Genomic DNA, 57,085 nt, shown 5'->3' on the forward strand with positions numbered 1-57,085 from the left:
AGTCCCGTCCGTTCCGCCACTACTCTATTCCGGGATGTATTTGTCGCGTCTCTGGATGAAAAAAACCGTATGCCTTAAAGCATACGGTTTTTTTTCGTCTCTACAATAGCGCTCGCTTTTAGCTTTTATCACCGCTGGTTAAAGTCGCGGCAGCGAGATGATAAAACGTGTTGAAACGCTATCCGACTCGACACGAATTTTACCCTGATGCGCAGTCATAATGGATTTCACAATGGCAAGCCCGATGCCGCTTCCTTCTCCCCTTCTTTGCCTGGAAGGATCGATACGATAGAACCGATCAAATAGCCGCGATAAGTGTTCTTTGAGAATAGGATGGCCGGGATTCTCGACGGTGAGTTCAACCCACTCCTGCCGTTCGCCGATATGAACGGTGACCGATTGCCCTTGGGGCGTATAGCGAATCGCGTTGGACAATAAGTTATTGATGACGCGTCGCATCATCAAGGGATCGCCTTCGATAAGCGATGCGCCGCCGGTTAATCGCAGTCCGACCTTACGCTCTTCCGCCCAGGCCTCGAAAAAATCGAATACCTTCATTGCTTCAGCGTTCAGATCCAGAGGCAAACGTTCAGGAATCAGTTGGTTGCTGTCAGCCTGCGCCAGAAAAAGCATGTCGCTGACCATCTTTGCCATCCGGTTATATTCTTCCAGATTTGAATAAAGCACCTCTTCGAGCTCTTTCTCTGTTCGGCGTTGGGTTAACAGTATTTCCGTCTGCGTCACCAGATTGGTGATCGGCGTTCTAATTTCATGCGCTATGTCGGCAGAAAAATTAGCCTGACGGGTAAACACATCTTCAATACGCTCAATCATGTGGTTAAAAGACATAACCAACTGCTCGAGTTCAATGGGAACACGCCCGGGCTCGAGCCTGACGTCCAGGTTTTCTGACGTAATATTTTTTATTTTCATACTGACGATTCTTAAAGGCTGATGGCCTTTATGAACGGCGAACAGAACAAGCAGGATAATCATGATGCTGATAAACGAAGCGATCGTGATAAGGTTATTTCTCAGTTCATCAATATAATGAAGATGAAAATCAATCGATAAAGCGATTAATAATGTATATCTGACGGCAGAACTATTTTCTGAGGCGTTAACGGACGTGGCTATCACACGGTAAGTGGCGTGTTCCATCCCTTTATCCGCACCTATTCCATCATGGCTTATCTCTCTGGACCAGAGGAAAATATCGTCGGAATTAATATGCTGTGAAAAAGTATTCGTCGTTAATACGGCAGTGAGGTCTGGTCCATCCGGTGAACGGTACAGTGCCTTTCCGTCTGCATCGAGAAGCAGCACGGATATATTATGGTAGCTATCGACAACGCTGGTTAGCCTTTCTACTTTTCGTTGTGCCGTCGCCTGAGGGGTTTTAAGTATCTTGGTCAGCGCCGTGTTGACCTGTTTGATGTCTCTGACATCCTGCTCCGCAAAATGTTTTTCCACCGAGTGAAGCGTAATCCAGGCGATTGCCACGAATGCGATAATGGTTGAGAGGCTGATAAAAAAGGTTAGCCGGGTCGCCAGAGAAAAAGGCCGGCGCCCGCAATTAATTCTCATCAGGCACCTCAAGGACATAGCCCACTCCGCGTACGGTCTGAATCAGCTTAGATGCAAAATCATTGTCAATTTTAGCCCGTAGCCGTTTGACCGCGACGTCAATAACATTGGTGTCGCTGTCAAAATTCATATCCCAAACCTGTGAGGCGATAAGAGAACGGGGCAGGACTTCGCCCTGATGGCGGATAAAAAATTCGAGAAGCGTAAATTCCTTGCCGGTCAGGGTGATGCGAACGCCGCCTCGGCTCACTTTTCTGGAGACCAGGTCGAGGGTTAAATCGGCCACCTGAAACTGGCTTTCGGATATGACGGCGCTGCCGCGGCGCAACAGGGTTTTGACGCGCGCTAAAAGTTCAGCGAAGGCGAAGGGCTTCACCAGATAATCATCCGCGCCGAGCTCAAGGCCCTTAACACGGTGTTCGATAGTACCGAGCGCGGTTAATAACAGAATAGGGAACCCTTTATTGGCCGCGCGCAGCATACGGACGATATCCCAGCCGTTGACGTCGGGCAACATGATATCGAGCACGATAAGATCGTACTCTCCGGTCATGGCAAGATGATATCCGGTCATACCGTTATTAGCGAGATCGACCACAAAACCCGCTTCGGTCAGTCCCTTGCCGAGGTATTCGCCCGTTTTCACCTCATCTTCGACAATCAGTAGTTTCATGTTCCCTCCGGCAGATCGATCTGATGATGTCATTCTAGTGGTTAAAAGGGCGATATCAACGACTTAAGCCGAAAATGACAGGTTTGTCATTGTCCTGTCACTCACCAAACAGAGTCGCTCCGCTAAGGTAATCGCAATAATCGCCGGCAATGAGTGGCGCCACTTTATTAGGCGCGCCTGAACGGGAAGCGACATGTTCGAATTAAAACGACTGACTATCGGCATCATGGTCCTGGTGACAGGGTGTACCTCTCTGGCGCCGGAATACCGGCAGCCGATCGCCCCGGTACCGGAGCAATTCTCTCTATCCCGCAATGGCCTGGTGTCGGCGGCCGCGGGCTATCAGGATACGGGATGGCGGACGTTTTTTGCCGATCCTCAGGCAAAGCGCCTGATTGATGAGGCTCTGCGTAATAACCGCGATCTGAGAATGGCCGCACTTAAGGTTCAGGAGGCGCGCGCTCAGTTTAACGTGACGGAGGCGGACAGATATCCCCAACTGAACGCGTCATCGGAAATCACCTATAGCGGCGGACTCAAAAGCGAAAGTTCAACCAGCCGGGAATATGAAGCCGGGCTGGATCTGAGTTTTGAGCTGGATTTCTTCGGCAAGCTGCAAAATATGAGCGAAGCGGAGCGACAGAATTTCTTCGCCAGCCGGGAAGCCCGGCGCGCGGTGCATATTTTGCTGGTTTCCAATGTCGCGCAGAGTTACTTCAGTCAGCGCCTGGCTTATGAGCAATTGAAAATCGCCAGAGAAACGCTGAAAAATTATCAGCAGTCCTACGCTTTCGTCGAGCAACAGCTGATGACCGGCAGCGCTAACGTGCTTGCGCTTGAGCAGGCGCGGGGCGCGATCGACAGTACGCAGGCGCAAATCGCCAAGCGGGAAGGGGAGTTGGCGCAGGCGAACAGCGCTCTCCAACTTGTGCTGGGAACCTACCAAGCCCTTCCCGATGACGGCCTGAGCAGCGGAAAGGAGATCAATCCGGTAGCGCTGCCGGCGAATCTGTCGTCTGAAATATTGCTGCAACGCCCGGATATTATGGAGGCGGAGTACCTGTTGAGAGCGGCCAATGCCAATATCGGCGCGGCGCGCGCCGTTTTTTTCCCCTCCATTTCCCTGACTGGCGGAGTTTCGGGCAGCAGTAATCAGCTGTCGAATCTGTTCAACGCTGCGAGCGGGATGTGGAATTTTATTCCCAAAATAGATATTCCCATTTTTAATGCGGGCCGTAATCAAGCCAACCTCGCGCTGGCAGAGGTTCGTCAGCGGCAGGCCGTCGTCAATTATGAGCAAAAAATTCAAGCGGCGTTTAAAGAGGTCGCCGATGCTATTGCGCTCAGGGAAAGTATTAACGGCCAGATTGCGGCGCAGCAGCGTTATTTGCAATCCCTGCAAATAACCTTACAGCGGGCGCGAGGACTCTATTCCAGCGGCGCCGTCAGTTATATCGAGGTGCTGGACGCTGAACGTTCATTATTTTCCACCCGTCAGGAGATACTTGATTTGCTATATGCACAACAGGTCAATGAGATAAATCTCTTCACCGCCCTTGGCGGCGGTTGGACGGAATAAAGATCTTCATCTTAATAAATCAGGAGTAAAAATATGCGTCAGTTAATGAAAGCGGTTTTATTTGGGGCGCTCTCGGTGGCGATGCTCTCCGGCACACGGGCGAACGAACACCATCACGGCGCGGCAACGTCTAGCGCCGAATCTCTATCCGAGCAGCCGACGATTGGCGCCTCCGGTGTGGTTAAAGAGATTGATCTTAAGAATAAAAAAATCACTATCGCCCATGAAGCCATCCCTTCCGTCAATTGGCCGGCGATGACCATGCGCTTTACCCTTACCACTCCGGATAGCGGCGTTGCTCATTTGAACGTGGGCGATCGGGTTAATTTCACCTTTGTTCAACAAGGCAATATTTCACTGCTTCATGAAATAAGAAAAAGTCAGCCGTAATTTATTTTCCGGCGAGTCCTTATTCGGCCCGTTATTGTCATCGTGATGATGACGGGCGCGTTGATTTACGCCATAAGGCTCTTTTTGTAAATAAGCCAGGGTTATATTAATTTAGCGAGAACGATGATGGCTTCTTTAAAACTGAAATATACCGCCGCGATGGTCAGCGGTCTTATAGTGGGGGGGCTTATCTCTGTTGGCGCTTACCATTATTTCCATCTTGCGGATAAAACCGAAATCCGGCCATCGCAGCGAAAAGTCCTGTTCTGGTATGATCCTATGCAGCCCAATACCAAGTTTGATAAACCGGGCAAGTCGCCGTTTATGGATATGGATCTGGTGCCCAAATATGCCGACGAGGGGGAAACGGAAAACAGCGGCGCTGTCCGCATCGATCCGACCCAGGTGCAGAATTTGGGGCTGAAGACGGAAACCGTCCGTAAAGGGCGTTTGACATACTCCCAGACCATTCCCGCCAACGTCAGTTTTAATGAATATCAGTTCGTTATCGTTCAGGCCCGCTCCGCCGGTTTTATCGAAAAAGTGTACCCGTTAACGGTCGGGGATAAGGTTAAAAAAGGCGCGCCGCTGATTGATATCACTATTCCTGAATGGGTTGAGGCCCAGAGCGAGTACCTCTTGCTGCTAGAAACGGGAGGATCCGCGACGCAGCTAAGGGGCGCGCTTGAGCGCCTCCGGCTTGCCGGCATGCCCGAAGAGGATATCCAGCGCCTGCGCAGCGCCCGCGGCATTCAGACGCGCTTTACCATCAAAGCGCCGATCGACGGCGTGATCACGGCGTTTGATCTGAGAACCGGGATGAATATTTCCAAGGACAACGTCGTTGCCCAGATTCAGGGGATGGATCCGGTCTGGATCGGCGCGGCCGTTCCCGAGTCAATCGCCTACCTGTTGAAGGACTCATCCCAGTTTGAAATATCGATTCCCGCCTACCCGGAAAGCGCTTTCACTATTGAGAAATGGAATATCCTGCCCAGTGTCGATCGGGCGACGCGGACACTGCAGGTACGTCTCCAGGTGGATAACAAGGACGAGCGGCTAAAACCGGGAATGAATGCCTACCTGAAACTCAATACACAGAGTCAGGAAATGTTGATTATCCCCTCCCAGGCCGTCATCGATACCGGTAATGAGCAACGCGTTATTACGGTGGATAACGATGGCCGCTTCGTTCCTAAAGCGATCGACGTGCTGTACGAATCGCAGCGCCAGACCGGCATCGGCGCCGGGCTGAGCGAGGGGGAATCGGTCGTTGTCAGCGGCCTCTTCCTGATTGACTCCGAGGCGAACATCTCCGGCGCGCTGGAGCGTATGCGGCACCGTTCGGAAAAAACCGCCGCTATGACGCCGGCGCAGCCGGGCGACGCGCATTCAGCCCACTGAGGAGAGGACGATGATTGAATGGATTATCCGGCGTTCGGTCGCCAATCGGTTTCTGGTGATGATGGGCGTGCTGTTCCTGAGCGTCTGGGGAACCTGGACCATGATGAATACGCCGGTCGATGCGTTGCCCGATCTCTCCGATGTGCAGGTGATTATCAAAACCAGCTATCCGGGGCAGGCGCCGCAAATTGTCGAGAATCAGGTGACTTACCCCCTGACAACCACCATGCTCTCGGTGCCCGGCGCTAAAACGGTGCGCGGTTTTTCCCAGTTCGGGGATTCCTACGTGTATGTGATTTTTGCCGACGGCACCGATCTCTACTGGGCAAGGTCGCGCGTATTGGAGTATCTCAACCAGGTTCAGGGACGGTTGCCAACCGGCGTGAGCTCAGAGATCGGCCCCGATGCGACCGGCGTCGGCTGGATCTTCGAGTATGCCCTGGTCGACCGCAACGGCAGGCACGATCTGTCTGAGCTGCGTTCCTTTCAGGATTGGTTTCTGAAGTTCGAGCTGAAAACGATTCCGGATGTGGCGGAGGTCGCCTCCGTGGGGGGCGTGGTGAAACAGTATCAGATTCAGGTTAACCCGATGAAACTGTCTCTGTACGACGTCACCCTTTCCGATGTCAAGCAGGCTCTCGATGCTTCAAACCAGGAGGCGGGGGGCTCCTCGGTGGAAATCGCGGAAGCGGAATATATGGTCCGCGCCAGCGGATATCTGAAAACCATTGACGATTTTAATCATATCGTACTTAAAACCGGCGAAAATGGCGTTCCTGTCTATTTGAGAGATGTCGCCCGCGTTCAGATCGGGCCGGAAATGCGCCGCGGCATCGCCGAGTTGAACGGCGAGGGGGAGGTCGCCGGCGGCGTGGTGATCCTGCGATCGGGCAAAAATGCGCGCGAAGTGATTTCTGCCGTGAAGGATAAGCTCGCAACGCTGAAAAACAGTCTGCCTGAGGGCGTGGAGGTGGTGACCACTTACGATCGCAGCCAGTTGATCGATCGCGCGATTGATAATCTCAGTCATAAATTGCTGGAAGAATTTATTGTGGTCGCCATCGTCTGCGCGCTGTTTCTCTGGCATGTGCGCTCAGCCCTGGTCGCCATTATTTCTCTGCCGCTGGGGCTGTGTATCGCTTTTATCGTGATGCGTTTCCAGGGGCTGAATGCCAATATCATGTCGCTGGGAGGGATCGCCATCGCCGTGGGGGCCATGGTGGATGCGGCCATTGTGATGATCGAGAATGCGCATAAACGTCTGGAGGAGTGGGATCACAACCATCCCGGCGAGCGGATTGACAATGAAACCCGTTGGAAGGTGATCACCGACGCCGCGGTTGAAGTGGGGCCGGCGCTGTTTATTAGCCTACTGATCATTACGCTGTCGTTTATCCCTATTTTTACTCTCGAAGGGCAGGAAGGGCGCTTGTTTGGTCCGCTCGCCTTTACCAAAACCTATGCCATGGCAGGCGCCGCGGCGCTGGCGATTATCGTTATCCCGATCCTGATGGGATTCTGGATCAGAGGGAAAATCCCGGCCGAAACCCGTAATCCGTTGAACCGTTTGCTCATCAGTATTTATCACCCGCTGCTGCTCTGCGTGCTTCGGCGGCCGAAACTGACGCTGCTGGCCGCGGCCTTGTCGATTTTTACGGTGATATGGCCATTGAGCAAGGTCGGGGGGGAATTCCTGCCCAAAATGAACGAGGGGGATCTGCTCTATATGCCGTCGACGCTGCCGGGCGTTTCTCCGGGGCAGGCCGCGGCGCTTTTGCAGACGACGGATAAACTGATTAAAACCGTTCCTGAAGTGGCGTCGGTGTTCGGCAAAACGGGGAAAGCGGAAACCGCCACCGACGCCGCGCCGCTGGAGATGGTGGAAACCACCATTCAGCTCAAGCCGGAAGCGCAGTGGCGCGCGGGCATGACCCTCGACAAGATCATTGACGAGCTGGACACGACGGTGCGTTTACCGGGGCTGGCGAATCTCTGGGTTCCGCCCATCCGTAACCGTATCGATATGTTGTCCACCGGCATCAAGAGCCCGATAGGCATCAAGGTATCCGGCACGGTGCTTGCCGATATCGACGATACCGCACGGCGCATCGAGGAAGCGGCAAAAGGCGTGCCCGGCGTGGTTTCCGCGCTGGCGGAGCGTTTGGAAGGGGGGCGCTATATCGATGTGGGTATCAACCGGGAGAAGGCGTCGCGATACGGCATGACGGTTGGCGACGTACAGCTGTTTGTTTCATCGGCGATTGGGGGCGAGAAGGTCGGCGAAACGGTAGAAGGGGTGGCCCGCTATCCGATCAATATCCGTTACCCTCAGGCGTTTCGCGATAGCCCGGCGGCGCTGAAAACGTTGCCGATACTCACGCCGATGAAGCAGCAAATTACGCTGGGCGACGTGGCTGACGTGAAGGTGACTTCAGGTCCGACGATGCTGAAAACCGAAAACGCCCGTCCCGCCAGTTGGATCTATATTGATGCCCGCGGCCGCGATATGGTGTCGGTTGTCGACGATCTGAAAACGGCCGTCAGCCGGCAGGTTAAACTGAAACCCGGCACCAGCGTCGCTTTCTCCGGACAGTTTGAGTTGCTGGAACACGCCAACAAGAAGCTGAAGTTAATGGTTCCCATGACGGTGATGATTATTTTCATTCTGCTGTATCTGGCGTTTCGCCGCCTTGACGAGGCGCTGCTGATACTGATGAGCCTGCCGTTTGCGTTGATTGGCGGAATATGGTTTCTGTACTGGCAGGGATTCCATATGTCGGTGGCCACCGGCACCGGCTTTATCGCCCTGGCCGGGGTCGCGGCGGAATTCGGCGTCGTGATGCTGATGTATCTGCGCCACGCCATCGAGGCTGAACCGACGCTCTCAAAGCCGGAAACGTTCACCCCTGACGGACTTGATGAGGCGCTCTACCATGGCGCCGTACTTCGCGTTCGCCCGAAGGCGATGACCGTTGCGGTTATCATCGCCGGTCTGTTGCCCATACTGTGGGGAACCGGGGCCGGGTCTGAAGTGATGAGCCGTATCGCCGCCCCCATGATCGGCGGGATGATAACGGCGCCTCTGCTGTCGCTGTTTATTATTCCTGCCGCTTACAAACTTATCTGGCTGCGCAGACACAGCGTCAAAGTCGGTTAAGCAGAGCGGATCCCGCTACCTGCGTCTTGCCTATCTCGCCGGCCTTAACCGGTCGGCGTTTATATTTTTCCTAACCGCTGCCATGCATTGAAAGTCTGCTATACAATCCCTATAACATAAATGTACCTTTGCGTTATGAAGGTGAATTTACGTACTGAAAGGTATAGCAAGGCGAGGCGTGCGAAAAAAAACATATGCGATGAGGTACGTTGCGGGACAACCTGCTGAACGTATCTTTCCCCCCGGAACAATGCATTATCCGGAGCAGGTGCCGGCGTCAGGGCCGCTGCTGCTGAAGGAAGATATTTTACGCATTATGGTGTGGAATATCTTTAAACAGCAAAGAATGAACTGGCTTTCCGTGTTACAGAATTTCGGTAAAAACACGCAGCTGGTTTTACTTCAGGAAGCGCAAAGTTCACCGGAGCTGATTAACTTTGCCACCTCTAACTATCTTTCCGCCGACCAGGTGCCCGCCATCGTGCTGCCGCAGCACCCTTCCGGCGTGATGACCTTGTCCGCAGCCCAGCCGATGTACTGCTGCCCTTTACGAGAAAAAGAGCCTTTACTGCGATTATCCAAATCGGCGCTGGTAACGGTGTATTCGCTGCCCGATGGCCGACAGCTGATGGTGGTGAATGTTCATGCGGTTAATTTCAGCTTTGGGGTGGATGTTTACAGCAAACAGCTTGAATCCATCGGCGAGCAGCTATTTTATCATCGTGGACCGGTGATTATGGCCGGGGATTTCAACGCCTGGAGCCAGCCTCGTATTAACGCGCTCTATCGCTTCGCGTTGCGGATGGATTTGCAGGAGGTCTGCTTCACTAATGATTTCCGCCGTAGGGTGTTCGGTCGTCCGTTGGATTTTGTGTTTTACCGTCAGTTAGCGGTCGGCCAATCTTCCATACTGGAAACTCAGGCGTCGGATCATAATCCGTTGCTGGTAGAGTTTTTGCTCGACGGGAATAAAAAAACTGCCGTATAGGCAGTTTTTTTATATAACGCGGTTACGAATCTGGCCGGGCGTTTCTACTGACGTAGAGAGTCAGTCGATCGCCGGGCTGGATGCTGGCGTTTTTAATCACCGAATTCCAACGCATCACGTCGGCGATGTTTACGCCATGACGTTTGGCGATGCTGGAAAGAGAATCACCTTTACGAACCTGATAGGTGATAGACCCTTCTTTATCGCCGTCGTCAGATGCTTGAGCGACTTGCAAGGTTTGGCCCACTTTCAGCGCATGCGCGCTGCGCAGGTTATTCCAGTTTTGCAAATCTTTCGTGCTGACATTCAGCCGCGCGGCGATCGTAGACAAGGTATCGCCAGGGCGAACCTTATACTGCGACTCCCGCGTTGATGATTGCGCCAGGCGCGTCGTCGGCTGAATGGCTTCGATATCGCCATCCGCCAGCGAGTCTTTCAACCGATCAACGTGAGCCTTCGGCACCATAATGTAATGCGGACCGTTTGGCGCGGTCACATTACGCTTATAGCCCGGGTTGTAGCTCTTCAGCTTATTCAGCGGCAGACCAGCCATCTCTGCTGCTTGCGTCAACTGCATCTGTTGTCCAAGGTCGACTCTGGCCAATGCTCGGCTTTCGTTCGGCTTGGGCAGGTTAAAGCCGTATTTTTTGCTATTCTTAAGAATATCGCTCAGGGCCAGCATTTTGGGAACATAGATTGACGTTTCGCGCGGCAACGCCAGCGCCCAAAAATCTGTTGATAGTCCTTTCGCTTTATTCGCTTTCATGGCTTTCATGACGCGGCCTTCACCGCTGTTATAAGCGGCGATGGTCAATAGCCAGTCGCCGTCAAACATGCTGTTAAGACGTTGCATCATATCCAGGGCTACGGTTGTCGACGCAACAACGTCGCGACGTCCGTCATACCACTGGTTTTGTTTCAAACCATAATTACGCCCCGTGCCAGGGATTATCTGCCATAGCCCTGCGGCATTGGCGGATGATGTGGCGTGTGGGTCAAAAGCGCTCTCCACTATGGGTAGCAGTACCAGTTCCATCGGCATTTTACGCTGCTTAATCTGCTCGACAATCCAGTACATGTACGGCTCTGCCCGTAATGTTACATCGTGGAGATAGCTCTTATTTTTTAAATAACGCATTTTTTGTTCGCGGATCCGGGCGTTATCCGGAACCTCCATCTTCAGCTCGTCGCCAATGAAGTTCCACAGATCTTGCTGCGCGATGCTGTCATCATCCAGCCATCGCGCCGAGGTCTCTCGACCCTCTGCGTACTTTACTGCTTCACTTTGACTTGCCGAAGACAGACTCTGTGCATGCTGCTTCGGTTGGGAGGTATCGTAAGGCGGTACCTGGCAACCGGCCAGCAAGACTGAGGCGAGTATCATCGCTCTAGCCTTCATATGTAGGTCAATAGTTGCTTAAAAGACGAGCAATGATACTTTGATTAGAGGATTAGCACAACATAAACCTTCAGAAGCAGTCTTTCTTGCTGCGTAGCTGGGCAAAAACTTGCCAATTCTCTATGCTTTGCGGTTCTTTTGATAGTTTCCTTTTTAAATCAATATCATGACATCTAAGAAAAAGGTTGATTTTTCGCTCCAGGCCCAGCATGGTGGGGAGAGTAGACTGTGATTTTTCGCGTATCTGACTGATCTTATGGAGATAAGCCTTAATAGTAGGCTCTTCCGGCCATATTGCATTAGAAAATTTTAAGTTTGAAAGGGTGTACTCATGCGCGCAGCAGATCAGGGTATCGTCGGGTAATTTTGATATTTTTTCTATTGAATCATACATTTGCTTGGGTGTTCCTTCAAAAATACGGCCGCACCCAGCGGAAAACAGCGTGTCTCCGCAAAAGAGAAAAGGATAAGAATAATAAGCGATATGCCCTGCCGTGTGTCCTGGAACGGCGAGTACAGAAAAGTCCGAATTTAGCAACGACAGCGTGTTTCCCTCGTCGATCACGTTTGTGGCGCCGCACTGCCGGGTTTCCCGTGGGCCAAAGACCGGCAGATTTTTATAGCGCGCGACGAGTTCCGCAACGCCGCCGACATGGTCGTGGTGATGATGCGTCAGCAAAATTGCTTCAGGCGTAAGCCGACGCTGAGCAAGCGCGTCCAATACCGGCCGGGCCTCTCCGGGATCGACGATAACACAGCGGTTTTCTTTATTGCTCAGTAGCCAAATGTAGTTGTCCTGAAGCGCTGCAATACTGATAAGATTCATGGATTACCTCGTTTTGCTATCAGCCCGGGGAAGATAATAGAACATGAAGCCAGCACAAACACCCCAAACTGTCTTGAGCCCCGGTTCGTGGGACGATATTTCCTGGGGGAAATATTACCGCGAATCCCTTGAGCAGGCATTGTCGCCCTGGTGGCCGAAGCTATTCGGCTTTCATTTGCTGAAAATCGGGGCGTTGAGCGCGGCGATCGACACGCGGGAGTGTGCTATAGCGCATCAGGTCAATGTGGCGCCGGACGGCGATAACGTGCAGGTGATTGCCGATCTGCACCATTTGCCCTTTTCCGAGAAGTCGGTGGACGCCTGTTTGCTGGCGCATACCCTGTCTTATGCCGCCGATCCGCATCGTATTCTGCGCGAAGTGGATCGCGTGCTGATTGATGATGGTTGGTTGATATTAAGCAGCTTCAATCCGGTAAGTTTATTGGGGATCGCAAAGCTCATTCCCGGCTTAAATAAACGACAGCCCTATTGCAGCCGGATGTTCACCCAAATGCGCATCATCGACTGGCTCAGCCTGCTGAATTATGAGGTGGTGCATCTTGCCAGTCTTCAGGTCACGCCATGGCGTGAAAATAGGGGAAAATTGAACAAACATTTTCCCCTATTCGGGTGCCTGTCGCTGATTGTCGCGCGTAAGCGCACCATTCCTCTGAGCCTCACGCCGCTGCGCGCCCGGCGCTGTAAAGTTCCTTTGCGCCGTACGGTCGGCGTCACCAAGCTTTTCCGTAATCGGTAGCCTGACTATTTCTCGGGATGATAACCGACGTCATCAAGGGTCGGCGCGCCGGCGGCGGCGCGGGCGAGTTCGTCGCAACGCTCATTCTCAGGGTGGCCCGCATGGCCTTTTACCCACTCCCAACGCAGGGTATGGGGTTGCATCGCCTGGTCTAAACGCTGCCAGAGATCGATATTTTTTACCGGCTTCTTGTCCGCGGTTTTCCAGCCGCGTTTTTTCCAGTTGTGGATCCAACTGGTGATCCCCTGACGGACATATTGACTGTCGGTGCTTAGCACCACTTCACAAGGCGAGGTTAAGCTTTCAAGCGCGGCGATAGCCGCCATCAGTTCCATGCGATTATTGGTGGTCAGCCGATAACCCGCGCTCAGGGGTTTTTCATGCTGTTTGTAGCGTAGCAGCGCGCCGTAACCGCCGGGGCCCGGATTGCCAAGACAAGATCCGTCGGTGAAAATTTCTACCTGTTTAAGCATCTCTGGTAGACTCTTCCTTAATGGTGAAAACGGCAAGTCTGACATAAACGAAAACGATGAGCACTGAAATTACGCGACAAATCGTCCTGGATACGGAAACCACCGGTATGAACAAGCTGGGGGTGCACTACGAAGGGCACAAAATTATTGAAATTGGCGCTGTTGAGGTGATTAACCGTCGTCTTACCGGGCGACACTACCATGTGTATATCAAACCCGATCGTTTGGTCGATCCGGAAGCCTATCATGTACACGGCATCAGCGATGAGTTTCTGGCGGATAAGCCGACCTATGCGGATATTGCCGACGATTTTCTGGATTTTATCCGCGGCGCTGAATTGGTTATTCATAACGCGATGTTTGATATCGGCTTTATGGATTACGAATTCCGTATGTTGCAGCGGGATATTCCCAAAACGGAAACCTTCTGCAAGATAACCGATAGTCTGTTGATGGCGCGTAAAATTTTCCCCGGCAAGCGGAATAATTTGGATGCGCTGTGCGATCGCTATCAGATAGACAATAGCAAACGAACGCTGCACGGCGCTTTGCTCGATGCCGAGATTCTGGCGGAAGTCTATCTGGCGATGACGGGCGGCCAGACATCGCTGGCGTTCTCGATGGAAGGTGAGGCGCGGCGGCAGGAAAACGCGAGCGAAAGCATACAGCGCATTACGCGCCCGGCTTCGGCGTTAAAGGTGCTATACGCGAACGACGAAGAGTTGCGGATGCATGAAAAGCGTCTGGATTTGATTACGAAAAAAAGCGGCGGTTGCCTGTGGCGTAATGAATAGTGCGGCGGCGGCGATAGAATAGACGCTCAGATGAAATTATGAACAAACAGAGTCGCTTAGTTATAAAAATCATTGACGTAATAGTACCATCATCTTAGTATTCAACCCGCTCGATGAGCGCAGAGTGGAGCGGTAGTTCAGTTGGTTAGAATACCTGCCTGTCACGCAGGGGGTCGCGGGTTCGAGTCCCGTCCGTTCCGCCACTTATCTATTCCGGGATGTTCCTATACATCTCTGGATGAATGAAAACCGTATCGCTGTCAAAGGCATACGGTTTTTTTTCGTCTCTATGATACCCTCTGCATATCGGGGTATCCGGCGCGAAATGGTCTACGCGCCGAAAAGAGAAATTTCGTAGGTCATTCTTATGGCGCGCTATCCCTGCGTGCGACGCACCGTCACCTTGCCGCCGTCGCGGCACAAAACGCAAGACTCGCCGCGCGCGACCTGCACCTTGCGCCCAAGACGCTCAGCAAGCAGATCGCCCGCCTGGAACGGGCGCTGGGCGTCACGCTGTTCGAGCGCAACACTCGCAACCTGCGTATCACCGGCGAAGGCCGCGCCATCGCCGAGCGGGCGCGGGTCGCCCTGGCGGTGCTGGAAGAAGTGCAGGAACTGGCTGGCGACCGGCGGTAGCCGGGAACTGAGCGGCACCGTTCGCCTAACGGCGCCGACTCGCTTTGGCCGTAAGTTCGTGGCCCCGGCGATCCACGATTTCTGCCGCCTGCATCCCCGAGTCTGCTTCGACCTGCGCCTGTCCGATCGGGGCAGGATCTCTATAGCGGCGACCTGGACTTGGCCATTGGCATGGGATAACTGGCCGACTCGCGGCTGGTGCGCGTGCTGCCGGAATGGCAAGCCGCGCCCTCGAAGGTCAGCATCGTGCGGGCGCGGCGCGAACCCGTACCGCGCCGAGGGCGGTAAAGGGGCAAGCTGTTGCCCCGTACCTTCCCCTCATGCCGCGTTGGAAGCTTTGGGGAAAAATTCAAGCAAAAGGTCGAGCAATCGCCGGGGTTGTTCTTCGGGTATCCAATGGCCGCAACGCTCAATGGCCGCGGTTTGCACATTGTCGGCGAGCGGTTGCATGAGTCGGCCGACATTCTCTCCCATGCTGGAATTGCCGCCGATGGCCAGTACGGGCATGCGTAATTTCCGACGCGCGTTTTCCTGGTTGTTGACGGCGTCGATGGCGAAGGCGCGATAATGCTCGAAGCCGGCCCGCAGCGCGCCCGGCGCGCTTATACGATCCGCATATTCATCGAGCTCCTCGTCGGTGACGGCATAGGTGTCGTAAGCTTGCTGCCTGATGAAGTGAGCGAGAAACTTCTTCTCGCGCCCGGCGATGAGCGCTTCCGCGACCCCCGGCGCGCGGAAAAAGCCGAAGTGCCAAAGATGAGGAAATTGCGCCGTGTCGTGCAGTTTCTCCAGGCCGAGGCCGGGCAGTCCCGCTTCGAGGACGGCAAGTCGCCTAACTTCGGCGGGGTAGGATGCGGCGTATTCGTAGGCGACCATCATGCCGATGTCGTGGCCGACGAGATTGATGACGCTGAAGCCGAGCTGATGCGCCAGCGCGCGAATATCCCCGGCTACGGTGCGTTTGTCATAGCCACTGCTCGGCTTGTCGGAATCGCCGAAGCCCCGCATATCGGGGGCGATCACAGTATAGTGTTGCGCCAGTTCAGGAAGCAGATGGCGCCATTCGCGCCAGCTCTGCGGCCAGCCATGGAGTAGGACGAGCGGTTCGCCTTCGCCTGCCGCGACATAATGCAGGCGAAGGCCGTTCACGACGGCGATGTGATGCGTGAGGTCGGTCTGTTTCAACATGGAATATGCACTCCTGTATTTTATCGGGCGAACGCGTTGGCGCTGAACATGTCGTCCCCGAATAGGGGACTTTCATGGATGCGCCTTCGCGCGGGTACTGACGGGGAGGGCCGTTTTCCCTAAAGCGTCGGATAGTCGGTATAGCCCTTGGCTCCGCCGCCGAAAAATGTTTCGCGATCGGCCTCGTTGAGCGGGGCGTTAGCCTTGAGCCGAGCGATGACGTCGGGGTTCGCAAGCACCATCTGACCGTAGGCTTCCATGTCGGCGAGACCCGATGCGACATCGCTGCCGATCTGGTCGCGCGGGCGGCCAGGACGGTTGACGATCAGCGTACCGGCGTACAGTCGGCGAATGTTCTCCAGCAACGCTTCATTGCCCTGGTGCATGATATGGAGATAGGCGAGGTTCAGTTTGTCGAGTTCGCCGACCAGATAATGATAGAGATCGGGACCTTCCGGACCTTCGTCGATTCCCCACATCGTCGTGCCGGGCGATAAACGAATGGCTGTCTTGTCGGCGCCGATCTTGTCGCAAATGGCCGTCGCCACCTCAATGGCGAAGCGGGCGCGGTTCTCGATCGCGCCGCCATATTCGTCCGTACGGATATTGGCGCTTGGGGCGAAAAACTGCTGGATAAGATAGGCGTTTGCGCCGTGGATCTCGACGCCGTCTGCGCCGGCTTCGATCGCCCGCTGTGCCGCATAGGCGAAATCACTGACCGTCTGGCGCACTTCCTCAGCGGTCAGCGCGCGCGGCGTCGGGATATCCTGCATGCCCGTGGCCGTAAACATGCCGGTACCCGGCGCGATGGCGGACGGCGCGACGCCCTGACGATGATTCGGCTTGTTGTCGGGATGCGACATGCGCCCCGCGTGCATGAGCTGGATATAAATATGGCCGCCTTTGGCGTGCACGGCTTTCGTGACTTTGCTCCAACCTGCAACGTGGGCGTCGGCGTAGATGCCCGGCGTGGTGAGGTAGCCCTGCCCGTCGTCGGAAGGCTGGGCGCCTTCGCTGACGATCAGGCCGACGCCGGCGCGCTGCGAATAATACTCGGCGGCGAGCGCGCCCGGCGTGCCGTCATCCTGGGCGCGTGAGCGGGTCATCGGCGCCATGACAAAACGGCTGGAAAGCGCGATGCCGCCGAGGGTAATGGTTTCGAACAGTTGGTACATGATGGGCTCCCTAGAAGTGAGAGGGTGGGGAATATACTGCGTATTCCTCTGGCCAGCATCGTTACGCCAGCCAAGCTGCGGTTGAGAACAGAGTATTGCTTTTATTTTTATTGGAATAAACAGTGCGTTATGGATATCATTGTTCCATTTTTGGAGCGGTTGAACCTGTGCCTGGGCGCCATGAAACGGCCTTAGCCGCGTTACGGGAACGGAACCGGCAGAGAACATCGGTATGAATGATTACCTTAAGGATATGGCGCTATTTGTGGAGGTCGTGAAGGCCAGAGGATTCAGGGGCGCCGCCGCCGCGATCGGCATTCCAAACTCCACGCTGTCCCGACGCATCAGCATGCTCGAAAAGAGCATCGGTCTGCGGTTGTTGCACCGCACGACGCGGAAAATTGAGCTGACCGAGGCGGGGCAAATTTATTTTGAGCGATGCAAGCGTATCGTCGATGAGGCCCGTTTGGCGCACGAACAGCTTGGCGAGCTGCTCGCGCAGCCTGATGGTCTTTTGCGTGTCTCGTTGCCGGTGGATTTTGCCCTTACCTACCTGGCTCCTCTGCTCGTTGAGTTCGCGGAGTTGTATCCCGGGATCAGTTTCGATTTCGATCTGACGCCGCGTCGGGTTGATTTGGTCAGCGAACCTTTTGATGTGGCGATCCGTATGGGCGAGTCAGAGAATTCGCAGCTGATTGCACGTCCTCTGGCATCGTTAACGCCCTATCTTTATGCCTCGGCCGGCTATCTGGCGCGCGCGGGTGAACCAGTGGAACCTGCGGATCTGGAACGGCATGAGTGCATAAGTATTACAAAAGGGAAGGGGTGGACGCTGCACCGCGGCGGGCAAACGATCGCGGTGCCGGTGAGTAGCCGCTTCGCACTCAATAATGTCGGTATGATCCGATGCCTGGCAACGCGGGATCTTGGCGTTATTCTGATGCCGGAAGAGATCGTCGCGGATGATGTGGCCAGCGGAAAGCTGCGGCGCCTGATGCCTGCGTGGCAAGGTACCCCGGTGTCCGTTTACGCGATAACGGAGACCCGCCTGTTGCCGGCAAAAACGCAGCGCTTTATTGAATTCCTGCGTGACCGTCTGGGGGGGCGCCTGAGGTAGGCGCGACGCCGCGCCATGATTAACTCGGGAAATACGCCGCCAGGCGAACGGGCGCCGGCGGCGGAAGGGCGCGTCAATAGCGCGGACGGACGTTTCAGTTCCCGGCCCCCGCCTGGGGGGCGGCGTTAGCGGGAGCCGTCACAGCGATCGTCGGGCGCGCCGACATGCCCACGCGGAGTCGCCGGGCGTCTTTCTGGCCCGGCGCCAAAGCGATGCGTACCGGCAGACGTTGTACGATTTTGGTGAAGTTGCCGGTGGCGTTATGGGGCGGCACCGTCGAAAAACTTATGCCGCTGGCCGGGCCGAGGCTTTCGACCCGGCCTCTCAACCGGATGTCTGGCAACGCATCGACCGTGATTTCCACCGGCTGGCCGACCCGTACATGCGCAATCTGGGTCTCGCGAAAATGGGCTTCCACGTAGACTGCGTCCAGCGGCACCAGCGTCAGCAGCGGCTCGCCGATATGAACGTAGCCGCCCACCCGGGCGGCCCGTTGAGCGACCACGCCGCCGACCGGCGCGGCGATATGGGCGTAAGACAGTTTCAGTTCGGCATCGGCGAGCGCGGCGCGGGTTCTCTCCAGTTCAGCCTGCAGGATGGCGACCTGCTGTTCGGCGGCGCGCAGTCCCGCCTGGTCGCGCTCAAGCGCCGCATGCTGAATGCCCCATTGCGCTTCGGCCTGTTGTTTGGCCTGAAGCGTGCCGGAGCCGTCGCGCGCAAGGTTGGTGAAACGGCTCCGATTGGCGTCGGCCAGCTTCAGATTGGCCACTGATGCGTTCACCGCAGCGCGCGCCTGGGCGATGGCGCTTTGCTGCCGATCCCGTTGGGCCTGCAGGCTTGCGACCGTGGCGCGAGCGGCGTCGACGGCGATACGCAGATCGCGATCGTCGAGGTTTACCAGCGGATCCCCTGCGCGCACGGGCTGGTTCTCCTCAACGGCCAGCTGACTGATAACCCCCGCCACCTGCGGCGCCACCACGGTGAAATCGGCCTGAACATAGGCGTCGTCGGTACTCTGTCGCGAGGCGCCGGCTTCCGGGCGATTAAGGATGAAGAACGCCCCGGCGAGCGCGGCGAGAACAATGACGCCTGCAGAAATACGAAAAGTCAGATTCTTTGCCATGAATACCCGTCTCAGTAATAAAAAAATCAGATTGCGTTACGATCCGCCGCCGGCGTGGCCGGCGGGCCAGTGACGACCGGAGCCGGAACATAATTCAACTTCAGCACCACGGGGATGAGCAGCAGCGCCAGCGCCCCGAACACGCGGTAGACATCTGCGGTTGCGAGCACGCCCGCCTGGCGGGAGACGTCTCCGGCCAGCGATGCCCAGCCCGGGTTGTCAGGCGGCAACCGGGCCGTCAGATGACCGGCCTGATCGAGCAGCATATCGCTGTGGAACCGGCTGCGCACCGCCGTGATCTGGCCGATAATGGCCCCGCCGCATACCGCGCTGACGGCCCGGAAAATATTGACAATGCCGGACACGTAAGGACCTTCCGTCGGCTGAACCACGCTGGTGGCCAGAAACAGCAGAGGAATAATCGTCATCGGCAGGCCGAAGATGTAGAGGATTTCAGCCCCGGTAAACTCAGACGCCATCCATTCGCCGGTAATGCCGCTGCCCAGCCAGCAGGCTGACGCCAGCAGGGCGAGACCCAGTGCGAAGATATGGCGGGCATCGACCCGGCGCTGGTAAAGCAGCAGCGAGACGCAGGAGCCGAGGGCCAGTTGAGGCACGCCCACGAACAGGCCGATGGCCGCGCTCTGTTCCAGACGAAAGCCCTGCAACTGCGCCAGGATGTTGGTCGGCAGGGTGACGGCGGTGGCGGAGATGACCAGCAAAAACGTAAAGATCGTGAAGCCGAGTCCCAGGTTGCGCCGCCCCAGAATCTGCAGCTTAACGAACGGCGCCGGGTGCAGCCATTCGCTCGCCAGGAACAGGAGTGTCAGCACCACCCCGACCAGCAGCTCGGCTACGATCGTCGGGGAGTTGAACCAGTCGAGGCGCACGCCCTGGTCCACGCCTACGACCAGCAGCGCCAGACCGGGGATCCCCAACGCCATGCCAAACCAGTCGGCCTCCTTCAGGCGCGGCAACGCCGCGGGCATCTTCGGCACTCCCCAGGCGACCAGTGCGCCTGCCAGCAGTCCGATGGGGATCGCATGCCAGTAAACCCATCGCCAGTCGGCCAGCGTGTCCATACAGAATGTTGCCAGCCAGAGGGCTACGTTGGGGGAGAAGGTGGACGTCAGCGCATACAGCGCCAGCCCGTGCAGCCGAATCGACAAGGGCAGAAAACGGAGCGCGGCCATCATCAGGCATGGGATTAAGGCTCCGGAAAACATCCCCTGTAAGGCGCGCAGCGCCAGCAGCAGATCGAGATTACGCGCGAACGGCATGATGAGCGACATCAACAGCGCCGCCGCCAGCATCGACAGGTGAAAGCGGCGCAGCGAAAAGGTGATGGCGAACCAGGTGGCGAAGGGCATCGCCGCCAGTTCGCCCGCCGCGTAGGCGGTGCTGAGCCAGGAGGCGTCGTCGTGGGAGAAGCCCAGCGCGCCCTGGATATCGGCGAGCGCCAGTCCGGGCACGCGGTTGTTAAGACCGGAAACCATCGCCGCCAGCATAATGCCAAGCAACCCCATGGCCAGCCGGAAGCCGAATACCGGGGCGGCCGACGCCGCGCGTTCCGCGCTCATGATGCCGTCCCCGCCGTGGCGGCGGCGCGTAGCGCGGGCGACCAGCCGCCGCCCAGGGCGCGGTAGAGTGAGACCACCGAGAGTGCGGCGGCGGTGATGCAGTCGGTCAGCTCGGACTGGCTGGCGAGCAGCGTACGCCGCGCCACCAGAACCGAGGTGAAATCGGCCGTGCCCTGCTGGTAGCCGCGATTCGCCACCTCCAGCGCGGTCCTGTTCTGGTCTACGGCCAACTGCAATTGCTGGCGCCGTTTAAGCTCGGCGGCGTAGGCGTTCAGGGCATCATCCACTTCATGCCAGGCACGCAGCACGGTCTGCTGGTAGGCGATCCCGGCCAGGCGGTGCCGGGCTTCGCTCAGTTCAAGATTGCTCCTGAGGCGGCCGCCCTGAAAGATGGGGAGATACAGCGTCGGGCCGACGGAAAAGTCGCGGGATCTCCAACTCCCCAGATCGGAAAACTCGAACGCCTGAACGCCGATATTCCCGGTCAGGCTGATGCGCGGGTAGAAATCGGCCTCGGCGGCGCCGATGTCGGCGACGGCGGCGCGCAGGCGCGCATCCGCCTGCAGAATATCCGGACGGTGGCGCGCCAGTTCTGAAGGAACGCCCACGGGCAACCGGGCGGGCATGGGGGGCATCGCAGCGTTGCCCAGCGTGGTATTGAGTTCACGCGGCGGTTTGCCCAACAACAGCGCCAGGGCGTTCATCAGGGCGTCGCGCTGCTGGCCAAGCTGAGCCAGCCGCGCCTCAATACCCGCTACGTCGGCACGGGCGGCCGCGGCATCATAACGGGTCGCTACCCCGTTGCGCCGACGGCTCTCGGTGAGGCGCGCCAGATTCAGGGCGATCTGACGGTTATCGTCGACGATCCGGATTTGCGCCTGCGTTCCCCGTAGTAACAGATAGGTACGGGCGACATCACCTGCGACGGAAACCCTCACTCCCTCCATACCATAAGCGGTAGCCCATAGTCGCGCGCTGGCCGCTTCGCTTTGGTGGCGCAGGTGACCCCAGAGATCCAGCTCCCATCCGGCCTGAAGTCCCAGCGTCCAGGTGCTGGAAGGCTCTGTCGGGGCGCCGAGCAGCGCGTTGGGCGAGTGTTCGCTGATGGCTGAACGCGCGTATCCGATGTCGGCAGAGAGTCGCGGCCGACGCGCGGCGTCGGCCAGCCCTAATTGAGCGCGGCTTTCATCAATGCGCGCCACGGCCGCCAGCAGATCCAAGTTGGCCGAGGAAGCCGCCCTTTCCAGTTCAGTCAGTGTGCTATCGCCGAACAGCGTCCACCATTCTGACGGAAACGCGCGGTCTGTTAGACCCGGCTGGGTTTTGACCGCATAGGCCCGCGCCCGGGTTGCTGCTTCAAGGGAGGGCAGCCGCGGATTTTTCCGGTCAGGGGATGTGACGCATCCACCGATCGACAACGCCAGCAACGTAACCGCGGCTGGCAGAGTCAAAGAACGAATAACTCGATTCATAGACTTCCTTTGGCAGGAGGTATCAGGTGTATATCTACCTGGATTTACATTTTTAGTACCGATCGGTACTTTATGGGTGTCAGGCCGGAATTGTCAAATTTAATCGTATTTTTCGGCACTTTTTGGAAAGTGTGATGCGATGAATTGTCGCAAAAAGAACTGTCTGGTACAGTCGGGGGAAATTTCTATACCGAGAGTTTTTTATGCCTGATATCAGTTCAGTCGATAACAAAAAGGCGCTTCAGGTACTGGATGCCGCCACTTCCGTCTTTCTCACCCACGGTTTCAGCGCGGCCACAACCGATATGATCCAGCGTAAGGCGCGCGTATCGAAATCAACGATGTATGCCTGTTTTTCTAACAAAGAAGCCATGTTCGCCGCCGTTGTTGAAAGGGAATGCTCGGCAATGGCCTCAACAATCAAAGCTATCGATACCGCTCCCGGAAATATTGCCGGGATGCTGACTGAAATAGGGATGTCCTATCTTAATATCGTATTATCTCCCTCCGGTCTGGCGTTGTATCGAGTCGCAGTTGCGGAGGCTCCGCGCTTTGCCGAGTTGGGACGCCTGTTTTATCAGGCGGGTCCCAAGATCGTCACCGGACTGGTCATTGATCGGCTGAATGAAGCGTTAAAGTCCGGCGAAATTGATGTGCAGAGTACCGGCGTTGAAGGCGCGGCGGCCTTATTTATTAGTATGGTGAGGGGGGAAGGGCAATTGGAGGCGTTAACCCACCCTGAATCACGGCCTTCGGTCGCGCAGTTGGAACAGTGGGTTGACCGCGCTGTGAAGGTCTTTCTTGCGGCATTTGCCCCGGGAAAAAATCAATGACGCCGCGGCAATATTAGACGCCGCTATTTTACCCGCCATACTTCAAGTCGCATGTGCGTCGGTTTTATTACTCGCCCCGTTGGGCACAGCGCAAGCGCTGCGCCATAACGCGTCGGCGTTTCTGTCCTGAAACTCTAGGGTATGAGAATGCTACGCAACTTTTGCTGGTTATGTTATGAGACGTTTGTGCGCACCCAGCCATTGATAAATTTATCAACCATTGCCGAGACCCATATTTTACGTTGCTTAGGTGAAAAAATGGCATCAGGGTGAGTCAGGGAATAAAGCTGAGGCTCGCTTCTAACCAGATGCATGAATAGATTCGCGGCGGCATCTGGAGTCACGCCAATCAATTCTATATCTCCTGAAGCGATCGTATCTTGCAGCTTCTCCGATACGATTTGATCAACCGTCGCCGGGCCTGCCTGATAAAAGCGGGATGCCAACTCGGGAAATCGAGGCGCTTCTGCGATAACAACCCTAAATAGCGATAACCCTGATTCTGCCAGAATAATATCAAGATAGGCGTTGGCAATGGCCATCAATCCTTCCCGTAATCCGAGTCGTTGGAATTGAATACTGCGAATCCGCCGGGCAAAGAGCGCACACTCCGTTTCAACGACTGCGATGAACAGCGATTCTTTATTTTTGTAATATGTGTATACCGTTGATTTTGATACATTGGCTTCAGACTGAATCATATCAGTAGTCGCTGCGCTGAAGCCGTGGGTTAGGAATATCTTGCTGGCTGCTTTAAGAACGGTCAGCGCCTTGGGGCTCAGTGGACGGGTATTGTTTAACGAATCCGTTGCGCCATAAGTATGCAAATTTTGCATAGTAGAAGATCTCATTTCAATCCTTATCCAGTTGACAAGGTTATATTCCGATCATAATGAACCGTTCGGTTTGATTCAAGCGACATTAGACCATGTTGATATGGTAAACATAAATATGAGCTTACAGAAAAAATCCGGTAAGCGGCGATAATGAATGTCTCTTAGAGACGCTGCACGTACATATATGGACGCCCCTATAAATCGCAATGTTTGGCGCGGACGCTTTACTCTTCTATTCCATTATCGCCATTCGATAAGGGGCGATAAGTCGGTCAACGGTCTGATAAATACCCGCGGGAGGATTATTATAAAATAACAGATAATGGATAATCGTCAGTAAGTGATTTTATTTTTATAACGATGGCTACCGTGATTGTGGCGGTTTTTTTATTTTTCGACGCCAGTTAGCGGCGTCGCGTCTATATTTTAGCACGAATTGATATAAAAGCTCGAAAGGTTAAAATAACACATTTCGACAAAGATACCTTTGCCATAAATAATTAATGTGATTTTTACGATATAAATGCGTCCTTCATCAACTTTTTTATCTTTATAGGATTGACAAGGCTATTCCTTGGATCGTACTGTACCGTTTAGTTCGATTTTTCGCGTTAAGTCAAACATGAGGAGGTGTTGTATGCGGTTAATAAAGATCTGTGCGGCCATTGTAATGTTACTTTCCAGTAATGTTTATGCTAAGTCGGTATCGGCTACGGGGGCGACGCTTGATGAAGCTGAATCAGAAATTGCTCTCTTGGCAGAAAAGGAGGGGGCGAATTCATATAAAATCATTCATGTGAGGGGTGATGACTATATTTATATAGTCGCCAGGCTAAATAAATAACAATGGGTGTTGGTGAATGATGGGACTGGGTTTTCCCAATCCCATTAATAAATTAAATTAACCGCGATCAAATTATTACATCTGTATCAGATTTTTGATTTTAATATTCGGGTTAACATCGGCTTCATAATCCACATTATCCAGCCCGAATCCAAACAGCTGCATAAATTCGCTTTTGTATCCCGCGAAATCGGTAATTTGATTAAGATTTTCGTTTGTCACCGTCGGCCACAATCTGACAACCGCATCCTGCGTTTTCGCATCTAACTCTTTGTAATCCGCGCGCAAGCGTCCTTCACCGTCAAGAATAGGATGCGTTCCATACAGGCTATCTTTGAAGAGGCCGTAAACCTGCTCGATGCAACCTTCGTGTGTTCCCTTTTCTTTCATCACCTTAAATAGCAGCGAAAGATATAATGGCATCATCGGAATAGCGGAGCTAGCCTGGGTAACCACCGCTTTCAGTACGGAAACCCGGGCGTCGCCGCCGTTTGCAGACAGCTGGTCGCGCAGAGTCAGAACGCGTTTATCCAGATCTTTTTTCGCCTCGCCGATGGAGCCGTTCCAATATATATCATGGGTGATCTTCTCGCCCAGGTAGGTAAAGGCCGTTGTTTTGGCGCCGTTTGCCAGTACGCCGGCCTTGCTTAGGGCATCAATCCACATCTGCCAGTCTTCGCCCCCCATTACCGCCACAGTGCCGTCGATCTCTTCTTGCGACGCCGGTTCCAGGGTGTATTCATTAATAGTCTCTTTATCCGTGTTTAATCCGCGAATGTTTATCGGCTTGCCCACGGGTTTCAGGGTTGAACTGAATACTTCGCCTGTTTGGGGATGCGTTCGGCGCGGAGCCGCCAGGCTATAAACGACAAGGTCAATCTGACCAAAATCCTGTTTTATTATCTCAATGGTCTTTTGTTTTACTTCGTTGGAATAAGCGTCTCCGTTAATGCTTTTTGCATATAAACCTTTCGCTTCGGCAAACTCTTCAAAAGCGGCCGTGTTGTACCAACCTGCCGTTGCCGGTTTAGCCTCATCGCCTTCACGCTCATAAAATACGCCTAAGGTGGCGGCATCGCAGCCGAAAGCCGCGGAAATACGCGCGGCGAGGCCATAACCGGTGGATGCGCCAATCACCAGCACTTTTTTCGGGCCATTGGGAATTTTTCCGTGATGAGTGACGTAATTAATTTGTTTTTCGACATTCGCCTTGCAACCTGCCGGGTGGGAAGTAACACAGATAAAGCCACGGATGCGTGGTTTGATAATCATGCCAACCTCAATAAAAATGTTTGGGTAAATTTGTAGAATACCTGTTTGTCACAGTTCAGGCAAAAACTGTTTATTATCTGGTATGGCGAAAAGGCGAGGCTCTGTGGTTCAGTACCGCATTGATTTGGCGCTAAGGCGATAGGGGCGGATAACACAAACCAAACCCGCGAGTAGGAATGATAATTATCAGCACTGATAATTGATCCCTGGGCCACGCTATCGTCATTTTCGATACCCAGACGATTATATCGTCAAACCGGTTGATGATATAATCGACAAAATAGATATATTGCGGGGGAATTATACTGTGTTGCCTACAGAACGCCCTGGGTTTTATTGGCAAAACCATCCGCGCCAACGGAGCGGGATTATGTATTGCTAGTCAGTAGCATGGCGAGTGTCGGCATAATTGGCCGCCGGATAGACGTTGTTAGGTTCGTATTTTAGAGACTCCGCCCCTTGCCATCGTATTAATTTTTTATTAAATTGAGTCTAGCGGTTCTAAACCCGAATTTTTTAAGTATCTAATTTTATTGGTTGTTAGTCGGTTTTTGATTTTTCTGAACTCTGTCGGCGAACACTTGAATTTATTTTTAAAGGCTCTTGAAAAAGAGTGCTGAGAGCTGAATCCGTATAGTGAGGATATATCGGAAATTTTTTGATTATTTCCGGCTAACTCTATGGCCGCCATCTCAAGCCTTTTGTTACGAATATAGATCCCTATCTTTTCCCCCGTAACCGTATGGAAGATCCGTTGTAAATGCCACTTGGAATATCCAGACTTTTCCGCGACGGCGTCTAATGTTAATGACTGATATAGGTTATCTTCGATCCAAACGATTAATTCCTGAACGAAACTACAATAATCCATAATTTCATCCTTCTTATGTCGGGTTAACGTATAAATCGAACTAAACGGTACGGTACGATCAAGAAGAAATTTTGTCAACCACATAACGATAGAAATGAAAACCTTCGCTATGTGAAATCTGTCCCGTTCCTATACGGGATGTTAAGAGTCTATCCCATAGGACTATTTTACTTGCCATTTTGCCCTTTGCCCCAGGGCTGCCCATAGGGCGCTCCGCGCGTTGAGCGCCGCGTGGCGGGAAAAGTTCTTCCCTATTACCTCTCAATGCAGATGAAACCGTGCCATGTCACGCAGAAGGGAGAACTCTCTTCGATCATGGCGGTATCCGGATTTACGCATGGCGAGCAATGGATTATGGTCTACAGACAAGTCTTTTTATAATAACTCGCCTGACGTTGCCCATCGGGGGAGGATTATTGTTGGATACCGGAGAGGACGTTTTGATATTAAACGGGCTATCTTGCGGTGTATGACCGTCTTCGTTTTTACGCTATTAGCCGGATGCCATATTCGCCTGGCCGAGTACATATCGCAATTTTCTCAGGAAGAGGATTCGCTTATCTCCCATGATTGAGCGCGGTCGATAACTGATGCGTCGCCGCCGTTTTCGGCAACGGAGCAGGGGGATGCATACTCCGGCGGGATACTACGCGGCGGAGCTGCGGTGGTTTTATCATTGCGGCAAGGCCTGCTATGGCGCCGGGCGGCGATTCACCCAGGCGGCGTGCGTTGCGCGCCGCATAAATTTTATTTATGGTCTTCGTTAAAAATGGGATCAACATATTAGGTACGGCAATTTTATGGCGAAAGGTGATGTTCAAAAAGCGTTGGTGGCGCGTGTTCAGGCCGTGGCGGACAGCCTTACCGCCACGGAACAGCGTTTGATCGCCGAACTGCTGAAAGCGCCGCGCGAAGTGGCTATCGGCACCTCCGGCGAGTTCGCCGCGCGCCTCGGCGTTCACGAAGCAACCACGTCGCGTCTTGCCCGCAAGCTAGGCTTCTCCTCTTATATGGCGTTTCGCGACGCATTGCGGCGCGAGTTCCTGTGCACGGCGGACCCCGCGGAACGTATTTCCGCAACGTTGAACGACGCCCGCACCCAGGGGTTTCTTCCGCTTTTGGTGGCGAATGAAATCGCCGCGCTGACGGCGATGGCCGATCACGTCGGCGACAGCGGCATTGTCGATGCCGCTGAAAAGCTCGATCGCCAGCGGGTGTTCATCTACGGACATGGCAATGCCGAAGCGCTGGCGGTGCTGATGGAGCGCCGTCTGCGTCGCATCGGCGTGGGTACGCAGCGGCTGGCGGGGAGCCGTCGCGACCTTGCCGAACAGCTGCTGACGCTTTCATCCGGCGACGCCATGCTGCTTTTCGCCTTTCGGCGGCAGCCGCCGGATTATGCCCGTTTAATGGAGGTCGCCGCGACCGCGGGGGCGGCGACCGTGGTGATTTCCGGCACCGTCGGCCCATCGCTGACGCCGAGCCCGGATGTGCTCCTGTCGGCGCCGCGCGCCGGAATGGAGAACAGTTTCCAAACGCTGACCGTGCCGATGGCGATCTGCAATGCAACTATTCTTGCGCTGTCCGCCAGGCGGGGCGATAAAGCGCTTGACCAGCTCGATCGTCTGGGCGCGTTGATTGCGGCGTTTGAGTAATATTCTGCAAGATAAATTGCATGTAATAAATATGTAGCAAGTTGGCTCTACAATTGGCGCAAAACCACCAGAGGAGCCACCTATGCGCCGCATTCTTATTACCGCCGCCGCGTTGTTGATGACCGCCGGCGTATTCGCCCGGGATCTTGATACGCAGACCGCCGCCGAACTGCTTCCGCAGGCGAAACAGGAGGGCAAGGTGACGGTCTATGCCTTCACCAGCCGGATCGGGCGTGTCGAAAAAGCCTTCGAAGCCGCATATCCCGGCATCGACATGATCGCCTTCGATATGTCCTCGACGGAGCAGATCGCCCGCATCAAGAGCGAATCGCTCGCCGGTCTGCCCGGTGCCGATGTTATCTACGTTTCCGATGCGCCGGTCGTGCTGACCGAACTCGCCAGCCGGAGCCTGGTCGCGCCTTATATCCCGCCGCGTATTGCCGGCGTGGTGCCCGAGCGGTTCAAAACGCCATTGCTCGCTCAGCGTCTGTCCACGAAAGTTTTGATGTACAACGAAGAGTCTTACCCGAACGGCTCGCCGGTGAAAAACCTCTGGGAGCTCACCAGACCGGAGTGGAAGGGGCGCGTCATTATGGTCGATCCGCTGCAGCGCGGCGACTATCTCGACCTGATGACCGAGATCGTTTTGAGATCCGATGAAATGGCCGTGGCTTATGAAGCGGCTTTCGGCGAGTCGATCGAGCTCGACGAGAAGGTGGAAAACGCCGGTCAGCAGTTTATTGCCGATCTGTTCGCCAACGATCCCGTGCTGGTCAGTTCCACCGATGACGTCAACAAGGCGATCGGCGCCAAGGGCCAACGGCGGCCGCCGATCGGTTTCACCAGCTATTCCGACCGCCGCGATAATCAAGATGAGGGATGGGCGCTACAGGTCGCCAACGATGTGGCGCCAGCGAACGGCATCGTTTTCCCGGCTTTCCTGGCGCTCAACCCGAAAACCGCCCATCCGGCCGCGGCGCGTCTCGCGATCGATTTTATGATGGGCGATAGCGGCGAAACCGGCGGGGAAGGCTTCAAGCCCTTTTATGTCGCCGGCGACTGGCCTACCCGTACCGATATTAAGGCTCATCCCGACGCGGTTCCGCTCGCCGAGTTTAACGGTTGGCAGATGGCCCCGGAGCAGACGGCTAAAATCCGCGCCGAAGTCGCCGATTTTATTCTGGCCCTTCAGTAATTGGTCCGCGCTTCCCGAGGCATATACCCGCCATACTGCAAGTCGCATATGCGTTGTCTTTGTTACTCGCGCCATCCATGGCGCTCGCTCGGTTAGGAGACGGCGCAAACGCTGTTCAAAAACGCGTAGGCGTAACGTGAATGAGTTAGGGTATCGACGCGTTTTGGCCGCGGGCGGTCGCTTAAACAGCATGGAACGAAACGGGCCGGCTTTCCGTCCGTCTTTTCGGAGTTTTACATGATATTTCCGCTTCGCCGCCGCATCCCCCTTCTGCCCAGACACGGGCTGACCCTGATCATGGCCCTGATCCTCGCCGTTATGGTCGCCGCCCCGCTTGCCACCATACTGTTGCAAACGCTGTATCCGGCTTCCGACGCCTGGCGCGATGTTCTTACCGGCCGTTTGTCGCGGAATCTTTTCTGGCGTCCGGCGCTGAATACGATGATTATCGGCTTCGCCGTCGCCGGCGGTTGTGTGTTGCTCGGCGGATTCCTCGCCTGGCTGGTGGTGATGACCGATATTCCCGGGCGTAAAGCCATCGCCTTTATGGCCACGCTGCCCTTTATGATCCCCAGCTTTGCGACGGCCCTTGCCTGGGGAAGCGTATTTCGCAACGGTCGCGTGGGCGGCGGCGGCGGACTGCTGGAGGGGGTGGGCATCGGCGTCGCGGACTGGCTTTCCTGGGGGATAACGCCGACGATCGTCGTCTTGATCGCGCATTATTACGCGCTCGCCTTTGCCGTGATCGCCGCGGCGCTGGCGACGGTCAACGGCGATTTGCTCGAAGCGGCGCAAATCACCGGCGCGTCGCGCCGGCGCATCTTTTTCGGCATCGTTTTGCCGGTCGTCACGCCGTCGATCGTCGCTGGCGGTTCGCTGGTCTTCGCCGGCGCGGTTTCCAATTTCGCCGCTCCCGCATTGCTTGGCCTGCCCGTCCGCATGCAAACGCTATCGACCCGCCTGTTCGGAATGGTCGAGATCGGCCAGACCGGACGCGGCTATGTGCTGGCTATTTTGCTTATCGCCATTTCCGCCGTTTTCCTTGGGGTGGGAAACCGCATCCTCGCCGGACGCCGCAGCTTTGCGACGATTGGCGGCAAAGGCGCAAAGACGCGCCGCTTCGCGCTCGCGGGCTCCAGACTGCCGCTGGCGCTAATCGCCTGGACTATCTGCATTCTCACCACCATCCTGCCGATCCTGCTGCTGCTCGCCGCCAGCCTGGCGCCATCGTCGAGCGCGCTATTCTCCGGCTGGACGCTGCATTACTGGATTGGCGAGGCGGATCCGGCCTTCGCCCGCGGCCAGCCCGGCGTTTTTCATAACCCGCAACTGCTGTCGGCGCTGGCCACGACGCTGATCCTCGGGGCGTCCGTCGCGCTGGCGGCCAATATTCTCGGCATACTGATCGCCGTCGCTCTGACGCGTCAAAAAGCGCCTTTTCTGAGCAATATCGTTTCACAGCTCAGCTTTCTGCCGATGTTATTGCCGGGCATTGCTTTTGCCGCCGCGTACATCGCGCTGTATGGCGCGCCGATCGGCCCGCTGCCGGCGCTCTACGGCACTAAACTGCTGCTTGGCCTCGCCCTGACGGCCGCCATGTTGCCGTTCGCGGTACAGGGCGGCCGGGCCACGGTGGCGCAAATTTCCGGAGATATCGACGAGGCGGCCCGGATGACCGGGGCCGGTTTTTTCCGCCGGCTCGGCGCTATTACCTTGCCGCTTGCCGCCCGCGGCCTTGTCGCCGGTTTGCTTATTGCTTTTGTGAATGTCATCGGCGATCTGGCTATCACCATTCTACTCTCGACGCCGGCATCTCCGCTGCTGGCGGCCTTGTCCTACAGTTACGCCTCGGACGGCTTCCACCAGTTTGCCAATGCCGTCACCCTTATCATTCTGTTTCTTTCCATACTGGCCACCGGTGCCGCCACGCTTCTGCGCGGTCGCCGCGGCCGGAATATCGAGTGAGGCCAACGCCTATGATTTCGCTGAACCAGGTCACTAAATTCTTCTCCGGCGTCAACGCCGTCTCCGAGGTCAGTTTTTCGGTACCGCAAGGGGCCTTTCTTGTGCTGCTCGGTCCGTCAGGTTGCGGCAAGAGCACCCTGTTGCGCATGTTGGCCGGTCTTGAGCGGCCGAGCGCCGGCGAGATTCGTTTTGGCGACACCCTTGTCGCGGATGGCGCTTCGGGGTTCTCGCTGCCGCCGGCCCGCCGTAACGCCGGGCTGGTTTTTCAATCCTATGCGCTTTGGCCGCATATGACCGTCGCCGGCAATATCGAATGGCCGCTGAAGGTCGCCGGCCACGCCGCCGCAGAGCGCCGTCTCCGCGTTGCGGAGGCGATGCGAAAGCTGGATATCTCCAGCCTTGCCGAACGCTATCCCGGCGAGATATCCGGCGGCCAGCAGCAGCGCGTCGCGCTGGCGCGCATGATTGCGCCGCGTCCCCAAGTCATGCTGTTTGATGAGCCGCTCTCTAATCTTGACGCCACCCTGCGCGTAGAGATGCGCTTCGAACTTCTCAGAATGCATGCGGCAACCGGAGCGACCGCCGTTTACGTCACCCACGATCAGATCGAGGCTATGACCATGGCGACCCATGTGGCGGTGATGAATAACGGCCGCATCGAACAGTTCGACGCGCCGGAAAATCTGCTTGCCGCCCCGGCATCGGCCTTCGTGGCAGGATTCGTCGGCACGCCGGCCGCCAACCTCATCCCTATCTCCGCCGGAAAATGGTTCGGCGCGGTCACCGACCCGGCCCTGCGTGATTTTACCGGCCACGCCATGGTTCGGGCGGAGCAGATCGAACTTGTCGATAGCGACGCTCTCCGTACCTTTGAGGCCACGCTGGCTGAGGTGGTGCCGATAGCCGGCCGTTTTCTGGTGACGGGCATCGTGAACGATACCCGCATGACGGCTATTGCTGATAGCGTCGGCAGGCCGGGCCGCGTGATGCGGTTCCGTCTTCCCGCAAAGCCGGCGGCCATTTTCGACGCAACAGGAAAACGCATGTTATGAAACGGATTCTTCTGGTACGGCACGGAGAAAGTGAGTGGAACGCGGTCCGCCGTCTCCAAGGCCAGGCCGATATCGCGCTCTCCCCGCGCGGCGAAGCGCAGGCGCGCGCGCTCAGGCCGATGATCGAAGCCTATAAGCCAGGACTGGTGCTGACGTCCGATCTGCGACGCGCGCTCAATACGGCGAGGCTGCTGGGCTATCCCGATGCGCGGCCGGAGTCTCTGTTGCGCGAGCAGAACGTCGGAAGTTGGACCGGCGCCGCGATCGCCACGCTGATGGCCGAGGCGTCGGCGGCCTACGCCGGGTGGCGGGCCGGCGCCTTCGCCCCGGAAAACGGCGAGATTTGGGCCGACTTCCGCGCCCGCGTCGGATGCGCCATCGCGCGCGCGCGCGCGGCGCCGGAAGAGACGGTGCTTATGGTTTGCCATGGCGGCGTGATCCGCGCCGCGCTTGACGGCGCGCTCGGACTTGCGCCGGCGCGCGTTATTCCGGTCGGCCCTGCGAGCCTGACGATCCTCTCTTTTCAACGCAATGAGGCGCGTCTGGAGGTGTTCAATGCGACGCGTTTTGTTCCGGTGGTGGATGCGCCCGATTGAAGCGGGCGCGCGGCGCTCCTGATGCGCCCTGAGTCACGACTGGCTCAGGGCGTCGCCGCCATCGTTCAGGCTAAAAATCCCAGTCTTCATCTTCGGTATTGACCGCTTTGCCGATCACGTACGATGAGCCGGAGCCGGAGAAGAAGTCGTGGTTCTCATCGGCGTTGGGGGAAAGCGCGGAGAGGATCGCCGGGTTGACGTCCGTCATGCCGGCGGGGAATAGCGCCTCATAACCCAGATTCATCAACGCTTTGTTGGCGTTATAGTGGAGGAATTTCTTCACATCCTCCGTCCAGCCCACCCCGTCGTATAGCTCCTGGGTGTAGAGCACTTCGTTGTCATACAGGTCTTGCAGCAGATCGTAGGCGAAGCTTTTCACCTGCTGCCGGCGGGCGTCGTCGGCTTTCGCCAATCCCTGCTGGAACTTATAGCCGATGTAGTAGCCGTGTACGGCCTCATCGCGGATTATCAGCCGTATCAAATCGGCGGTGTTGGTCAGCTTGGCCCGGCTTGACCAGTACATGGGCAGGTAAAATCCGGAATAAAATAGGAAGGATTCCAGAAACACGCTGGCGACTTTTTTCATCAAGGGGTCGTCGCTGCGATAGTGGCCCAGAATGATGGTCGCTTTTTTCTGCAATGCCGGGTTTTCCTCGCTCCAGCGGTAAGCGTCGTCCACTTCGCTGGTCAGGCACAGCGTGGAAAAGATGGAGCTGTAGGAGCGCGCGTGCACCGCTTCCATAAAGCTGATGTTGGAGAGCACCGCCTCCTCGTGGGGGGTGACCGCGTCGGGCATCAGCGTCGGCGCGCCCAGCGTGTTTTGAATGGTGTCCAGCAGCGTCAATCCGGTAAATACCCGGATGGTTAGCTGTCGCTCCTGGGCGTTTAAGGTTCCCCAGGAGGGGATATCGTTGGACAACGGCACCTTTTCCGGCAGCCAGAAGTTGGAGGTCAGCCGGTTCCAGACCTCCAGATCCTTATCGTCTTCGATCTTGTTCCAGTTAATGGCCTGGACGCGCATTAGCGATGTCATAATCAAATTTCCTTCAGCGATGGCTTATAGCGCACAGGAGACGCAGCCCTGAACCTCGGTGCCTTCCAATGCCATCTGGCGTATGCGAATGTAATAAATGGTTTTTATGCCTTTTTTCCAGGCATAAATCTGCGCCTTGTTGATATCGCGAGTGGTGGCGGTATCACGGAAAAACAGCGTGAGCGACAGCCCCTGATCGACATGCTGGGTCGCCGCCGCATAGGTATCGATAATCTTTTCAGGTCCGATCTCGTAGGCGTCCTGGTAATATTCCAGGTTGTCGTTGGTCATGTAGGGCGCAGGGTAGTAGACCCGGCCGATTTTGCCCTCTTTGCGGATTTCAATGCGCGATACGATCGGGTGGATGCTCGACGTGGCGTGATTGATATAAGAGATCGAACCGGTCGGCGGCACCGCCTGCAAATTCTGGTTATAGATACCGTGCGTCATCACCGCGTCGCGTAGCGCGGCCCACTCCTGCTGCGTGGGAATGGCTATTCCCGCCTGGGCGAACAGTTCGAGCACCCGTTCCGTCGCGGGTTCCCAGCGCTGTTCAACGTATTTGCTGAAGTATTCGCCGGACGCATATTGCGAGTTCTCGAATCCTTTGAAGCATTGGCCGCGTTCGATGGCCAGCTGATTGGATGCCCGCAGCGCATGGTAGGCGACGGCGTAAAAATAGATATTGGTGAAATCGATCGCCTCTTCGGAGCCGTAAAAGATTCTTTCGCGGGCCAAATAGCCGTGCAGATTCATTTGCCCCAGGCCGATGGCGTGGGATTGGTCGTTGCCTTTTTCAATCGACGGCACGGAGCGGATATGGCTCATATCGGAAACCGCGGTCAGCGCGCGAATCGCCATCTCCACCGTAAGGCCGAAATCGGGCGACGCCATGGCTTTGGCGATATTCAGCGAGCCAAGATTGCAGGAAATATCTTTACCGATATGGCGGTAGCCTAAATCTTCGTCGTATTGGCTGGCGTCGTTAACCTGCAAGATTTCCGAGCACAGGTTACTCATATTGATACGGCCCTGAATCGGATTGGCGCGGTTTACCGTATCTTCAAACATCATATAGGGGTAGCCGGACTCAAACTGGATCTCGGCCAGGATCTGGAAGAACTCCCGCGCTTTAATCTGCGATTTGCGGATTCGCTTGTCGTTGACCATCTCCTGGTATTTTTCCGTCACGCTGATTTCCGACAGCGGCACGCCGTACACCTGTTCGACATCGTAGGGCGAGAACAGATACATCACCTGATTGTTTTTCGCCAGTTGGAAGGTGATATCCGGAATAACCACGCCGAGCGACAGCGTTTTAATACGGATTTTCTCATCGGCGTTTTCCCGCTTGGTATCCAGAAAACGAAGGATATCAGGGTGATGCGCGTTGAGATACACGGCTCCCGCGCCTTGCCGCGCGCCCAACTGGTTGGCGTAGGAGAAGGCGTCCTCCAGCATTTTCATTATCGGTATGATGCCGGACGACTGGTTTTCGATTCTTTTTATCGGCGCGCCGGTTTCGCGGATATTGGTCAGCATAAAGGCCACGCCGCCGCCGCGTTTGGAGAGCTGTAGCGCGGAGTTAATGGCGCGGCCGATCGACTCCATATTGTCTTCTATGCGCAGCAGAAAGCAGGAGACCAGTTCGCCGCGCTGTTTCTTGCCGCAGTTGAGAAAGGTAGGGGTGGCGGGTTGAAAACGTCCGCTGATGATCTCATCGACCAGCGCGCTGGCGAGTTCGGTGTTTCCGGCCGCCAGGGTGAGCGCCACCATGCAGACGCGGTCTTCGTAACGTTCCAGATAGCGTTTGCCGTCGAAGGTTTTGAGCGTATAGCCGGTGTAGTACTTGAACGCGCCAAGGAAGGTTTGAAAACGGAACTTATGGCCGTAGGCCTGCTGAAAAAGGCTCTTGATAAAGCTGAAGGCGTATTGATCCAGCACCTCGGCTTCGTAATAGCCCTCTTCCACCAGATAGCGCAGCTTCTCTTCCAGATTATGAAAAAACACGGTGTTTTGATTGACGTGCTGGAGAAAATAGCGGCGCGCCGCCAGCTTATCCTGTTCGAACTGGATGCGCCCCTCCGCGTCGTAGAGGTTCAGCATGGCGTTCAGCGCATGGTAATCCAGCTCCGCGTTGGCTGGTTTGGTGATCACGGATTCTGTCGTTGCCAAAATTCAGTTACTCCCTTACGCACGTTTTCAACGTCTTCTGCCGTACCCAGTAGCTCGAAGCGATACAAGTAGGGCACCTGGCACTTTTGCGCGATGATGTCGCCGGCGATACAGTACGCCGCGCCAAAGTTCATATTGCCCGCCGCGATCACGCCCCGCAGCAGGTCGCGGTTTTGCCGCTGGTTAAGAAAACGGATTACCTGTGAGGGAACCGCGCCTTTGGCGCTGCCTCCGCCATAGCTGGGGACCACCAGAATATAGGGCTGCTCCATTTTCAGTACCGGGCGTTCGATCGCCAGCGGAATACGCAGGGCCGGCAATCCGACCCTGGCGATGAAACGATGGGTGTTTTCCGACTGGCTGGAAAAGTAGACCAGCGGGTTCATCTTGCCCCCTAGGACGCTTGTAATTGGTTAAGGGTGCTGATTTTGTCCGGACGGAAGCCGCTCCAGTGATCGTCCGCGGTCATCACCACCGGCACCTGCTGATAGCCCAGCGCTCTTACCTGCCGCAATGCCTGCTCATCTTCTGTTAGGTCCACCAGTTGATAGTCGATTCCCTGCTTATCCAACGCGCGGCATGTGGCGTTGCATTGAACACAATCTGGCTTTGTGAAAATAGTAATACGCATGATTCGTATTTACCTTTTGGCTTGATAGAAGTATGGCGAAACGGTTATGTTATCGGGCTTGTGCCTCTTAACCGATTCTCGGAGCAGCCATTGCCCGTGGGTGGCTACGTCTTAGATACTAGATGTAGGCGTTTTAAATTTCAACCATACAATATATAGGAAATGTACGGAAATTCGTTGAACAAAGATCTAACCCAGACGGCGCAAGGGAAAAACGAAAAGCAAGCAAAAAATTTTCTTTTGCCAACGGGAAAACGCGCGAGTTTTGGGGGGTAATTTCGTTCAATTCAGGCGGGCCGGCATGGGTGAAGAGAAAAGGGAGCGCCGCTCCCTTGAACGATTACAAAACCGGCAGATTTCTGCCGTAATAAATTTCCCGCATTTCGTGATACAGCGAATCGGTAATTCGTTTGCGCTCCTCCGCGCTCAGCGCGCCGGGATCGACGTTGAACAGGTAGTGTTTAAGATCGAAATCTTTTAGCAACATCTTGGTATGAAACATATTTTCCTGATAAACGTTGACATCCATCAGGTGGTACAACGATTTCATATCTTCCGACATGAAATTCTGAATCGAGTTGATTTGATGATCGATAAAGTGTTTTACGCCGTTAACATCGCGGGTAAATCCGCGCACGCGGTAATCGATGGTGACGATATCCGACTCCAACTGGTGGATTAAGTAGTTCAACGCTTTCAGCGGCGAAATGACGCCGCAGGTTGAAACTTCGATATCGGCGCGGAAGGTGCAAATCCCTACTTCGGGATGGCTTTCCGGATAGGTGTGTACGCAAATATGGCTTTTATCCAGATGGGCCACCACGGCGTTAGGCAGCGGCCCCGGAAGCTCCGAGTTATCGACATCGCGCGGATCCATCGGTTCTTCGCTCACCAGGATGGTCACGCTGGCGCCCTGAGGCTCGTAATCCTGACGGGCGATATTGAGAATATTGGCGCCGATAATCGAGCAGGTTTCGCTCAGAATTTCGGTCAAACGGTTGGCATTATACTGTTCATCAATGTAGGCGATGTAGCCATTGCGGTCATCGGCCGTTCTGGTGTAACAGATATCGTAGATACAAAAACTCAGGCTTTTGGTCAGATTATTAAAGCCGTGTAGTTTCAGCTTGTGCAATTTAAGTCACCCCCTTATGGATGCGCCAATCAGCGTGCGGCCGATAACGCATTCAGTAAATATTGCGGCAGCGCGAAGCTGCCGATATGGACGGCCGGATTGTAGTAGCGGCACTCAATACCGGACTCATTAAAGCGTTGTTGCAATGTCTCCGCGCCTATCCGGCGCAACGACGGATTATTGCTGGCCCAGGCGAAGGTCATGATGCCGCCGTAGTAGGTGGGGATCGCCGCCTGATAGAATGTGACGTCGCTGAAATAGCGGCTCAGTTTAGCGTGGCTATTAACGGCCTCCTCCTGTTGCAGGAAGCAGACGCCGTTCTGGGCCACGAAAATGCCGCCTTCATTCAGGCAGCGGGCGCATCCCTGATAAAACGCGGAGGTGAACAGGCTTTCACCCGGGCCTATGGGGTCGGTGCAGTCGGAAATAATGACGTCGAATTTTTCGCCGCAGCGCGTAACGTAGTTGACGCCATCGTCGATCGTTAGGCGAAAACGCGGATCGTCGTAAGCGCCGGCATTATGATTGGGTAAATACCGACGGCAGAACTCCACCACGCCGGCGTCGATCTCCACCATGGTGATCTGTTCAATAGCGCGGTGGCGGCTGACCTCACGCAGTATGCCGCCGTCGCCGCCGCCGATGATCAGCACGCGTTTGGCCCGGCCGTGAGCCAACAGGGGAATATGGGTCATCATTTCGTGATAGATAAACTCATCACGCTCGGTGGTTTGCACCACGCCATCCAACGCCATGACGCGGCCGAACGCCGCATTCTCAAAAATGATCAGATCCTGATGGTCGGTCTTTTGGTGGTATAGCACCTGGTCGATGGAAAAATGCTGACCAAAGTTGGCATGCAGGGTTTCATACCAAATCTCTTTTCGGGCCATGTTCGGGCTTCCTCCGCGCTAGCTGTCATGAAAATTGGCGCGCCATGATAGCTAACTCTTACCGTGCTTGCACGGTCAAATTTCGGTCAGCGCGGAGGAGGAGGACGATTATTTGGCGTAGGCGAGCAAACCGAGTGAGTTACGGGCCAGCGACTGACATTTTTTTTGCGTCGGGATAGCAATTTTGCTCAGGTCGCGGTAGCTCTCCTCGCCCAGCGCGGTCATGTTGAAGGCGCCGTAATTGCTGAGATCCCAACGGTTCTGCTGGGCGAACGACAGCAGCGCCCGGCGAATCTGCTCGTTGGGTAACTCCTGATAGCCGCAGTTATTTTTCAGATAAACGAAAACAGCCGTTAAATCGGCGAGATCTTCTGCTTCAAATTCATTCAGCGCTTTACTGGCGGATGAGAAGCTCATCAAACTAAGCAGGAGCAGCACCAGCGCGGAGTTTTTCATGGGTAAACTCGTTCCGATTATTGTCATAAGACGTTACCACAATTGTAGATAACCTGACTAAATTTTCTTGTTTTGCCGCCGATGCTCCATTCGTTAGGTTTTCGCGCTTTTCCGGTAAATATTTAGTGACGGTAAGTAACTAAATGTGAATAATTACGCTGCGCTTGATAATTATTATCATTTAACGGGGTTTTTTATGAAAAAAATGTTCTTGATAGGCTCCATCCTCTCCGCCATCGCGATAAGCAGCACGGCCCAGGCCGCCTCTGAAGTTAATGTTTATTCTTATCGTCAGGCCTATTTGATTGAACCCATTCTGAAAACCTTCACCCAGCAAACCGGTATTAAAGCGAACGTCATTTACGCCGAGTCGGGGCTGGTGGAACGGCTTAAGCGGGAGGGATCGTTAAGCCCGGCGGATGTGGTGCTTACCGTGGATATTAACCGCCTGCTGGAGGTGGTCGATGCCGATTTGTCCCAACCTCTGCAAGATAAAACCCTGCAAGAGAATATCCCATCGCAATACCGCGATTCGCAGGGGCGTTGGATCGGGTTAACGATGCGCGCGCGCGCGATTTACACGTCGAAAGATCGCATCGGGAAGCTGCCGGCTTCCTTTGACTATCTGAATCTGGCGGATGCGCAGTACAAAGGGCGCATTTGCACCCGCTCTTTCAAGAATGCTTATAATGTGTCGCTAACGGCGGCGATGTTGGCGCATCACGGCGAACAGAAAACCCGCCAGTGGCTGGAAGGGCTAAAGGCCAACCTGGCGCAGAAGCCGCAGGGCGGGGATCGCGACCAGATTAAAGCCATCAAGGAAGGCGTGTGCGATTATGCCCTGGGCAACAGCTACTATCTGGTTAGAATGCTGAATGACGATAAGCAGCGTAGCTGGGGAGAGGCGGTGGATATTAACTTCCCCGGTCAGGACGCCTTTGGCACGCATGTGAATATCAGCGGGGCGGTACTGGCGAAATATGCGCCTAACCGCGACAACGCCGTGCGGTTGATTCGCTTCCTGAGCGAAGACCAGGCGCAGCATATGTACGCCGACGTTAACGGTGAATATCCGGTGAAGCCGGGCGTGCAGCCGTCGCAGCTGGTGGCTTCCTGGGGAACCTTTAAGGCTGACGGATTACCGTTGGAGAAGATTGGCGCCGAGTATCAGCAGGCGCTGAAACTGATTGATGAGGTTAAGTTTGATCTGTAAATAATCTTCTGATATTCAGATATATACTCTAAATAATTCGAGTTGCAGAAAAGCTAACGCACATACGGCTTGAAGTATGACGGGTATATAAGAGAATAAATCCATGCCCGGAATGAACAGAGCGCATCGCTTATTGTTCCGGGCATTTTTTACGGGTGGTGCGGCATAAACGTGGCGAGTTATAGCGGTTTTGGTATCCGGCGCTGGCGCGCAGGGAGTTGGCTATGTACAGGGCTGTTGCTGTTGCCGATAGCCACTATCTTTTTTCAGGCGTTTTCCGTCCGTGGTGATGGCTTTATCCATCTCTGGCAGACCGTCTTGCCGACCTACATTCTCAATTCGCTGGCGTTGGTGGCGGGAACGGTATTGCTGAGCCTGGCGTTCGGCCTGCCCGCCGCCTGGCTGATGACCATGTATCGTTTTCCCGGCCAGCGGCTGCTGCGCTGGATGTTGTGTTTGCCGCTGGCGATGCCGCCCTATCTGGTGGCCTATATCTATACCGATCTGTTGGACTATGCCGGACCGGTGCAGAGATGGCTGCGCCAGATGTTCTCTCTGTATGGCGCCGGCGATTACTGGTTCCCGCCCGTTCGTTCGCTTGGCGGCGCCTGCGTGGTTCTGGCGTTGACCCTCTATCCGTATGTCTATCTGCTGGCGCGTAAGGCGCTGCTGGAGCAATCGGTCTCGCTGCTGCACTCCGCCCGGCTGTTGAACCACTCCGCCAACCGGGCCTTTTGGCGCGTCTCTTTCCCTTTGGCCAGGCCGGCTATCGCCGTCGGCGCCTCGCTGGTGGCGATGGAAGCGCTGGGCGATTTCGGCACCGTTTCTTACTTCGCGCAGGCGACGTTGACCACCGCGGTGTATGACACCTGGCTGGGGTACGGCGATCTGGGCGCGGCCACGCGGATTTCCGCCTTAATGCTGCTGTTTATCTTTTTTATCGTGACGGCCGAGTTTTACAGCCGTCGCCGCCAGCAACTGTATCAAAAAAGTATGGGGCAGGAGCGGAGCCACGTACCGGCCTTGTCTGGAATCAATAAAATTCTGGCGCAGGGGTACTGCTGGGGGCTGATTATTCTGGCGGCGGGCATTCCCTGTATGATGCTGATCGGCTGGAGCCTACGCTATTTTTCGCGCGGCTGGAGCGCCTCTTTCTTTCATTATGCGTTGAACAGCGTGCTGGTTTCTTCTCTGGCCGCCGGCGTTACGCTGCTGGTCTCGCTGCTGTTGGCGTTTTATTCCCGTCTGAGCGGCGGACGCGCAACGAAGACGATGCTGCGTCTCGCCAGCCTCGGGTACGCGGTGCCCGGTACCGTGCTGGCGATCGGGCTTTTGATTCCGCTGGCCGCGTTCGATCACGGCATAAATTGGCTGGCGGGAATGCTGGCGCTGCCATTGCCCGGCCTGCTGTTATCCGGCTCGATAGTTGCGCTGGTGTTGGCCTATAGCGTCCGTTTCTGCGCCATGACGATCGGCAGCATCGATAGCAGCATGGCGAAAATTTCCCCCTCTCTGGATATGGCGAGCCGGATGCTGCGCTGCGCGCCCGGGCAGATGCTGACGCGGGTTCACTGGCCTTTGCTGCGGCGGGGCGTCCTGACCGGCATGCTGCTGGTTTTTATCGAAAGCATGAAAGAGCTGAACGCCTCCCTGCTGCTGAGGCCGTTTAATTTCGAAACGTTGGCCACCTACGTATTTACCTTCACCTCCGACGAGCAGTTGGAACAGGCCGCGCTACCGGCAATGGTGCTGGTGCTGGTCGGGCTGTTCCCTGTGATTTGGCTGAATGCCGCATTGGAAAATAAAAAATGATCGACGCGCCCGATATATTGACCATTGAACATATCACCTGCCGCTATCGGCAAAATAGTGTGTTGCGTAATTTCTCCCTGTCGGTGCGGGAACGGGAAATTGTCTGTCTGTTGGGCGCCAGCGGCTGCGGCAAAACCACGTTATTAAAGGCCGTAGCCGGGCTGATTCCCATCGACGAGGGAACGATAGCGGTGTCGGGACAGGTCATCGGCGACGGGCGGACGCAGGCGCCGCCGGAGTCGCGCCAGGTGGGGATGATCTTTCAGGACTATGCGTTATTTCCCCATTTAACGGTGGCGGAAAATATCGCCTTTGGGCTGTACGGTCGGCCGCAGGAAGCCATCGCCGAGGCGGTTTCCGAGATGATCGCGCTGGTGAAGCTGGAAGGGCTGGAGGCGCGTTATCCGCATGAGCTCTCCGGCGGGCAGCAGCAGCGGGTGGCGATAGCCAGGGCATTGGTCTGCCAGCCGAAGATCCTGCTGCTGGACGAGCCGTTTTCCAATATCGATAATCAGGTCCGCTATAATCTGATTACCGAGCTGCGGCTGATACTCAAACAGCAGCAGGTGGTAACGATATTCGTGACGCACAACAAGGAAGAGGCTTTTGCGTTCGCCGATAGGCTGGCCGTCATGAACGACGGCGGCATTGTGCAGGAAGGCTATCCGGCAACGTTATATCAGCGTCCTAACAGCCGTTTCATCGCCGACTATCTGGGCAGCAGCAACTATCTGCCGGTTACTATTCTGAGCGATCATCAATGGCATAGCATTTTTGGCGATCACATCGCCGCGCATGCTCACGGGCAGCCCATCGGTTCGCTCTGCGATTGGCTGATTCGGCCGCATGATATCGCGCTGGCGCTGGATCCCGAAGGCGACGCGCTGGTTGAGGATCGCATCTTCATGGGGACGTCGAACCACTACCGCATCAGGCTGGACGAACGCATCATACAGGTGCAAAGCAGTACCTGGTTCGAGCCGGGGCAACGGGTCAGGTTGAGCATAAAGAACCAACAACCCATCCTGTTTCCCGGCTCATAGCCACGTGCTTGTCTTTATAATCCGGCGGGTTTGGGAACCTCAATATATTCGCCGTTGATATTGCGCTTGTAATAGAAACCGTTTTTGACGTAGAAACGTTCGCCGTTCATGTCCAGCACGGTCATGCCGTTTTGGGTGGTCGCGGTGGCGGCGCCGGGCGGCGCCTCAACGACAACGTATTGGTCGTTCTGGCGCTGATAGAAAATGCCGTTGACTACGTAGTAGGTCAGCCCGGCGATTAACACGGTTTCTACGCCGTAAGGCAGTCGGTCAATCGGCCCTGGTCCCCAGCCCCAGCCTCCGGGGCCTGGTCCCCAGCCCCAGCCTCCGGGGCCTGGACCGCCGGGACCCGGGCCGCCGGGGCCGGGATGGGCAAACGCGCTTACCGGCAGCAGCAGGCTTAACGCCACGAGAATCGTCAGTGATTTTTTCATACCGTACTCCGTACCGCTCTTATCTCAACGCCTGCGAATCTGGTTGATTCGTAAGCGGGTAAACAAATTATTTATTCGCCGCCTGCTCCGGCGCTACTGCGGGATCGGCCGGCAGCTCTCTTACCATCACTCTGACTTCGTAATTTTTATCCGCGCCTTTCGGCGCGTTCGCGACCAGCTTATTTAACGCCTCGCTGGGGTTGCGCGTCTGAATGGACGCTTCATACAGCGGAATAGGCGGCGGAAAACCCGGTCCGGCATGAGGGAACTGCGCCATTGGCGCGGGCTGCCGCGGTTTCAGGCTATCTGGGCCGACGCCTTCCGGCCTTGCCGCATCAGGCGCGGCCCAGACCGCGGCAGAGAGCGCCAGCGTCAGCGCGGAAATGGCGGATAATTTGGTTAGCTGTTTCATAAACCCCTCGTTAATTGAGTTCCTCTTCGGCTATAAGAAACGCAATCGGGCGAGGCTGCAATGCGCTTTACGCAGATTTATTCTGTGATAACGCAATCTTGTATATTCGTTAACAATTGCTGGCATAAGCGGTTTTATCGCAGCGCCGCAGCCGGAACGACCCAGGCGCTATCGTGTTTGGTAAAGCCCAGCTTGGGGTAGTAGTCCACCGCTTGCGGCGCGGCCAGCAGAATGATTTTGCACCCTGAAGAGAGCTGTTGCGCCGTGAGCTGAATCAGTTTTTTCCCTATGCCGCGGTGCTGCATCTCTTCCGATACGGCCAGGTCGGACAGGTAACAGCAGAAATGGAAATCGGTGACGCTACGGGCAACGGCTACCAGCGCGTCTCCTTGCCAGGCCGAAACCAGCAGGCCGGCGTTTTCCAACATGCCGCTGATGGCGGCGCCGTCGGCCAGAGGACGCCGCGGGCCTAATGATGTTTTGGCCAGTAATTCGATGAACTGCCGGCTGGAAACCGGCGCGTTAACTTTATAATCAATGTCCGTCTGCGATGAGTTCATAATGGTTCCTACTGGTAGAGATGGGGCTGGGCGGCGCTTTCTGGTATACTGCGCGCCCTTAGGCGCTATCCGTCTGCACTGGCGCATCATCGATAATCCGGGGCGAGCCCTTCTGATGATGCAGAATACCTTTATTCAAAGAGTTATGAGTATGATGAAACATACCGTGGAAGTCATGATTTCCGAACAGGAAGTTAGGGCGCGCGTTACCGAATTGGGCCGGGAAATCAGCGAACACTATCGCCACAGCGGCAGCGATATGGTGTTGGTTGGCTTATTGCGCGGTTCGTTTATTTTTATGGCCGATTTGTGCCGAGCGATTGATGTTTCGCACGAAGTCGACTTTATGACGGCTTCCAGCTACGGCAGCGGTATGAGTACCACTCGCGACGTGAAGATCCTAAAAGATCTGGATGAGGATATCCGCGGCAAGGACGTTTTGATTGTCGAAGATATTATCGATTCAGGCAATACGCTGAGCAAAGTGCGGGAGATCCTGCAGCTGCGTTCGCCGAAATCGCTGGCCATCTGCACCCTGCTGGACAAGCCGGAACGCCGGGAAGTGGATGTGAAGGTCGAGTGGGTCGGATTCGCCATCTCGGATGAGTTCGTCGTCGGCTATGGTATCGATTACGCGCAGCATTACCGCCATCTGCCCTATGTCGGCAAGGTTATTCCTCAGGAATAAACGGGGAAACGACGCCCGGAACCGGTCTGGGCGTCATGAGCGATCAGGAAAGGGAGGACATTGCGCGGCGATAGCGCTGTTCCAGCGTTTCCCGACTGGTGGCGCTGATTTCCAGGTTGCGCAGCCGTCCATCCTGAATACCATAAACCCATCCATGGATTGTCACCTTCTGGCCGCGTTTCCAGGCCGATTGCATTACGGTAGAGTGGCCGAGGTTGTAAACCTGTTCGATCACGTTGATTTCACACAGCGTATTCAACCGCTGTTCGGGAGGCAATTCGCCCAGCAGCGAGCTATGCTTGTACCACAAATCACGGATGTGCAGCAGCCAGTTGTTGATTAAGCCCAGCTCCGGGTTTTCCACCGCAGCCTGAACGCCGCCGCAGCCATAGTGGCCGCAGATGATGATATGTTCCACTTCCAGAACCTCAACGGCGTACTGCACCACGGAAAGACAGTTCAGATCGGTATGAATCACCAGATTGGCGACGTTGCGGTGAACAAACAGTTCGCCCGGCTCCAGACTGGTCAGGCTTTCTGCCGGCACGCGGCTGTCTGAACAGCCAATCCACAAAAAGCGGGGGCGTTGCGCCAATGCCAGTCGTTCAAAATAGCCTGGGTCTTCTTCCACCATCGTTGTCGACCAGCGTTGGTTATTGGCGATGAGCGTTTCAATTTCTTTCATGAAAGTAAATGACCTGTAACAAACAAATAGCAGAGAGGTAATATAGGACAACAATCGCCGTTTGAAAAACGATAGTTGAAGAATTGCAACTGTAGAACTTACTGATAATAAGGCAACGCATTTTTTATGACATATGCATTAGAACTGTCGCGGTTGACCAAAACCTATTCAGGAGGCGTCAGGGCGCTGCGTGGCATCGACCTTCGCGTCGAAGCGGGCGATTTCTACGCGCTGCTGGGGCCGAATGGCGCGGGAAAGTCCACCACCATCGGCATTATCAGCTCCCTGGTCAACAAAACCGCCGGCAAGGTTAGGGTGTTTGGCTACGATCTTGAACTGGACGTGGTTAACGCCAAACGTCAATTGGGGCTGGTGCCGCAGGAATTTAACTTTAATCCGTTCGAGACGGTATTGCAGATCGTGGTTAACCAGGCGGGATATTACGGCGTCAAGCGGCATGACGCCTTGCAACGGGCGGAAAAATACCTCAACCAGCTGGATCTGTGGGGAAAACGCGACGAACGCGCGCGTATGCTGTCCGGCGGTATGAAGCGCCGTTTGATGATTGCGCGCGCGCTGATGCATGAGCCGAAGCTGCTGATCCTCGATGAACCCACCGCCGGCGTGGATATCGAACTGCGCCGTTCCATGTGGGGGTTTTTGAAAGAACTCAACGCGCAGGGAACGACGATTATTTTAACCACCCACTATCTGGAAGAAGCGGAAATGCTGTGCCGTAACATCGGGATTATCCAGAATGGCGAACTGGTGGAAAATACTTCCATGAAGCACCTGCTTTCCAAACTCAAATCGGAAACCTTTATTTTCGATCTGGCGCTGAAAAGCCCGCTGCCGAACCTCGATGGGTATAAACACCGGTTGCTGGATACCTCCACCCTGGAGGTGGAAGTGATGCGCGAGCAGGGGTTAAACGGCGTATTCAGCCAGCTTAGCGCGCAGGGGATTCAGGTATTGAGCATGCGCAACAAGGCCAACCGGCTGGAAGAGCTGTTCGTCGCCCTGGTTAATGGCAATGGAGGAAAAGCATGATGCGTTTGTATTGGGTGGCGTTGCAGAGCCTGTGGATTAAAGAGGTGCACCGTTTCGGCCGGATCTGGATACAGACGCTGGTGCCGCCGGTTATCACCATGACGCTCTACTTCATCATCTTCGGTAATCTCATCGGTTCGCGCATTGGCGATATGCACGGTTTTGATTATATGCAGTTTATCGTTCCCGGGCTGATTATGATGTCGGTGATCACCAATGCTTACGCCAACGTGGCCTCTTCCTTTTTCAGCGCGAAGTTTCAGCGCAATATCGAAGAGCTGCTGGTGGCGCCGGTGCCGACGCACGTGACGATCGCCGGTTACGTCGGGGGCGGCGTCGCGCGCGGTATTTGCGTCGGCGTGCTGGTCACGGCGGTATCGCTGTTTTTTGTTCCGCTGCATGTCCACGCCTGGTGGATTATCGTGTTGACGCTGCTGCTGACGGCGGTGCTGTTCTCGCTGGCGGGGCTGCTGAACGCGGTGTTCGCCAAAACCTTTGACGACATCAGCCTGATCCCCACCTTTGTGCTGACGCCGTTGACCTATCTGGGCGGGGTCTTTTATTCGCTGACGCTGTTGCCGCCGTTTTGGCAGTCGGTATCCAAGCTGAATCCCGTCGTGTATATGATCAGCGGTTTTCGCTATGGTTTCCTCGGCATTCAGGATGTGCCGCTGGTCTTTACCCTGTCGGTATTGGTGGCCTTTATCGTGGCGTTTTACCTGCTGGCTTGGTGGCTGATTGAAAACGGCCGCGGCCTGCGCAGCTGATGCGTCGCCGCACGGTCGGGGCGGATGGCGTCGTCATGCCGCCCCCGGCGTAGGCTCAGGCGGTTCGGGAAAACGGCGGCGCGCTAAAGCGGCTTTGCCGTTCCAGCGCGCGGGAAAAGTCCCGCAGCGAGGCGGTCAGACGGCTCTCCAGCGGCCCGCTTAGCGTCGGGGTCTGGTCGTAGTGGGTAATCTGGCCGTCTTCGGCGAAGACGCCGTGCAGTATTTCCTGCGCCTTCAGCGCGTTAAGCACCGGCTTCAGGGCATAATCCAGCGCCAGCATATGGTTGGAAGAGCCGCCGCTGGCCAGCGGCAGAATCACTTTATTTTCAAACGCCCGCTCCGGCAGCAGGTCGAGCAGGGTTTTCAGCGCGCCGGTGAAAGAGGCTTTGTACACCGGCGTGCTGATAATCACCCCGTCGGCGTCGGCCAACTGATCGATAAACACCTTCAGTCCGGGGCTGTCGAATTTGGCGTACAGCAGATCTTCCGGATCGAAATTGAACAAATTCCAGGGAATAACCTCCGTCCCGTGTTCCTCAAGCCAGCGTTGACAATAGATGAGAAGCGCGCTGGAGCGGGAGGGAAAACGCGGGCTGCCGGCCAGAGTAATAACGGTCATGGTATCTCCTAAATGGACGTGCATCGGGCAAAATATAAACAGCGCTTAACCATCGCCGGGCATCCTGAACGGCGCGCCGAAAACGTTTCACCGCGCGGTCCGACGGTTGACGCCTGGAAAATTCCGGGCCGCCGCCGATTTCCGCCGGATAACGATGGCGCCTGTCGTTCGATTGTCGGGCATAAAATGCGCGGCACCAATTAATGCGGTTTACAGATGGTTAACTAATCTATTACTTGGACAATGGCAGTAGAAATACGATTTTTGACTGTGCATAGCCGAAAACTGCAAATAATATCGCGCGCGCTGTTAATCTGCCGCTTGGCCGCATTTTATGCGGACGCTCAGTGAGTCCCCTGCATTGGCGTATCCGTCTCAGTATCGTTCGACATTATTGGCGGCGTGCTGGAGCGGGTTTGCCAAACGGCGTCGCGGATATTGACGGCGCGCGGCAGCAGTCCCAGGGCGAAGAAGCGGTCGGCGATGATTTGCTGTTCGCGGATAACCTGGGCGTCCATAAAACGGGGCCTGTTGCTGCGGCGCGACAGGGCCAGCTCCAGCGTGGCGCGCGGCAGTCCCAGTTCGGTCGCAAGCAGGGCGGTGGCCTCCGCCCGCTGGCCGTCGATATAGGCGCCGGTTTTCTGCAACGCGGCGAATAGCTGCTGCAAAATATCTTCCGATCGTTCGGAAAACCGGCGCCGGGCCAGATAAAACTGCTGGTTCCGCACCCGCCGCCGCCCGTCGGCGAGCACCCGCAGATCGCCGTTGCGTTCGGCGTCGCTGAGCAGCGGGTCCCACAGCAGCCAGGCGTCCACCGCCTGATAATCGCTCGGCGCCAGCGGATACTTGGGCGGAGCATAGATAATCCGCACGTCCTGCAGGCTCAGGGCGTGTTCGTCGAGCAACTGCACCAAGAGGTAGTGCACGTTGGAGCCTTTGTTGACGGCGATGCGTTTGCCGCGCAATTCGCCGACGTGGGCGATCGGGCTGTCGCGGGCCACCAGCAGCGCCACGCTCTGCGGCGCCGGCGGTTCATAGGCGACGTATACCAACGGACAGCCCTGCGCCTGGGCGAAAATCGGGGGCACTTCGCCGGTGGTGCCGAAATCGATCTCGTCGCTGTGCAGCGCATGCAGCAGCTGCGGTCCCGCCGGGAACTCGCTCCACGACACGTTGACGCCTTGGCCGGCGAACAGCGACTCCAGGCTTTGCCGCGCCTTTAATACCCCTAAATTGCCAAACTTCTGATAGCCGATGCGCAGTTCGCGATCGCCGGCGGCGCGGCGCGGCCAGTTTACCGCCGACGCCGCGCTGCGCCGCGGCTTGACCAGCCCCTGATGCGCCAGCTGGGTGCGCAGGGTATTGCGGCTGATTCCCAGCAGCGCCGCGGTCTGTATCTGGTTGCCGTTGCAGATATCGAAGGCATTGCGCACCAGCGACTGGGTGACGCGCCGGTAAATTTGTTTGGCGTCGCTCTGCAAATGGTGGCGGATAACGCGGTCCAGCTCTTCGCTTTGCGTCGGGCCACCGCGCGTTTCGGCCGGGAAGGTCAGGCGCAGCTGCTGGGGGGCGATCACCGTTTCCCGGCTCAGCAGAACCGCGTTATGCAGGGTATTTTCCAATTCGCGGATATTGCCCGGCCACGGGTAATCCATTAGCGCCTGGTGCGCCTGCGCGGAGAGCCGAAGCTGCGGCCGCCCCAGCCGCTGGGCGTACAGCCGCAGAAAATGTTCCGCCAGCAGCGGAATATCCTGCCGGCGCCGGCGCAGCGGCGGCAGGGTGACGGAGGCGACGTTAAGCCGATAGTAGAGGTCTTCGCGAAAGCGTTTTTCGCGGATGGCGTGCGCCAGATCCACATGGGTGGCGGCGATCACCCGCACGTTAACCGGGATCGGCCGGCGCGAGCCGACGCGGGTAATCTCTCGCTCCTGCAGCACCCGCAGCAATTTCACCTGCAGCGACGGGCTCAGCTCGCCGATCTCATCCAGCAGCAGAGTGCCGCCTTCGGCGGCCTCGAACCAGCCCTGATGGGTTTCCGTCGCGCCGGTGAAGGCGCCTTTCTGATGGCCGAACAGTTCCGCTTCGGCCAGGTTTTCATTCAGCGCGCCGCAGTTGACGGCCAGAAAAGGCTGCTGGCGGCGCGGGCTGTTATGGTGCAAATAGCGGGCGACCACCTCTTTCCCGGTACCGGTTTCACCAATGAGCAGCACGGTGGCGTCGGTGGGCGCCAGCTGATCCAGTACGTTCTGAAAGGCGATGGACGCGGGATCGATCAGCACCGGTTTGTCGGCGGAGAAGGCGCGTCGGTTATGCATAAGTAGCTCCATGGTTACAGCAGTGTGAAAATCCTATCCGAGTCGCCGGCAAAGGGCGAGAGTGCTCCGCGGCGGAAAATGCTGCTTTTGCAACAGCGAGAGAGGAGGCGGTGCTGCATATGCAATAGCCAACGGAGGCGGGGTTTTTATTAATTAATTGATTTTAAATATTTTTGTGTTTTTTAAATCTTGGCATGCATTGTGCTGACATTGGTTATAACGAAAGCTCGTTTTTCTATCTACAAATTAGACATATTGTTATATAGGAAATGCATAATGAGCCAGCCGGCACAACAAGAGATCAAGGTTTTTTGGTTTTTACCCACCCACGGCGACGGCCGCTATCTGGGCACTACGCAGGGCGGTCGCGCGGTAGATCTGCCATACCTGCAACAGGTGGCGCTGGCCGCCGACAACCTCGGCTATTACGGCGTGCTGATCCCCACCGGTAAAAGCTGCGAGGATTCGTGGCTTATCGCCTCGGCGCTGGCGCCCATTACCCGCCGCCTGCGTTATCTGGTGGCGGTACGCCCGGGATTGCAGCCGCCGACGCTGGCGGCGCGCATGGCCGCCACCCTGGACCGTCTGTCCGAAGGGCGTTTGCTGATTAACGTGGTCACCGGCGGCGATCCGGTGGAAAACCGCGGCGACGGCATTTTCCTCAGCCACGCCGAACGCTACGAGGTGACGCACGAGTTTCTCACCGTCTACTCCCGCCTGCTCAGCGGCGAAAAAGTGGATTTTTACGGCAAACACCTGCGCGTCGAGGGGGCGGAAATTCTGTTTCCGCCGGTGCAGAAAAACGGTCCTCCGCTCTATTTCGGCGGCTCGTCGCCGGAGGCGATCGAGATCGCCGCCAGCCAGATCGACAGCTATCTCACCTGGGGCGAGCCGTTGGAGCTGGTGGCGGAGAAGCTGGCGCAGGTGCGCCGGCGGGCGGCGGAGGCGGGCCGCGTCCTTAGCTACGGTATTCGCCTGCACGTCATCGTGCGCGAAACCGAGGAGGAGGCCTGGGCGGCGGCGGAGCGGCTGATCGCCCATTTGGACGAGGAGACCATCGCCAGCGCGCAGAAAATCTTCGCCCGCATGGACTCCGCCGGCCAGCGGCGTATGAGCGCCTTACACCGTGCATTCAGAGAACGGGGCTCCCGCGCCGCGTTGCGTATTGCCCCCAATTTATGGGCCGGGGTCGGGCTGGTGCGCGGCGGCGCCGGCACCGCGCTGGTGGGCAATCCGCAGCAGGTGGCCGAGCGCATTGGCGAATACCGGGCGTTGGGCATCGATAACTTTATCTTTTCCGGCTACCCGCACCTGGAAGAGGCGCATCGTTTCGCCGAACTGGTGATGCCGCTGCTGCCGGTCGCCGGGGCGGCGGAGCGCCAGGCGCGTCAGGTGAATACCGGGCCGTTCGGCGAAACCATCGGCGGCGATACGCGGCCGGTTAATAAACAGACCAGCGCGAGCTAATTCACGGAGGCCGCCATGTCAGTTCAACAGATTCAACGTCCCTTGCGGTTCGCTTACTGGGTGCCGAATGTATCCGGCGGGCTGGTGGTGAGCAAGATCCCGCAGCGCACCGGCTGGGATGCCGCCTACAATCGCCGGCTGGCGAAAATCGCCGAGCGCGCCGGGTTCGACTACGCGCTGACGCAAATCCGTTTCACCGCCGGCTACGGCGCCGACAACCAGCATGAATCCGTCGCCTTCTCGCAGGATCTGCTGGCGGCGACGCGGCGGCTGAAGGTGATCGCCGCGCTGCTGCCCGGCCCCTGGAACCCGGCGCTGGCGGCCAAGCAGATCGCCACCATCAGCCATTTGCACGGGGCGCGCATCGCCGTCAATATCGTCAGCGGCTGGTTTCGCGGAGAATTCAAGGCGATCGGCGAACCCTGGCTGGACCACGATGAGCGCTACCTGCGCTCGGAGGAGTTTATCCGCTGTCTGCAGGGCATCTGGCGCGAGCCGAACTTTACCTTCGCCGGCGACTTCTACCGCTTTCGCGACTACAGCCTGAAACCCAAACCGCTGGCGCCGCTGCCGGAAATTTTCCAGGGCGGCAGCTCGCGGGCGGCGCGCGATATGGCGGCGCGGGTGTCGGACTGGTATTTCACCAACGGCAACGACGTCGAGGCGATCCGCAAACAGGCGGACGATATCCGTAGCAAGGCGCAGGCCGGCGGGCATCAGGTGCATATCGGCATGAACGCCTTCGTCATCGCACGGGACGAGGAGCGCGCGGCGCGGCGGGAGCTGGAGGAGATTATCGCCCAGGCGGACGGCGAAGCGGTGAAAGGTTTTCAACACGAGGTTCAGAATGCCGGCAACGCCTCGCCGGAGCGCGAGGGCAACTGGGCGAAATCCGGTTTTGAGGATCTGGTGCAGTACAACGACGTTTTCAAGCCCGGCCTGATCGGCACGCCGCGCCAGATCGCCGAGCGCATCCTGGCCTACAAGGACGCCGGGGTCAATCTGCTGCTGCTGGGGTTTCTCCATTTTCAGGAGGAAGTGGCGTATTTCGGCCGCGAGGTGATCCCGCTGGTGCGCGAGCTGGAGCGGCGGCGGGAAGCGGAGCCGAGCCATGACTGAACCGCATATCGTGATTATCGGCGGCGGTTTCAGCGGCGCGGCGCTGGCGATTCATCTGGCGCGCCACGCCGACTTCGCGCTGCGCGCGACGGTGGTGGAGCCGCGCGCAGCGCTGGGGCAGGGCGTGGCCTACTCCACGCCGGAGCCGTCGCACCGCATCAACGTGCCGGCGGCGCGCATGTATCTCTGCGAGGCGGAGCGGGGCGATTTCGACCGCTGGTATCGGCGGCAGCCGGAGTTCGCGCAAGATCCGGACGCCCGCTGGCATGACGACAGCGTCTATCCGCAGCGCAGCGCCTTCGGCCGTTACGTCGCCGAAAAGTTCGCCGCGGCGGCGCGGCGGGGGCCGGCGCGGCTGCGCCATCTGCGCGACCGGGCGCTGCGGCTGGAAGAGGGGCTGGTGATCACCGAGCGGGGCGCGACGCTGGCGGCGGACGCCGTGGTGCTGGCGGTAAGCCATCCGCCGCCGGCGCTGCCCGCGCCGCTGCGCCCGCTCGCCGGACATCCGGCGCTGATCGCCGATCCGTGGCGGGAAACGGCGCTGGATGCGGTGGCCGCTGACGATCGGGTGGCGATCGTCGGCACCGGGCTGACCATGGCCGACGTGAGCGCCGCCCTGCACCGGCGCGGACATCGCGGTCCGCTGCTGGCGTTTTCTCGCCACGGACTGCTATCGCGCCCGAATTTTTCCGGCGAAACTCCGCCGTGGCCGTTGGCAATCGAGGCGTTCGGCGCGCGCGGCGTTTTGGCGCAGATACGCGCCGAAGTGCGGCGGGCCGCCGCAGAGGGCGTGCCCTGGCAGGCGGTGTTGGATGAAGCGCGCGCCGGCGGCCAGCGTCTCTGGCAGCAGTGGCCGCCGGCGGAGCAGCGGCGTTTTCTGCGCCATCTGCGCAGTTGGTGGGACGCGCACCGCTACCGCATCGCGCCGCAGGCGGCGCAGGTGATTGACGAGCGGCGCGCGCATGGCGGCTTTAGGGCGCTGGCGGCGCGGCTTCAGACGGCGGCGGCGGCGGATGGCGCCCTGATCCTGCAGCTGCGCCGGCGCTACGGCGGCGAAGAGACGGTGACGGCGGATCGGCTGATCGTCACCACCGGTCCGGCCCACGCCGATCTGACCGACAGCCAGCCGCTGCTGCGCGATCTGACTCTGCGCGGCCTGATCCGGCCGGACGCGCTGGGGCTGGGCCTGCTGGTGAACGCCGATTCGCAGGCTGTCGGTCGCGACGGCATCGCCGCTACGTTTGGCGACAACCGACGCCTGTGGGTGGCGGGGCCGGCAGCGCGCGGCCGCTTCGGCGAACTCATGGGGCTGCCGCAGGTGGCGGAGCACGCCGAGGCCGTGGCGCGGCAACTGCTGACGGCGCTGCGCGCCGCCCGTCGCCCGGCGCGATGTCCCGTCTCCTTCTGAGCTGCGCGCTTTTCGATCGAATAACGATAACCCCCGGAAATACCCGATGTCCGTTGTTACCCGCCCCATTTTTCACCGGGGCGTCCCGACGGGACGCAGCGTCTCAAGCTAACGGACGGCATCGGCCCTGAACGCCATTTATGGAGAACGCTATGTCATCGCAACGTGAAATCCTGCTCAACGCCTTTGATATGAACTGCGTCGGCCATCAGTCGCCCGGACTGTGGGCGCACCCGCGCGACCGCTCTTGGGAGTACAAGGATTTGGCATACTGGACCGATCTGGCGCGTCTGCTGGAGCGGGGCAAGTTCGACGGTCTGTTTATCGCCGACGTGCTGGGTATCTACGACGTGCTGAACGGTAACGGCGACGCGGCCATCCGCCAGGCGGCGCAGGTGCCGGTCAACGATCCGCTGGCGCTGATCACGCCGATGGCGTTGGTGACCGAGCATCTGGGCTTCGGGCTGACCGCCTCGCTCTCTTTTGAACATCCCTATCCCTTCGCCCGCCGCCTCTCCACGCTCGACCACCTGACCAAAGGCCGGGTCGGCTGGAATATCGTCACCTCTTACCTGGAAAGCGGCGCGCGCAATATCGGCCAGAGCAGCCAGACCGACCACGACGCGCGTTACGACTATGCCGACGAGTATCTGGAGGTGGTGTACAAACTGCTGGAGGGCAGTTGGGAGGAGGGGGCGGTTCTGCGCGACCGACAGCGGCGCATTTTCAGCGATCCGCGCAAAATCCATCCCATCAACCATCACGGCCGCTTCTTTCAGGTGCCCGGTATCCATCTGTGCGAACCCTCGCCGCAGCGCACGCCGGTGCTGTATCAGGCCGGCGCCTCCAGCCGGGGCAAACAGTTCGCCGCGCAGCACGCCGAGTGCGTATTCGTCGCCTCGCCCTCCAGGGCGCTGCTGAAAAAAACGGTGGTGGATATTCGCCGCCGCGCCGTCGAAGCGGGGCGCGATCCCTACGCCATTAAAATTTTTAACCTGCAGACCGCGATCGTCGGCGAGACGGACAACGCCGCGCAAAGCAAATGGCGCGAATATCGCTCCTGGGTGAGTTACGAAGGGGCGCTGGCGCTGCTTTCCGGCTGGACGGGCATCGATTTCGGCCAATACCGGCCGGAGCAGATGTTAAAGCACCTGCATACCAACGCCATCCAGTCGGCGGTGGAAACCTTCTCCAGCGCCGATCCCCATCGCCAGTGGACGGTGCAGGGGCTGGCCGAGTGGGTGGGGATCGGCGGGTTCGGCCCGCTGCTGGTCGGCAGCGCGCAGACGGTGGCCGACGAGCTGCAGGCCTGGGTGGAAGAGACCGACGTCGACGGTTTCAACCTGGCGTATGCGGTCACCCATGAAACCTTTAGCGACGTGGTTGAGCTGCTGATTCCCGAATTACAGCGCCGGGGCGTGTTTAAGCGCGACTACGCGCCCGGCACCCTGCGCGAAAAACTGTTCGGCGAAGGGCCGCTGCTGAGCGCGCCGCATCCCGGCGCGGCCTACCGGCGGGCGCAGCATGGCTCCCGGCCGGCCGAGGCTCGGGCGATGGGCGCGCGGCTGCCGTAATCGATATTTATCACCTGCATAATATAAACCACAGCAAGAGGGAATTATGAGTACACTACCTATCGATGATGGCGTGAACCCATCATTATCCACGCCGGTGCGCTCGGCCGGCGACGTGGCGCGGCTGATTAATACCCGCACCGACAGCGCCAGCTATGC

At 56.8% G+C, this 57,085-nt stretch carries 53 protein-coding genes, 1 tRNA gene and 1 pseudogene (1 of these 55 cut by a window edge); 29 read left to right on the forward strand and 26 right to left on the reverse strand.

Going from position 1 to position 57,085, the window contains the following annotated elements; genetic code table 11:
* Positions 1-138: 138 nt before the first annotated feature.
* Together VSX58_RS09900 and VSX58_RS09905 are read right to left on the reverse strand one after the other, a co-directional pair.
* Positions 139-1,587, reverse strand: coding sequence for a Cu(+)/Ag(+) sensor histidine kinase (locus tag VSX58_RS09900; protein WP_327617911.1), 1,449 nt, complete (start codon positions 1,585-1,587; stop codon positions 139-141).
* Complete coding sequence (locus VSX58_RS09905; RefSeq protein ID WP_327617912.1) at positions 1,577-2,260, reverse strand: copper/silver response regulator transcription factor; 684 nt, start codon at positions 2,258-2,260, stop codon at positions 1,577-1,579. The genes VSX58_RS09900 and VSX58_RS09905 overlap by 11 nt, the downstream gene beginning before the upstream one ends.
* A gap of 193 nt (positions 2,261-2,453) precedes the next feature.
* On the opposite strand from VSX58_RS09905, the gene VSX58_RS09910 reads away from it, so the two are divergent.
* The 5 genes from VSX58_RS09910 (at position 2,454) to VSX58_RS09930 (ending at position 9,778) form a co-directional block, all read left to right on the forward strand.
* Complete coding sequence (locus VSX58_RS09910) at positions 2,454-3,839, forward strand: Cu(I)/Ag(I) efflux RND transporter outer membrane protein (RefSeq protein WP_327617913.1); 1,386 nt, start codon at positions 2,454-2,456, stop codon at positions 3,837-3,839.
* A gap of 33 nt (positions 3,840-3,872) precedes the next feature.
* Positions 3,873-4,229 (forward strand): cation efflux system protein CusF, encoded by a 357-nt coding sequence (gene cusF / locus VSX58_RS09915; protein WP_327617914.1) that lies wholly within the window; start codon positions 3,873-3,875, stop codon positions 4,227-4,229.
* Between the two features lie 126 nt (positions 4,230-4,355).
* Positions 4,356-5,633 carry an efflux RND transporter periplasmic adaptor subunit gene (locus tag VSX58_RS09920; protein WP_327618208.1) on the forward strand — a complete coding sequence of 426 codons (1,278 nt, stop codon included), beginning with the start codon at positions 4,356-4,358 and terminating at the stop codon, positions 5,631-5,633.
* 10 nt (positions 5,634-5,643) lie between these two features.
* Positions 5,644-8,790 (forward strand): CusA/CzcA family heavy metal efflux RND transporter, encoded by a 3,147-nt coding sequence (locus VSX58_RS09925; RefSeq protein WP_327617915.1) that lies wholly within the window; start codon positions 5,644-5,646, stop codon positions 8,788-8,790.
* Between the two features lie 178 nt (positions 8,791-8,968).
* Complete coding sequence (locus VSX58_RS09930) at positions 8,969-9,778, forward strand: endonuclease/exonuclease/phosphatase family protein (RefSeq protein WP_327617916.1); 810 nt, start codon at positions 8,969-8,971, stop codon at positions 9,776-9,778.
* Positions 9,779-9,800: 22 nt separating this feature from the next.
* On the opposite strand, the gene mltD is transcribed toward VSX58_RS09930, so the two are convergent.
* Entirely contained in the window at positions 9,801-11,177 is a 1,377-nt protein-coding gene (gene mltD, locus VSX58_RS09935) for a murein transglycosylase D (RefSeq protein WP_327617917.1), read from the reverse strand.
* A 70-nt stretch (positions 11,178-11,247) separates the two neighbouring features.
* Positions 11,248-12,003, reverse strand: a complete 756-nt coding sequence (gene gloB / locus VSX58_RS09940; protein WP_327617919.1) for a hydroxyacylglutathione hydrolase — start codon at positions 12,001-12,003, stop codon at positions 11,248-11,250.
* Positions 12,004-12,046: 43 nt separating this feature from the next.
* On the opposite strand from gloB, the gene VSX58_RS09945 reads away from it, so the two are divergent.
* A complete protein-coding gene (locus VSX58_RS09945) occupies positions 12,047-12,760 on the forward strand; it encodes a class I SAM-dependent methyltransferase (protein ID WP_327617920.1) in 714 nt (237 codons plus the stop codon).
* Positions 12,761-12,765: 5 nt separating this feature from the next.
* On the opposite strand, the pseudogene rnhA reads toward VSX58_RS09945, so the two are convergent.
* A pseudogene (gene rnhA, locus VSX58_RS09950) lies at positions 12,766-13,336 on the reverse strand (ribonuclease HI).
* Here rnhA and dnaQ point away from each other — a divergent pair.
* The 3 genes from dnaQ to VSX58_RS09965 all read left to right on the forward strand — a co-directional run bounded on the left by dnaQ (position 13,290) and on the right by VSX58_RS09965 (position 14,663).
* Positions 13,290-14,027: a DNA polymerase III subunit epsilon gene (gene dnaQ / locus VSX58_RS09955; RefSeq protein ID WP_327617921.1), complete on the forward strand. Its 738-nt coding sequence runs from the start codon at positions 13,290-13,292 to the stop codon at positions 14,025-14,027. The pseudogene rnhA and the gene dnaQ overlap by 47 nt on opposite strands.
* A 126-nt stretch (positions 14,028-14,153) precedes the next feature.
* A tRNA-Asp gene (locus VSX58_RS09960) sits at positions 14,154-14,230 on the forward strand.
* 244 nt (positions 14,231-14,474) lie between these two features.
* Positions 14,475-14,663, forward strand: a complete 189-nt coding sequence (locus tag VSX58_RS09965) for a LysR family transcriptional regulator (protein ID WP_327618209.1) — start codon at positions 14,475-14,477, stop codon at positions 14,661-14,663.
* 318 nt (positions 14,664-14,981) lie between these two features.
* On the opposite strand, the gene VSX58_RS09970 is transcribed toward VSX58_RS09965, so the two are convergent.
* Positions 14,982-15,851 carry an alpha/beta fold hydrolase gene (locus VSX58_RS09970; RefSeq protein ID WP_327617922.1) on the reverse strand — a complete coding sequence of 290 codons (870 nt, stop codon included), beginning with the start codon at positions 15,849-15,851 and terminating at the stop codon, positions 14,982-14,984.
* A gap of 119 nt (positions 15,852-15,970) precedes the next feature.
* Positions 15,971-17,026 (reverse strand): alkene reductase, encoded by a 1,056-nt coding sequence (locus tag VSX58_RS09975; RefSeq protein WP_327617923.1) that lies wholly within the window; start codon positions 17,024-17,026, stop codon positions 15,971-15,973.
* A gap of 232 nt (positions 17,027-17,258) precedes the next feature.
* Between VSX58_RS09975 and VSX58_RS09980 the strand changes: the two genes are divergently transcribed.
* Positions 17,259-18,143 (forward strand): LysR family transcriptional regulator, encoded by an 885-nt coding sequence (locus VSX58_RS09980; protein WP_327617925.1) that lies wholly within the window; start codon positions 17,259-17,261, stop codon positions 18,141-18,143.
* Between the two features lie 94 nt (positions 18,144-18,237).
* Here the strand turns inward: VSX58_RS09980 and VSX58_RS09985 are convergent, their stop codons facing one another.
* Genes VSX58_RS09985 through VSX58_RS09995 form a run of 3 tightly spaced genes read right to left on the reverse strand, consistent with a single transcriptional unit; the run spans position 18,238 to position 22,318 of the window.
* On the reverse strand, positions 18,238-19,266 hold the full coding sequence (locus VSX58_RS09985; protein WP_327617926.1) for an HlyD family secretion protein: 1,029 nt from the start codon (positions 19,264-19,266) through the stop codon (positions 18,238-18,240).
* 26 nt (positions 19,267-19,292) lie between these two features.
* Positions 19,293-20,846, reverse strand: coding sequence for an MFS transporter (locus VSX58_RS09990; protein ID WP_327617927.1), 1,554 nt, complete (start codon positions 20,844-20,846; stop codon positions 19,293-19,295).
* Positions 20,843-22,318, reverse strand: a complete 1,476-nt coding sequence (locus VSX58_RS09995; RefSeq protein ID WP_327617929.1) for an efflux transporter outer membrane subunit — start codon at positions 22,316-22,318, stop codon at positions 20,843-20,845. The genes VSX58_RS09990 and VSX58_RS09995 overlap by 4 nt, the downstream gene beginning before the upstream one ends.
* A gap of 203 nt (positions 22,319-22,521) precedes the next feature.
* On the opposite strand from VSX58_RS09995, the gene VSX58_RS10000 reads away from it, so the two are divergent.
* Positions 22,522-23,151: a TetR/AcrR family transcriptional regulator gene (locus VSX58_RS10000; RefSeq protein WP_327617930.1), complete on the forward strand. Its 630-nt coding sequence runs from the start codon at positions 22,522-22,524 to the stop codon at positions 23,149-23,151.
* Positions 23,152-23,324: 173 nt separating this feature from the next.
* On the opposite strand, the gene VSX58_RS10005 is transcribed toward VSX58_RS10000, so the two are convergent.
* Entirely contained in the window at positions 23,325-23,987 is a 663-nt protein-coding gene (locus VSX58_RS10005; protein WP_327617931.1) for a TetR/AcrR family transcriptional regulator, read from the reverse strand.
* A 637-nt stretch (positions 23,988-24,624) separates the two neighbouring features.
* Between VSX58_RS10005 and VSX58_RS10010 the strand changes: the two genes are divergently transcribed.
* Positions 24,625-24,831, forward strand: coding sequence for a YdgH/BhsA/McbA family protein (locus VSX58_RS10010; protein WP_327617932.1), 207 nt, complete (start codon positions 24,625-24,627; stop codon positions 24,829-24,831).
* Positions 24,832-24,906: 75 nt separating this feature from the next.
* On the opposite strand, the gene fabV is transcribed toward VSX58_RS10010, so the two are convergent.
* Both fabV and VSX58_RS10020 read right to left on the reverse strand, forming a co-directional pair.
* Positions 24,907-26,103, reverse strand: a complete 1,197-nt coding sequence (gene fabV, locus VSX58_RS10015) for an enoyl-ACP reductase FabV (protein WP_327617933.1) — start codon at positions 26,101-26,103, stop codon at positions 24,907-24,909.
* A 481-nt stretch (positions 26,104-26,584) separates the two neighbouring features.
* The gene (locus VSX58_RS10020) at positions 26,585-27,058 is read right to left on the reverse strand and encodes a helix-turn-helix domain-containing protein (RefSeq protein WP_327617934.1); all 474 of its coding nucleotides are present in this window, start codon (positions 27,056-27,058) and stop codon (positions 26,585-26,587) included.
* A 716-nt stretch (positions 27,059-27,774) separates the two neighbouring features.
* On the opposite strand from VSX58_RS10020, the gene VSX58_RS10025 reads away from it, so the two are divergent.
* From VSX58_RS10025 to VSX58_RS10045, 5 genes are all read left to right on the forward strand, one after another.
* A complete protein-coding gene (locus tag VSX58_RS10025) occupies positions 27,775-28,629 on the forward strand; it encodes a MurR/RpiR family transcriptional regulator (RefSeq protein WP_327617935.1) in 855 nt (284 codons plus the stop codon).
* A gap of 82 nt (positions 28,630-28,711) precedes the next feature.
* On the forward strand, positions 28,712-29,824 hold the full coding sequence (locus VSX58_RS10030) for an ABC transporter substrate-binding protein (RefSeq protein WP_327617936.1): 1,113 nt from the start codon (positions 28,712-28,714) through the stop codon (positions 29,822-29,824).
* 237 nt (positions 29,825-30,061) lie between these two features.
* Positions 30,062-31,789, forward strand: coding sequence for an ABC transporter permease (locus VSX58_RS10035; RefSeq protein WP_327617937.1), 1,728 nt, complete (start codon positions 30,062-30,064; stop codon positions 31,787-31,789).
* 11 nt (positions 31,790-31,800) lie between these two features.
* Entirely contained in the window at positions 31,801-32,841 is a 1,041-nt protein-coding gene (locus VSX58_RS10040) for an ABC transporter ATP-binding protein (RefSeq protein ID WP_327617938.1), read from the forward strand.
* A complete protein-coding gene (locus tag VSX58_RS10045) occupies positions 32,838-33,437 on the forward strand; it encodes a histidine phosphatase family protein (protein ID WP_327617940.1) in 600 nt (199 codons plus the stop codon). The genes VSX58_RS10040 and VSX58_RS10045 overlap by 4 nt, the downstream gene beginning before the upstream one ends.
* A gap of 70 nt (positions 33,438-33,507) precedes the next feature.
* On the opposite strand, the gene nrdF is transcribed toward VSX58_RS10045, so the two are convergent.
* The 7 genes from nrdF to VSX58_RS10080 all read right to left on the reverse strand — a co-directional run bounded on the left by nrdF (position 33,508) and on the right by VSX58_RS10080 (position 39,760).
* Positions 33,508-34,470, reverse strand: coding sequence for a class 1b ribonucleoside-diphosphate reductase subunit beta (gene nrdF, locus VSX58_RS10050; protein WP_327617941.1), 963 nt, complete (start codon positions 34,468-34,470; stop codon positions 33,508-33,510).
* A gap of 24 nt (positions 34,471-34,494) precedes the next feature.
* On the reverse strand, positions 34,495-36,645 hold the full coding sequence (gene nrdE / locus VSX58_RS10055) for a class 1b ribonucleoside-diphosphate reductase subunit alpha (RefSeq protein WP_327617942.1): 2,151 nt from the start codon (positions 36,643-36,645) through the stop codon (positions 34,495-34,497).
* Positions 36,624-37,031: a class Ib ribonucleoside-diphosphate reductase assembly flavoprotein NrdI gene (gene nrdI / locus VSX58_RS10060; RefSeq protein ID WP_327613684.1), complete on the reverse strand. Its 408-nt coding sequence runs from the start codon at positions 37,029-37,031 to the stop codon at positions 36,624-36,626. Before nrdI ends, nrdE begins: the two co-directional genes overlap by 22 nt.
* Positions 37,032-37,039: 8 nt before the next feature.
* Positions 37,040-37,276: a glutaredoxin-like protein NrdH gene (gene nrdH / locus VSX58_RS10065; RefSeq protein ID WP_327613683.1), complete on the reverse strand. Its 237-nt coding sequence runs from the start codon at positions 37,274-37,276 to the stop codon at positions 37,040-37,042.
* 340 nt (positions 37,277-37,616) lie between these two features.
* Entirely contained in the window at positions 37,617-38,411 is a 795-nt protein-coding gene (gene speD, locus VSX58_RS10070) for an adenosylmethionine decarboxylase (protein ID WP_327617944.1), read from the reverse strand.
* A gap of 29 nt (positions 38,412-38,440) precedes the next feature.
* The gene (speE, locus tag VSX58_RS10075; RefSeq protein ID WP_327617945.1) at positions 38,441-39,304 is read right to left on the reverse strand and encodes a polyamine aminopropyltransferase; all 864 of its coding nucleotides are present in this window, start codon (positions 39,302-39,304) and stop codon (positions 38,441-38,443) included.
* Positions 39,305-39,412: 108 nt separating this feature from the next.
* Positions 39,413-39,760: a YacC family pilotin-like protein gene (locus VSX58_RS10080; protein WP_327617946.1), complete on the reverse strand. Its 348-nt coding sequence runs from the start codon at positions 39,758-39,760 to the stop codon at positions 39,413-39,415.
* Between the two features lie 196 nt (positions 39,761-39,956).
* Between VSX58_RS10080 and VSX58_RS10085 the strand changes: the two genes are divergently transcribed.
* The 3 genes from VSX58_RS10085 to VSX58_RS10095 all read left to right on the forward strand — a co-directional run bounded on the left by VSX58_RS10085 (position 39,957) and on the right by VSX58_RS10095 (position 43,828).
* Positions 39,957-40,973, forward strand: coding sequence for a Fe(3+) ABC transporter substrate-binding protein (locus VSX58_RS10085; RefSeq protein WP_327617947.1), 1,017 nt, complete (start codon positions 39,957-39,959; stop codon positions 40,971-40,973).
* 171 nt (positions 40,974-41,144) lie between these two features.
* Complete coding sequence (locus tag VSX58_RS10090) at positions 41,145-42,785, forward strand: ABC transporter permease (protein ID WP_327617948.1); 1,641 nt, start codon at positions 41,145-41,147, stop codon at positions 42,783-42,785.
* Positions 42,782-43,828 carry an ABC transporter ATP-binding protein gene (locus tag VSX58_RS10095; protein ID WP_327617949.1) on the forward strand — a complete coding sequence of 349 codons (1,047 nt, stop codon included), beginning with the start codon at positions 42,782-42,784 and terminating at the stop codon, positions 43,826-43,828. Before VSX58_RS10090 ends, VSX58_RS10095 begins: the two co-directional genes overlap by 4 nt.
* Positions 43,829-43,842: 14 nt before the next feature.
* Here the strand turns inward: VSX58_RS10095 and VSX58_RS10100 are convergent, their stop codons facing one another.
* The 3 genes from VSX58_RS10100 to VSX58_RS10110 form a co-directional block, all read right to left on the reverse strand.
* Complete coding sequence (locus tag VSX58_RS10100) at positions 43,843-44,262, reverse strand: DUF6515 family protein (protein WP_327617950.1); 420 nt, start codon at positions 44,260-44,262, stop codon at positions 43,843-43,845.
* A 67-nt stretch (positions 44,263-44,329) separates the two neighbouring features.
* The gene (locus VSX58_RS10105) at positions 44,330-44,674 is read right to left on the reverse strand and encodes a hypothetical protein (RefSeq protein WP_327617952.1); all 345 of its coding nucleotides are present in this window, start codon (positions 44,672-44,674) and stop codon (positions 44,330-44,332) included.
* Positions 44,675-44,808: 134 nt separating this feature from the next.
* A complete protein-coding gene (locus VSX58_RS10110) occupies positions 44,809-45,234 on the reverse strand; it encodes a GNAT family N-acetyltransferase (RefSeq protein WP_327617953.1) in 426 nt (141 codons plus the stop codon).
* A gap of 154 nt (positions 45,235-45,388) precedes the next feature.
* Here VSX58_RS10110 and hpt point away from each other — a divergent pair, with 154 nt between their 5' ends.
* On the forward strand, positions 45,389-45,922 hold the full coding sequence (gene hpt / locus VSX58_RS10115) for a hypoxanthine phosphoribosyltransferase (RefSeq protein WP_327613753.1): 534 nt from the start codon (positions 45,389-45,391) through the stop codon (positions 45,920-45,922).
* Between the two features lie 43 nt (positions 45,923-45,965).
* On the opposite strand, the gene can is transcribed toward hpt, so the two are convergent.
* Entirely contained in the window at positions 45,966-46,607 is a 642-nt protein-coding gene (gene can / locus VSX58_RS10120; RefSeq protein ID WP_327613673.1) for a carbonate dehydratase, read from the reverse strand.
* Between the two features lie 126 nt (positions 46,608-46,733).
* Between can and VSX58_RS10125 the strand changes: the two genes are divergently transcribed.
* Both VSX58_RS10125 and VSX58_RS10130 read left to right on the forward strand, forming a co-directional pair.
* A complete protein-coding gene (locus tag VSX58_RS10125) occupies positions 46,734-47,657 on the forward strand; it encodes an ABC transporter ATP-binding protein (RefSeq protein ID WP_327613672.1) in 924 nt (307 codons plus the stop codon).
* Positions 47,654-48,424 carry an ABC transporter permease gene (locus VSX58_RS10130; RefSeq protein ID WP_327613671.1) on the forward strand — a complete coding sequence of 257 codons (771 nt, stop codon included), beginning with the start codon at positions 47,654-47,656 and terminating at the stop codon, positions 48,422-48,424. Before VSX58_RS10125 ends, VSX58_RS10130 begins: the two co-directional genes overlap by 4 nt.
* A gap of 55 nt (positions 48,425-48,479) precedes the next feature.
* Here VSX58_RS10130 and ssuE read toward each other — a convergent pair whose 3' ends face one another.
* A complete protein-coding gene (gene ssuE, locus VSX58_RS10135) occupies positions 48,480-49,043 on the reverse strand; it encodes an NADPH-dependent FMN reductase (RefSeq protein ID WP_327617954.1) in 564 nt (187 codons plus the stop codon).
* Positions 49,044-49,055: 12 nt separating this feature from the next.
* Here ssuE and VSX58_RS10140 point away from each other — a divergent pair, with 12 nt between their 5' ends.
* Positions 49,056-49,247, forward strand: a complete 192-nt coding sequence (locus VSX58_RS10140; protein ID WP_327617955.1) for a hypothetical protein — start codon at positions 49,056-49,058, stop codon at positions 49,245-49,247.
* Positions 49,248-49,387: 140 nt separating this feature from the next.
* Here the strand turns inward: VSX58_RS10140 and VSX58_RS10145 are convergent, their stop codons facing one another.
* Positions 49,388-51,358, reverse strand: a complete 1,971-nt coding sequence (locus tag VSX58_RS10145; protein ID WP_327617956.1) for a sigma-54-dependent Fis family transcriptional regulator — start codon at positions 51,356-51,358, stop codon at positions 49,388-49,390.
* 276 nt (positions 51,359-51,634) lie between these two features.
* On the opposite strand from VSX58_RS10145, the gene ssuD reads away from it, so the two are divergent.
* From ssuD to VSX58_RS10170, 5 genes are all read left to right on the forward strand, one after another.
* A complete protein-coding gene (gene ssuD, locus VSX58_RS10150; protein WP_327617958.1) occupies positions 51,635-52,825 on the forward strand; it encodes an FMNH2-dependent alkanesulfonate monooxygenase in 1,191 nt (396 codons plus the stop codon).
* 15 nt (positions 52,826-52,840) lie between these two features.
* Complete coding sequence (sfnG, locus tag VSX58_RS10155; protein WP_327617959.1) at positions 52,841-53,944, forward strand: dimethylsulfone monooxygenase SfnG; 1,104 nt, start codon at positions 52,841-52,843, stop codon at positions 53,942-53,944.
* Positions 53,937-55,352 carry an FAD/NAD(P)-binding protein gene (locus tag VSX58_RS10160; protein WP_327617960.1) on the forward strand — a complete coding sequence of 472 codons (1,416 nt, stop codon included), beginning with the start codon at positions 53,937-53,939 and terminating at the stop codon, positions 55,350-55,352. The genes sfnG and VSX58_RS10160 overlap by 8 nt, the downstream gene beginning before the upstream one ends.
* 152 nt (positions 55,353-55,504) lie before the next feature.
* Positions 55,505-56,926, forward strand: a complete 1,422-nt coding sequence (locus tag VSX58_RS10165; protein ID WP_327617961.1) for an LLM class flavin-dependent oxidoreductase — start codon at positions 55,505-55,507, stop codon at positions 56,924-56,926.
* A 46-nt stretch (positions 56,927-56,972) separates the two neighbouring features.
* Positions 56,973-57,085, forward strand: the 5' end (the start) of a protein-coding gene (locus tag VSX58_RS10170) for an MFS transporter (RefSeq protein WP_327617962.1). 1,342 nt of this gene lie beyond the right edge of the window; only the first 113 of its 1,455 coding nucleotides appear in the window; its start codon is at positions 56,973-56,975; its stop codon lies beyond the right edge, outside the window.

Source organism: Brenneria populi (assembly GCF_036016195.1).
Classification (GTDB): domain Bacteria; phylum Pseudomonadota; class Gammaproteobacteria; order Enterobacterales; family Enterobacteriaceae; genus Brenneria; species Brenneria populi.

Coding starts and splice junctions, on each gene's coding strand:
- VSX58_RS09905 (WP_327617912.1), bottom strand. CDS start 2,260: ATGAAACTACTGATTGTCGAAGATGAGGTGAAAACGGGCGAATACCTC.
- VSX58_RS10110 (WP_327617953.1), bottom strand. CDS start 45,234: ATGAACTCATCGCAGACGGACATTGATTATAAAGTTAACGCGCCGGTT.
- nrdH (WP_327613683.1), bottom strand. CDS start 37,276: ATGCGTATTACTATTTTCACAAAGCCAGATTGTGTTCAATGCAACGCC.
- VSX58_RS10145 (WP_327617956.1), bottom strand. CDS start 51,358: ATGCATAACCGACGCGCCTTCTCCGCCGACAAACCGGTGCTGATCGAT.
- VSX58_RS09970 (WP_327617922.1), bottom strand. CDS start 15,851: ATGTTGAAACAGACCGACCTCACGCATCACATCGCCGTCGTGAACGGC.
- VSX58_RS10100 (WP_327617950.1), bottom strand. CDS start 44,262: ATGAAAAAATCACTGACGATTCTCGTGGCGTTAAGCCTGCTGCTGCCG.
- fabV (WP_327617933.1), bottom strand. CDS start 26,103: ATGATTATCAAACCACGCATCCGTGGCTTTATCTGTGTTACTTCCCAC.
- cusF (WP_327617914.1), top strand. CDS start 3,873: ATGCGTCAGTTAATGAAAGCGGTTTTATTTGGGGCGCTCTCGGTGGCG.
- VSX58_RS10165 (WP_327617961.1), top strand. CDS start 55,505: ATGTCATCGCAACGTGAAATCCTGCTCAACGCCTTTGATATGAACTGC.
- VSX58_RS10095 (WP_327617949.1), top strand. CDS start 42,782: ATGATCGACGCGCCCGATATATTGACCATTGAACATATCACCTGCCGC.
- VSX58_RS09995 (WP_327617929.1), bottom strand. CDS start 22,318: ATGAATCGAGTTATTCGTTCTTTGACTCTGCCAGCCGCGGTTACGTTG.
- VSX58_RS10040 (WP_327617938.1), top strand. CDS start 31,801: ATGATTTCGCTGAACCAGGTCACTAAATTCTTCTCCGGCGTCAACGCC.
- mltD (WP_327617917.1), bottom strand. CDS start 11,177: ATGAAGGCTAGAGCGATGATACTCGCCTCAGTCTTGCTGGCCGGTTGC.
- VSX58_RS10010 (WP_327617932.1), top strand. CDS start 24,625: ATGCGGTTAATAAAGATCTGTGCGGCCATTGTAATGTTACTTTCCAGT.
- VSX58_RS10105 (WP_327617952.1), bottom strand. CDS start 44,674: ATGAAACAGCTAACCAAATTATCCGCCATTTCCGCGCTGACGCTGGCG.
- can (WP_327613673.1), bottom strand. CDS start 46,607: ATGAAAGAAATTGAAACGCTCATCGCCAATAACCAACGCTGGTCGACA.
- nrdF (WP_327617941.1), bottom strand. CDS start 34,470: ATGACATCGCTAATGCGCGTCCAGGCCATTAACTGGAACAAGATCGAA.
- VSX58_RS09900 (WP_327617911.1), bottom strand. CDS start 1,587: ATGAGAATTAATTGCGGGCGCCGGCCTTTTTCTCTGGCGACCCGGCTA.
- VSX58_RS10130 (WP_327613671.1), top strand. CDS start 47,654: ATGATGCGTTTGTATTGGGTGGCGTTGCAGAGCCTGTGGATTAAAGAG.
- speE (WP_327617945.1), bottom strand. CDS start 39,304: ATGGCCCGAAAAGAGATTTGGTATGAAACCCTGCATGCCAACTTTGGT.
- VSX58_RS09985 (WP_327617926.1), bottom strand. CDS start 19,266: ATGGCAAAGAATCTGACTTTTCGTATTTCTGCAGGCGTCATTGTTCTC.
- VSX58_RS10005 (WP_327617931.1), bottom strand. CDS start 23,987: ATGCAAAATTTGCATACTTATGGCGCAACGGATTCGTTAAACAATACC.
- VSX58_RS09925 (WP_327617915.1), top strand. CDS start 5,644: ATGATTGAATGGATTATCCGGCGTTCGGTCGCCAATCGGTTTCTGGTG.
- VSX58_RS10125 (WP_327613672.1), top strand. CDS start 46,734: ATGACATATGCATTAGAACTGTCGCGGTTGACCAAAACCTATTCAGGA.
- VSX58_RS10000 (WP_327617930.1), top strand. CDS start 22,522: ATGCCTGATATCAGTTCAGTCGATAACAAAAAGGCGCTTCAGGTACTG.
- VSX58_RS09910 (WP_327617913.1), top strand. CDS start 2,454: ATGTTCGAATTAAAACGACTGACTATCGGCATCATGGTCCTGGTGACA.
- ssuD (WP_327617958.1), top strand. CDS start 51,635: ATGAGCCAGCCGGCACAACAAGAGATCAAGGTTTTTTGGTTTTTACCC.
- VSX58_RS10025 (WP_327617935.1), top strand. CDS start 27,775: ATGGCGAAAGGTGATGTTCAAAAAGCGTTGGTGGCGCGTGTTCAGGCC.
- VSX58_RS09945 (WP_327617920.1), top strand. CDS start 12,047: ATGAAGCCAGCACAAACACCCCAAACTGTCTTGAGCCCCGGTTCGTGG.
- ssuE (WP_327617954.1), bottom strand. CDS start 49,043: ATGACCGTTATTACTCTGGCCGGCAGCCCGCGTTTTCCCTCCCGCTCC.
- dnaQ (WP_327617921.1), top strand. CDS start 13,290: ATGAGCACTGAAATTACGCGACAAATCGTCCTGGATACGGAAACCACC.
- VSX58_RS09920 (WP_327618208.1), top strand. CDS start 4,356: ATGGCTTCTTTAAAACTGAAATATACCGCCGCGATGGTCAGCGGTCTT.
- VSX58_RS10020 (WP_327617934.1), bottom strand. CDS start 27,058: ATGTGGTTGACAAAATTTCTTCTTGATCGTACCGTACCGTTTAGTTCG.
- sfnG (WP_327617959.1), top strand. CDS start 52,841: ATGTCAGTTCAACAGATTCAACGTCCCTTGCGGTTCGCTTACTGGGTG.
- gloB (WP_327617919.1), bottom strand. CDS start 12,003: ATGAATCTTATCAGTATTGCAGCGCTTCAGGACAACTACATTTGGCTA.
- hpt (WP_327613753.1), top strand. CDS start 45,389: ATGAAACATACCGTGGAAGTCATGATTTCCGAACAGGAAGTTAGGGCG.
- VSX58_RS10085 (WP_327617947.1), top strand. CDS start 39,957: ATGAAAAAAATGTTCTTGATAGGCTCCATCCTCTCCGCCATCGCGATA.
- VSX58_RS10035 (WP_327617937.1), top strand. CDS start 30,062: ATGATATTTCCGCTTCGCCGCCGCATCCCCCTTCTGCCCAGACACGGG.
- VSX58_RS09980 (WP_327617925.1), top strand. CDS start 17,259: ATGAATGATTACCTTAAGGATATGGCGCTATTTGTGGAGGTCGTGAAG.
- VSX58_RS10030 (WP_327617936.1), top strand. CDS start 28,712: ATGCGCCGCATTCTTATTACCGCCGCCGCGTTGTTGATGACCGCCGGC.
- VSX58_RS10160 (WP_327617960.1), top strand. CDS start 53,937: ATGACTGAACCGCATATCGTGATTATCGGCGGCGGTTTCAGCGGCGCG.
- VSX58_RS10080 (WP_327617946.1), bottom strand. CDS start 39,760: ATGAAAAACTCCGCGCTGGTGCTGCTCCTGCTTAGTTTGATGAGCTTC.
- nrdI (WP_327613684.1), bottom strand. CDS start 37,031: ATGAACCCGCTGGTCTACTTTTCCAGCCAGTCGGAAAACACCCATCGT.
- VSX58_RS09990 (WP_327617927.1), bottom strand. CDS start 20,846: ATGAGCGCGGAACGCGCGGCGTCGGCCGCCCCGGTATTCGGCTTCCGG.
- VSX58_RS10140 (WP_327617955.1), top strand. CDS start 49,056: ATGGACGTGCATCGGGCAAAATATAAACAGCGCTTAACCATCGCCGGG.
- VSX58_RS09975 (WP_327617923.1), bottom strand. CDS start 17,026: ATGTACCAACTGTTCGAAACCATTACCCTCGGCGGCATCGCGCTTTCC.
- VSX58_RS10045 (WP_327617940.1), top strand. CDS start 32,838: ATGAAACGGATTCTTCTGGTACGGCACGGAGAAAGTGAGTGGAACGCG.